General features: G+C 38.7%; 55 protein-coding genes and 3 pseudogenes. 29 read left to right on the forward strand and 29 right to left on the reverse strand.

Annotated features, from left to right (window positions below; genetic code table 11):
* A pseudogene (locus tag ACSC97_RS05945) lies at positions 1–184 on the reverse strand (IS982 family transposase); the annotation flags it as partial.
* Here ACSC97_RS05945 and tfpZ point away from each other — a divergent pair.
* Together tfpZ and ACSC97_RS05955 are read left to right on the forward strand one after the other, a co-directional pair.
* Positions 152–864: pseudogene (gene tfpZ / locus ACSC97_RS05950) on the forward strand (TfpX/TfpZ family type IV pilin accessory protein). The pseudogenes ACSC97_RS05945 and tfpZ overlap by 33 nt on opposite strands.
* Positions 865–948: 84 nt before the next feature.
* A complete protein-coding gene (locus tag ACSC97_RS05955) occupies positions 949–2580 on the forward strand; it encodes a Wzy polymerase domain-containing protein (protein WP_436659869.1) in 1632 nt (543 codons plus the stop codon).
* A 48-nt stretch (positions 2581–2628) separates the two neighbouring features.
* Here ACSC97_RS05955 and bfr read toward each other — a convergent pair whose 3' ends face one another.
* The 6 genes from bfr to gmk all read right to left on the reverse strand — a co-directional run bounded on the left by bfr (position 2629) and on the right by gmk (position 7537).
* Positions 2629–3093 (reverse strand): heteropolymeric bacterioferritin subunit Bfr, encoded by a 465-nt coding sequence (gene bfr / locus ACSC97_RS05960; protein ID WP_004909585.1) that lies wholly within the window; start codon positions 3091–3093, stop codon positions 2629–2631.
* Positions 3094–3316: 223 nt separating this feature from the next.
* Positions 3317–3511, reverse strand: coding sequence for a bacterioferritin-associated ferredoxin (locus ACSC97_RS05965; RefSeq protein ID WP_004909583.1), 195 nt, complete (start codon positions 3509–3511; stop codon positions 3317–3319).
* Between the two features lie 216 nt (positions 3512–3727).
* On the reverse strand, positions 3728–4111 hold the full coding sequence (locus tag ACSC97_RS05970) for a RidA family protein (RefSeq protein WP_151690691.1): 384 nt from the start codon (positions 4109–4111) through the stop codon (positions 3728–3730).
* Positions 4112–4250: 139 nt separating this feature from the next.
* Positions 4251–6356, reverse strand: a complete 2106-nt coding sequence (locus ACSC97_RS05975; RefSeq protein ID WP_436659872.1) for a RelA/SpoT family protein — start codon at positions 6354–6356, stop codon at positions 4251–4253.
* 208 nt (positions 6357–6564) lie between these two features.
* On the reverse strand, positions 6565–6843 hold the full coding sequence (gene rpoZ, locus ACSC97_RS05980; RefSeq protein ID WP_005403309.1) for a DNA-directed RNA polymerase subunit omega: 279 nt from the start codon (positions 6841–6843) through the stop codon (positions 6565–6567).
* Between the two features lie 70 nt (positions 6844–6913).
* Complete coding sequence (gmk, locus tag ACSC97_RS05985; RefSeq protein WP_004909574.1) at positions 6914–7537, reverse strand: guanylate kinase; 624 nt, start codon at positions 7535–7537, stop codon at positions 6914–6916.
* Between the two features lie 102 nt (positions 7538–7639).
* Between gmk and ispH the strand changes: the two genes are divergently transcribed.
* From ispH to rplS, 12 genes are all read left to right on the forward strand, one after another.
* Positions 7640–8590, forward strand: a complete 951-nt coding sequence (gene ispH, locus ACSC97_RS05990; protein WP_075696041.1) for a 4-hydroxy-3-methylbut-2-enyl diphosphate reductase — start codon at positions 7640–7642, stop codon at positions 8588–8590.
* Between the two features lie 140 nt (positions 8591–8730).
* On the forward strand, positions 8731–9204 hold the full coding sequence (locus ACSC97_RS05995; RefSeq protein ID WP_099947998.1) for a GspH/FimT family pseudopilin: 474 nt from the start codon (positions 8731–8733) through the stop codon (positions 9202–9204).
* Complete coding sequence (gene pilV, locus ACSC97_RS06000; RefSeq protein WP_436659876.1) at positions 9201–9704, forward strand: type IV pilus modification protein PilV; 504 nt, start codon at positions 9201–9203, stop codon at positions 9702–9704. The genes ACSC97_RS05995 and pilV overlap by 4 nt, the downstream gene beginning before the upstream one ends.
* A gap of 1 nt (position 9705) precedes the next feature.
* Positions 9706–10839, forward strand: a complete 1134-nt coding sequence (locus ACSC97_RS06005; protein WP_436659878.1) for a PilW family protein — start codon at positions 9706–9708, stop codon at positions 10837–10839.
* A complete protein-coding gene (locus tag ACSC97_RS06010) occupies positions 10839–11612 on the forward strand; it encodes a PilX N-terminal domain-containing pilus assembly protein (protein WP_436659927.1) in 774 nt (257 codons plus the stop codon). Before ACSC97_RS06005 ends, ACSC97_RS06010 begins: the two co-directional genes overlap by 1 nt.
* Positions 11613–11629: 17 nt before the next feature.
* On the forward strand, positions 11630–15229 hold the full coding sequence (locus ACSC97_RS06015; protein ID WP_436659880.1) for a hypothetical protein: 3600 nt from the start codon (positions 11630–11632) through the stop codon (positions 15227–15229).
* 7 nt (positions 15230–15236) lie between these two features.
* On the forward strand, positions 15237–15704 hold the full coding sequence (locus ACSC97_RS06020; RefSeq protein ID WP_436659882.1) for a type IV pilin protein: 468 nt from the start codon (positions 15237–15239) through the stop codon (positions 15702–15704).
* A complete protein-coding gene (locus ACSC97_RS06025) occupies positions 15698–16141 on the forward strand; it encodes a type IV pilin protein (RefSeq protein WP_436659884.1) in 444 nt (147 codons plus the stop codon). The genes ACSC97_RS06020 and ACSC97_RS06025 overlap by 7 nt, the downstream gene beginning before the upstream one ends.
* A gap of 215 nt (positions 16142–16356) precedes the next feature.
* On the forward strand, positions 16357–16614 hold the full coding sequence (rpsP, locus tag ACSC97_RS06030) for a 30S ribosomal protein S16 (RefSeq protein WP_004964546.1): 258 nt from the start codon (positions 16357–16359) through the stop codon (positions 16612–16614).
* Positions 16615–16630: 16 nt separating this feature from the next.
* Entirely contained in the window at positions 16631–17179 is a 549-nt protein-coding gene (gene rimM / locus ACSC97_RS06035) for a ribosome maturation factor RimM (protein WP_004951620.1), read from the forward strand.
* A 42-nt stretch (positions 17180–17221) separates the two neighbouring features.
* On the forward strand, positions 17222–17962 hold the full coding sequence (gene trmD / locus ACSC97_RS06040; protein WP_436659886.1) for a tRNA (guanosine(37)-N1)-methyltransferase TrmD: 741 nt from the start codon (positions 17222–17224) through the stop codon (positions 17960–17962).
* A 230-nt stretch (positions 17963–18192) separates the two neighbouring features.
* Positions 18193–18564, forward strand: a complete 372-nt coding sequence (gene rplS, locus ACSC97_RS06045) for a 50S ribosomal protein L19 (protein WP_004660214.1) — start codon at positions 18193–18195, stop codon at positions 18562–18564.
* Positions 18565–18625: 61 nt separating this feature from the next.
* Here the strand turns inward: rplS and ACSC97_RS06050 are convergent, their stop codons facing one another.
* Both ACSC97_RS06050 and ACSC97_RS06055 read right to left on the reverse strand, forming a co-directional pair.
* Positions 18626–19600, reverse strand: a complete 975-nt coding sequence (locus ACSC97_RS06050) for a lipase family alpha/beta hydrolase (RefSeq protein WP_436659889.1) — start codon at positions 19598–19600, stop codon at positions 18626–18628.
* A 95-nt stretch (positions 19601–19695) separates the two neighbouring features.
* The gene (locus ACSC97_RS06055; protein ID WP_436659891.1) at positions 19696–20739 is read right to left on the reverse strand and encodes a lipase secretion chaperone; all 1044 of its coding nucleotides are present in this window, start codon (positions 20737–20739) and stop codon (positions 19696–19698) included.
* A 139-nt stretch (positions 20740–20878) separates the two neighbouring features.
* Here ACSC97_RS06055 and truB point away from each other — a divergent pair, with 139 nt between their 5' ends.
* The 3 genes from truB to ACSC97_RS06070 all read left to right on the forward strand — a co-directional run bounded on the left by truB (position 20879) and on the right by ACSC97_RS06070 (position 23151).
* On the forward strand, positions 20879–21772 hold the full coding sequence (truB, locus tag ACSC97_RS06060) for a tRNA pseudouridine(55) synthase TruB (protein WP_436659893.1): 894 nt from the start codon (positions 20879–20881) through the stop codon (positions 21770–21772).
* A gap of 11 nt (positions 21773–21783) precedes the next feature.
* The gene (locus ACSC97_RS06065) at positions 21784–22554 is read left to right on the forward strand and encodes a sulfite exporter TauE/SafE family protein (RefSeq protein ID WP_005403299.1); all 771 of its coding nucleotides are present in this window, start codon (positions 21784–21786) and stop codon (positions 22552–22554) included.
* A gap of 150 nt (positions 22555–22704) precedes the next feature.
* Positions 22705–23151 carry a hemerythrin domain-containing protein gene (locus tag ACSC97_RS06070; protein WP_004909538.1) on the forward strand — a complete coding sequence of 149 codons (447 nt, stop codon included), beginning with the start codon at positions 22705–22707 and terminating at the stop codon, positions 23149–23151.
* Positions 23152–23182: 31 nt separating this feature from the next.
* On the opposite strand, the gene ACSC97_RS06075 is transcribed toward ACSC97_RS06070, so the two are convergent.
* From ACSC97_RS06075 to serA, 3 genes are all read right to left on the reverse strand, one after another.
* Positions 23183–24049, reverse strand: coding sequence for an EamA family transporter (locus ACSC97_RS06075; protein WP_004909535.1), 867 nt, complete (start codon positions 24047–24049; stop codon positions 23183–23185).
* A gap of 93 nt (positions 24050–24142) precedes the next feature.
* Positions 24143–25012, reverse strand: a complete 870-nt coding sequence (locus ACSC97_RS06080) for an EamA family transporter (RefSeq protein ID WP_004951636.1) — start codon at positions 25010–25012, stop codon at positions 24143–24145.
* Positions 25013–25117: 105 nt separating this feature from the next.
* The gene (gene serA, locus ACSC97_RS06085) at positions 25118–26350 is read right to left on the reverse strand and encodes a phosphoglycerate dehydrogenase (protein ID WP_004909533.1); all 1233 of its coding nucleotides are present in this window, start codon (positions 26348–26350) and stop codon (positions 25118–25120) included.
* A gap of 356 nt (positions 26351–26706) precedes the next feature.
* Between serA and ACSC97_RS06090 the strand changes: the two genes are divergently transcribed.
* The 3 genes from ACSC97_RS06090 (at position 26707) to ACSC97_RS06100 (ending at position 29857) form a co-directional block, all read left to right on the forward strand.
* Positions 26707–28116, forward strand: coding sequence for an FAD-binding oxidoreductase (locus ACSC97_RS06090; protein ID WP_005403295.1), 1410 nt, complete (start codon positions 26707–26709; stop codon positions 28114–28116).
* Between the two features lie 212 nt (positions 28117–28328).
* Complete coding sequence (locus ACSC97_RS06095) at positions 28329–28994, forward strand: hypothetical protein (RefSeq protein WP_151711286.1); 666 nt, start codon at positions 28329–28331, stop codon at positions 28992–28994.
* A gap of 98 nt (positions 28995–29092) precedes the next feature.
* The gene (locus ACSC97_RS06100) at positions 29093–29857 is read left to right on the forward strand and encodes a nucleotidyltransferase domain-containing protein (RefSeq protein ID WP_436659897.1); all 765 of its coding nucleotides are present in this window, start codon (positions 29093–29095) and stop codon (positions 29855–29857) included.
* A gap of 259 nt (positions 29858–30116) precedes the next feature.
* Here the strand turns inward: ACSC97_RS06100 and ACSC97_RS06105 are convergent, their stop codons facing one another.
* The 3 genes from ACSC97_RS06105 to ACSC97_RS06115 form a co-directional block, all read right to left on the reverse strand.
* The gene (locus ACSC97_RS06105) at positions 30117–30431 is read right to left on the reverse strand and encodes a putative quinol monooxygenase (RefSeq protein WP_436659899.1); all 315 of its coding nucleotides are present in this window, start codon (positions 30429–30431) and stop codon (positions 30117–30119) included.
* Between the two features lie 12 nt (positions 30432–30443).
* On the reverse strand, positions 30444–31034 hold the full coding sequence (locus ACSC97_RS06110; protein WP_436659901.1) for an NAD(P)H-dependent oxidoreductase: 591 nt from the start codon (positions 31032–31034) through the stop codon (positions 30444–30446).
* A 108-nt stretch (positions 31035–31142) separates the two neighbouring features.
* Complete coding sequence (locus ACSC97_RS06115; protein ID WP_436659903.1) at positions 31143–32015, reverse strand: DUF4349 domain-containing protein; 873 nt, start codon at positions 32013–32015, stop codon at positions 31143–31145.
* 182 nt (positions 32016–32197) lie between these two features.
* Here ACSC97_RS06115 and ACSC97_RS06120 point away from each other — a divergent pair, with 182 nt between their 5' ends.
* Together ACSC97_RS06120 and ACSC97_RS06125 are read left to right on the forward strand one after the other, a co-directional pair.
* Entirely contained in the window at positions 32198–32569 is a 372-nt protein-coding gene (locus ACSC97_RS06120) for a hypothetical protein (protein WP_004951657.1), read from the forward strand.
* 366 nt (positions 32570–32935) lie between these two features.
* The gene (locus tag ACSC97_RS06125; RefSeq protein ID WP_436659930.1) at positions 32936–34171 is read left to right on the forward strand and encodes an MFS transporter; all 1236 of its coding nucleotides are present in this window, start codon (positions 32936–32938) and stop codon (positions 34169–34171) included.
* Between the two features lie 20 nt (positions 34172–34191).
* Here ACSC97_RS06125 and yccS read toward each other — a convergent pair whose 3' ends face one another.
* The 5 genes from yccS to ACSC97_RS06150 form a co-directional block, all read right to left on the reverse strand.
* Positions 34192–36342 (reverse strand): YccS family putative transporter, encoded by a 2151-nt coding sequence (yccS, locus tag ACSC97_RS06130; RefSeq protein WP_436659905.1) that lies wholly within the window; start codon positions 36340–36342, stop codon positions 34192–34194.
* Entirely contained in the window at positions 36335–36457 is a 123-nt protein-coding gene (locus ACSC97_RS06135; protein ID WP_265596795.1) for a hypothetical protein, read from the reverse strand. The genes yccS and ACSC97_RS06135 overlap by 8 nt, the downstream gene beginning before the upstream one ends.
* 112 nt (positions 36458–36569) lie before the next feature.
* Positions 36570–37151 carry a superoxide dismutase family protein gene (sodC, locus tag ACSC97_RS06140; protein ID WP_004964458.1) on the reverse strand — a complete coding sequence of 194 codons (582 nt, stop codon included), beginning with the start codon at positions 37149–37151 and terminating at the stop codon, positions 36570–36572.
* A gap of 107 nt (positions 37152–37258) precedes the next feature.
* A complete protein-coding gene (locus tag ACSC97_RS06145) occupies positions 37259–38356 on the reverse strand; it encodes an AI-2E family transporter (RefSeq protein WP_130575322.1) in 1098 nt (365 codons plus the stop codon).
* Positions 38357–38477: 121 nt separating this feature from the next.
* Entirely contained in the window at positions 38478–39122 is a 645-nt protein-coding gene (locus ACSC97_RS06150; protein ID WP_004909505.1) for a ParA family protein, read from the reverse strand.
* A gap of 130 nt (positions 39123–39252) precedes the next feature.
* On the opposite strand from ACSC97_RS06150, the gene ACSC97_RS06155 reads away from it, so the two are divergent.
* Positions 39253–39720 (forward strand): Holliday junction resolvase-like protein, encoded by a 468-nt coding sequence (locus tag ACSC97_RS06155; protein WP_004909502.1) that lies wholly within the window; start codon positions 39253–39255, stop codon positions 39718–39720.
* Position 39721: 1 nt separating this feature from the next.
* Here the strand turns inward: ACSC97_RS06155 and ACSC97_RS06160 are convergent, their stop codons facing one another.
* A complete protein-coding gene (locus ACSC97_RS06160) occupies positions 39722–40357 on the reverse strand; it encodes a class I SAM-dependent methyltransferase (RefSeq protein ID WP_004951672.1) in 636 nt (211 codons plus the stop codon).
* Between the two features lie 201 nt (positions 40358–40558).
* Between ACSC97_RS06160 and ACSC97_RS06165 the strand changes: the two genes are divergently transcribed.
* Positions 40559–41122 (forward strand): hypothetical protein, encoded by a 564-nt coding sequence (locus ACSC97_RS06165; protein ID WP_026057391.1) that lies wholly within the window; start codon positions 40559–40561, stop codon positions 41120–41122.
* Between the two features lie 46 nt (positions 41123–41168).
* Here ACSC97_RS06165 and ACSC97_RS06170 read toward each other — a convergent pair whose 3' ends face one another.
* Together ACSC97_RS06170 and ACSC97_RS06175 are read right to left on the reverse strand one after the other, a co-directional pair.
* A complete protein-coding gene (locus ACSC97_RS06170; RefSeq protein WP_436659909.1) occupies positions 41169–41711 on the reverse strand; it encodes a hypothetical protein in 543 nt (180 codons plus the stop codon).
* Between the two features lie 18 nt (positions 41712–41729).
* Positions 41730–42509 (reverse strand): class I SAM-dependent methyltransferase, encoded by a 780-nt coding sequence (locus ACSC97_RS06175; protein WP_436659911.1) that lies wholly within the window; start codon positions 42507–42509, stop codon positions 41730–41732.
* 121 nt (positions 42510–42630) lie between these two features.
* On the opposite strand from ACSC97_RS06175, the gene ACSC97_RS06180 reads away from it, so the two are divergent.
* The gene (locus tag ACSC97_RS06180; protein ID WP_436659913.1) at positions 42631–43902 is read left to right on the forward strand and encodes a hypothetical protein; all 1272 of its coding nucleotides are present in this window, start codon (positions 42631–42633) and stop codon (positions 43900–43902) included.
* 58 nt (positions 43903–43960) lie between these two features.
* Here the strand turns inward: ACSC97_RS06180 and ACSC97_RS06185 are convergent, their stop codons facing one another.
* Positions 43961–44548, reverse strand: coding sequence for a hypothetical protein (locus ACSC97_RS06185; RefSeq protein ID WP_125299089.1), 588 nt, complete (start codon positions 44546–44548; stop codon positions 43961–43963).
* A gap of 595 nt (positions 44549–45143) precedes the next feature.
* On the opposite strand from ACSC97_RS06185, the gene ACSC97_RS06190 reads away from it, so the two are divergent.
* Entirely contained in the window at positions 45144–45455 is a 312-nt protein-coding gene (locus ACSC97_RS06190) for a hypothetical protein (RefSeq protein WP_004951680.1), read from the forward strand.
* A 73-nt stretch (positions 45456–45528) separates the two neighbouring features.
* A complete protein-coding gene (locus ACSC97_RS06195; protein ID WP_436659916.1) occupies positions 45529–46884 on the forward strand; it encodes a S8 family serine peptidase in 1356 nt (451 codons plus the stop codon).
* Positions 46885–46981: 97 nt separating this feature from the next.
* On the opposite strand, the gene ACSC97_RS06200 is transcribed toward ACSC97_RS06195, so the two are convergent.
* Positions 46982–47392 carry a hypothetical protein gene (locus ACSC97_RS06200; protein WP_436659918.1) on the reverse strand — a complete coding sequence of 137 codons (411 nt, stop codon included), beginning with the start codon at positions 47390–47392 and terminating at the stop codon, positions 46982–46984.
* A 233-nt stretch (positions 47393–47625) separates the two neighbouring features.
* Here ACSC97_RS06200 and ACSC97_RS06205 point away from each other — a divergent pair, with 233 nt between their 5' ends.
* Entirely contained in the window at positions 47626–49122 is a 1497-nt protein-coding gene (locus ACSC97_RS06205; protein WP_436659921.1) for a flavin-containing monooxygenase, read from the forward strand.
* Positions 49123–49175: 53 nt separating this feature from the next.
* Here ACSC97_RS06205 and ACSC97_RS06210 read toward each other — a convergent pair whose 3' ends face one another.
* The 4 genes from ACSC97_RS06210 to glyQ all read right to left on the reverse strand — a co-directional run bounded on the left by ACSC97_RS06210 (position 49176) and on the right by glyQ (position 53415).
* A complete protein-coding gene (locus tag ACSC97_RS06210) occupies positions 49176–49595 on the reverse strand; it encodes a hypothetical protein (protein ID WP_436659936.1) in 420 nt (139 codons plus the stop codon).
* 263 nt (positions 49596–49858) lie between these two features.
* The gene (locus ACSC97_RS06215; RefSeq protein ID WP_436659923.1) at positions 49859–50281 is read right to left on the reverse strand and encodes a hypothetical protein; all 423 of its coding nucleotides are present in this window, start codon (positions 50279–50281) and stop codon (positions 49859–49861) included.
* A 75-nt stretch (positions 50282–50356) separates the two neighbouring features.
* Positions 50357–52426 (reverse strand): glycine--tRNA ligase subunit beta, encoded by a 2070-nt coding sequence (glyS, locus tag ACSC97_RS06220; RefSeq protein WP_436659925.1) that lies wholly within the window; start codon positions 52424–52426, stop codon positions 50357–50359.
* Positions 52426–53415 carry a glycine--tRNA ligase subunit alpha gene (glyQ, locus tag ACSC97_RS06225; RefSeq protein WP_004641159.1) on the reverse strand — a complete coding sequence of 330 codons (990 nt, stop codon included), beginning with the start codon at positions 53413–53415 and terminating at the stop codon, positions 52426–52428. The genes glyS and glyQ overlap by 1 nt, the downstream gene beginning before the upstream one ends.
* A gap of 175 nt (positions 53416–53590) precedes the next feature.
* Between glyQ and ACSC97_RS06230 the strand changes: the two are divergent.
* A pseudogene (locus tag ACSC97_RS06230) lies at positions 53591–53988 on the forward strand (IS4-like element ISAba33 family transposase); the annotation flags it as partial.

The following is a 53988-nucleotide window of genomic DNA, read 5'->3' on the forward strand; positions in this document are numbered from 1 at the left end:
AATACATCCAAATGCTTTTGTCCGTGTCTAGACTAAGAAATTCCCCCACAATTTGCATAGTGATGATTTCCACATCAGTCACAGCAGGTGGAAAGCCACGAGTTCTAAGCGGTCGATCAACAACAATGAGGTAAAGTTCTTCTATGATTAAATAGACAAAAATGATAAATTCTTCAATGGACATAACTTTGCTTTGATTTCTTGGTCGAAACTAAAATTGGGTTATGTCCTTTTTATTTCAAGCACTTAAAAGTTGAGATTGGCGTAATGATGTTAGTTATTGATGTCATCATTGGGCCGTTATTAGGTTTATTGGTTTATAAGCAAGGTAAAAAAACTTTAAAAATGGATTTAAGTATCATTATTATATTGCAGTTAAGTGCTTTAGGTTATGGTATATATAGCATCGAACGGGGGCGACCAGTATGGCTAGCTTATTACGTAGATCGCTTCCAATTAATACGAAATAATGAAATTGTTGACAAAAACATAGGGGAGGCATTACCTCAATACCAGAACCCTTCTTGGTTTAAACCTCAGTATGTAGGTGTCGAATTTGCTCAAGATAAGCAAATTCGCAATGATGATATGTTTGCAGAGGTTCTAGGGGGTATTTCTGTTGCACAAAAGCCAGAACGTTATGTGCCACTAGATAAAGTAAAAAATCAGATTCAAAAGCGTGCCCAAAGTTTAGAAACTTTAAATAAATTTAACGATAAAATCTCAGTTCAAAAGACTCTAAGTCAATATCCCCAAGCAACAGCTTTTATACCTTTGAAAGCAAACTCTATTGATATGACTGTTCTAGTGAACAAGGAAAAAGGCGAAGTCGTAAAAATTGTAGATCTGCGTCCATGGAATTAATCATTTGATCCTTGGATTCTGATTTTAATTTGTAGAAAAGAGCTTCAGTGTATAATGCCATGAAGCTCTTTTTTATTTTCAACTATGCAAATCCTCTGTCTTATAGTCGCCAGTATTTTACTTATCTTCGGTTGGCTATCGCCCTTTCATACATATCCTTGGGTAACTTTCTCAAGTGAGCTTGCAAGTTTTGGCGCTGCGCTTGCTATAATGATCTTGTTTCTAACAAAAGAAATTAAGATTCCACGCCCGCAAATATTGATGTTGGGTATAGTTTTATTGCCGCTACTTCAGTTTTGTTTTGGATTAATACTAGATTTTAGTGTTGCCTTTCTAAGTTTTGCCTATCTTCTTGCATTTTGGCTGATGATGTTATGTGGATATAACTTATCTCTACAGGCTGAAAATCGTGAAAAGCTTATGATTAGCTTTAGTTTGCTTTTTTTAGTCGCTGGATTGCTGAGTAGCTTTATGGCGGTCGTTCAGTGGTTAAATCTAGAATCCTATCTTTATGGAATTATGGGGTTAAAAGGAAATCGCCCATATGCTAATTTTGGACAACCTAATAATCTATCGACTTTTTTAGTGATGGGATTGATGGGTGGGCTTTATCTATATGAGAAAAGAAAAGTATCTCTATGGTTGCTTATCCCTTCTTCTCTAATATTACTATTTACCATTGGATTGACTCAATCAAGAACAGCATGGATTGTTTGTATATTTTTCTTTTTTTATTGGATTTATAAGCAGCATAAAAATAATCCGCGCTTCAACTTTCCGAAATTGCTTCTATGGACCGCATTGTATTTTGTGATTGCGGGCTATTTACTGCCATATCTAACGCAGTTTATGACTTCTCATTTAGATACGGGAGTGACCCATACAGCTTCTATTATTCAAAGAGCAGGTTCAGGACATGAAAGGTTAGGCATGTGGATGCAAATTCTGCATGCGATTGCAGAGCGTCCTTGGTTTGGTTATGGCTGGAATCAAACAAGTATTGCTGTAGTTGAGAGTATTGAGTTTAATACTGTTCAAGTTTGGTTTAATAGCGCCCACAACATTGTCCTTGATCTTTTGGTTTGGAATGGTATTCCGCTCGGTGTTTTGATTATTGGATATTTATCTCTATGGTTGTTATTGTTAAACAAGACGGCAAAAGATAGTACCTCAATTATCGCGATTATGATGGTTTGTGCGATTTTGATTCATGCTATGTTGGAGTTCCCGCAGCGTTATGCGTATTTTCTGTTGCCAATGGGTTTCTTGCTGGGGCTTATTCAAGCACAAACACCGCAATTAAAAGGTATTACCATTCAAAAAAATGTCGTGCGTTGTGTATGGTTGATCAGTGTCATTGTTCTTTTGTTGATCTGGCGGGATTACAAACTGTTTCAGGATAACAGTCGCCTTATCTTTAAAGGTAAACAACCTACCGAAGAAATATTGGGTAGCTCAAGAATTTTATTATTAACACAATTTCAGAAGCGTTTAGATTGGATAGCCTTAGATCCTAAAACAAGGTTTTCTGAAGCGCAGTTAAGTGAATTTGCTGAGATGGTGAAGAATAAGGCGACACCGTATAACTTGAAGAAATTTGCACAAGTATTGGTCCACAATCAGCAAAATAATGAAGCTGAAAAATACCTTTACATACTTAATCGTTTGTATAAAAAAAATGTGAGTTTGGCTGACATTATTGAGTTAAATCAATAGTCTAAATGATAAAAAAGAGCGACATTAAGTCGCTCTTTTTTATATGTTTTAAAGTTGGCTTTGAATATAGTTTTCAATGCCAACATTTTCAATAAGATCTAATTGAGTATCTAACCAATCCCAGTATTCTTCTTCTTTCTCTAGAATTTCTTGAACTAAATCACGTGTTACATAGTCTTGTTGCGTTTCTGATAGCTCTACAGCTTGCTTGAGTGCTTCAATATTTTCTTTAACTTTGCGAATGTCGCAATTTAGGACTTCTTCTGTGTGCTGTCCGATGTAAAGTTTGCCTAAGTGTTGCAGATTTGGTAAACCTTCAAGAAACAAGATGCGTTCAATAATCTTATCAGCATGTTTCATTTGGCGAATAGATTCTTTGTATTCAGCTGAACCTAATTTTTCAATTCCCCAATCATTGAACATACGCGAGTGTAAAAAATATTGGTTGATCGCAGTTAAATGGTGATAAAGCACCTGATTCAATTGATTAATGACTTCACGATTGCCTTTCATTGCACTTACTCCGTAAACATCCAGTAATGCCCTAATCGCTAAGGCAATTTAGATTATATTAATCAACAAATGGATTTGGCGCGAGTAATTTATTGAACGGCAAATGAAAATCACAATCAAAAGCAGATGATGTGAGTCTCATTTGCATAGAGAGGGTTAAAGAAAGAGTTAATTTTAATATTGGTAGTTACAGCGAGGTTATTATTAAAATACTTGAAAGGAGTTATGCAGCGACAGAAATACGTGCTGCAATTTCAGCGAGTTCTTCATTGATAATTGAACGAGCTTCAGGAACACAGCGACCACAACAAGTGCCTAAGTCGAGTAAATCACGAATTTCACGATAGCTTTCAGCGCCATTTGCAACAGCGTCTTTGATATCTTGGTCTGTGATTCCACGGCATAAACAAACATACATGGGAGTGATCCACAAATATTAATGCGATAATTGATATTATTGATAATTATTATCGTTTGTCAATGAATTTCATTCTAATAGTGAATATATTCTTATTGAGAATTTGAATAAAAAAAGATCATTTGAGAGGAAATCCGAGTTATACACGGAATTCCTCTCGAGATTGATTACCAATTAAAAATGAAATTTATTAATTAAGTATTTAATTTTTATAGATTATTGGTTGATGATGACGATGCCATCCATTTCAACCAATGCACCTTTGGGAAGGCTAGCAACCCCCAATGCTGCTCGAGCAGGGTAAGGTTGTGCAAAGTATTCGCCCATGATTTGATTCACAAGTTGGAAATGAGATAAATCTGTAAGGAAAATATTGAGTTTTGCGATATCGGCTAAGCTTCCGCCTGCTGCAGTACATACAGCTTTTAGGTTGTCAAATACTCTACGAATTTGAGCTTCGATTCCATCCACAAGTTCCATACTATAAGGGTCTAAGCCAATTTGGCCTGAAAGGTAAAGCGTATTATCGACTAAAATTGCTTGAGAATACGTTCCGATCGCAGCTGGCGCATGTTCAGTATGAATTACTTGACGTGACATTAAGCTCTCCTATGTCGTTTTTATCATAAAACATTGTGACTTTAACACAAAAGATCGCCCACGAAACTGCCTGCGACTGCTGAGTCGCAGTCGATTATTGTCATGATTTATATCTGCTAGTGAGGATAAGTGTTAGATTTTATGCTTTGGCAATTTCAGTTTGCACAATTGGCATATTGAGACGTTCTATTCGAGGGAATCCAAAATGCATGCGTAAATCACGGATAATTTGCGCGATCTGATTACGGTTACTGACGACTATATTGACGTAAGTTTTATGATCTTGTGATTCCACCATTTCTACGCCTGTTTTAGCTTTTCGGCACTGGTAGATCAGATCAGAAATTTGTTCATCATTCATCATCATATGAATGCATAGATAGGCACTAAAACGAACATCATCAACTTCTTCAGCTTGCCAATGTAGGGGCATAATATTTTCAGGATGAAGGTGCTGCTCATGTAGTAAATTACGACAGCGTGAACGATGGACGATTAATCCTCTTCGAGATAAATGCCCTTGAATTGGATCACCGAGAACAGGATTACAACAGTGTGCATATTTGACATCGACACCTTCTGTGCCTGAGATCAAACGGTCTGATGTTGCTTGGTGTTGTGTATGATGATCTTGCGCAAATAAATGATTCGCAACAAGTTGAGGTAATAAGTCGCCCACTGCAATTTGCTCAAATAAGGTATCTTTGCTACTTAAATGACGCCACTCCAATACATTAATCCAATCCGTTTGAGAAAGATCATCTATTGAGCGGTGGAAAAGTTTTAGTGCGCGATTAAGAGCTTGTTGACCAACAAGACGTTGTTCATCGATGTCTTGCTCGCGGAGTATGTTTTGGAGAGCACGTCGAGCTTTTTGCGTATTAATGAAACTCAGCCAATCTGGGTTCGGGGTGGCGAGTACATCTGTAATGATTTCAACAACCTGTCCACTGTGTAAAGGTGTCGATAAAGGACGAATTTCGCCATCAACCTTTGCACCAACAGCATGATTGCCTAAAAATAAGCTGGCAGAATAGGCAAAATCTACAACAGTTGCTCCCTGTGGTAGTTCATGTAACTGCCCGTGAGGTGTATATACCCAAATTTTTTCTTGATGTAAATAATCAAGCAAATCACTAAAAGTAGTTTTTGCGCATTCTCCATCAATGAGGGTGTTCAAGTTCTGCATAGAGGCTTGAATGGCTGAACGACAAGCTTGAGGCGCGTTCTCACCTAAAACCACACCAAAGCGAGCAGCTTTACGCATAAGTTCGGTTTGTATGGTGAGTGAAAGTGTAGTTTTTTCACCTTTTAATTTGATCATTAACGATTGGTTTCCACCTGGAAGTGGACGTCGGATGTGATCTTTGTATTGTAAAACTTGGAAGTTCTCTTTGAGTGCATCGACGAAGCGATCACAATCAGCAATGCTGTTTAAAATAATTTCAAAGGCATGGCTGTGGCTTAATTCATTTAAGTCTATTTCATTTTTTACAAAATGGCGTAGCAATTCAATATTATTGTTTTTCTTTTTAATACGGCCTTTTAAGTCGTATGTCTTTAATAAATCAGTTAGTTTTTGTTCCCATACTGTTTGATATTCACAGCGCTTTGGTTTTGTTGCAAGTAGGGCTGCTTGTACGTCGTTAAACATATCAAGATCAAGATTTTGATAACAGAGATGTTCCAAGTTATCAGCCATCTCATTCATACCAACCAAACGTGCCATCGGTACGAAAATATCAAAAGTTTCTTGTGCAATACGTGCTCTTTTATCGGGGCGTAAAGCATCCAAGGTCGTCATATTGTGATAACGATCGGCTAATTTAATAATAATGACACGAGGATCTTGTAAGGTTGCTTGCAGAATTTTTCGGAAAGAAGCGGCTTTGTTATATTCTTTATCACTGGAGTGGCTTAATTTTGTTACACCATCGACTAATTCGGCGACAACTATTCCAAATTTTTGTCCGATTTCATCTTTGGTAAATTCGGTATCTTCAATAACGTCATGTAATAAGGCTGCCATCAAAGTATCGGCATCCAAGCGCATATGTGCAAGTATGCAACTTACTGCTATAGGATGCAGTACATAAGGTTCACCACTTTTTCGAGTGATACCACTATGCGCTAAATCGGCAAAATCACAGGCAGCAAGCACACACTGAATTTCACTATCTTTGAGATACGCTTCAATGATGACTTTGAGTTGTTGCTTGGCTTGGCTGACCTCTTCGCCTGGCATAAAAAACACCTATATAACTTAAATTTCGATATTGAATTACTTAGCTTCTAATGAAAAGCATATTGATAAACTTGTCAATTTGTTCATTGGAAAAAATATGAATTTTTTTCAATTAAACCGATTGCTTTTATCAATTTGAATCCAAATTTTCAATAAACAAAAAAGCCCAGTGTCTTCACATTGGGCTTCTTTATGCGAGCAGATTTACTTAAAATGTAAATCCTTCTAAATTCAAAGAATTTGTAGACAATACCATATCAAGGTTTGATGTTTGGTAGTCTTGTTCGCGTTGTTTTAAGATGTCTTTTGTTACATGACCGATAGCAATTTCACGTAATGCAACGACTGTCGGCTTGTCATTATCCCACTCAACAGTTGGTTCAATGCCTTGACGTGCTAATTGACGTGCACGTTTACTCGCTACCAGTACCAACTCGAAGCGGTTATCTACATGGTCTAAACAATCTTCAACGGTTACACGTGCCATAAGTTGTCTCGTTTGAACATTACACTTGAAAAGACTAAATAGTATAAAAGGCTTTTGCTCAAGACTCAAGTTATTCGCGATTGAGTGTAATTAAGTTTTCAATCAACTTTTGATGGCGACTGCTTTGTTGCAGAGTGACTAAACGATTTGCCGTAATAATTGCTTCGAGATCATGCACAGCTTTGTTGAAATCATCATTGATAATGACATAGTCAAAACTAGCGAAATGGCGCATATCTTCAACTGCACAACTGAGGCGATGTTCGATCACATCGACTGAATCCGTACCACGGTTTGAAAGACGTTGTCTTAGGTCATACTGGGTTGGAGGGAGAATAAAAATTTGTTTTGATTCAGGGAAAAGGCGACGAACTTGTTCAGCACCTTGCCAGTCAATTTCGAGTAAAACATCGTGACCTTGTTGTAATTGTTCTTTTACTTTTGCTTGAGATGTGCCGTAATAATTACCAAATACTTCAGCGTACTCAATAAAACCACCTTGTTCTACTTGCTCTAAAAATGTTTCAGTATCAGTAAAATGATAGTGAACACCATCAAGTTCACCAGGGCGTTGTCCACGCGTAGTATGTGAGACAGAAACGTGTAGATTGCTGACTCGATCGAGTAGGGCTTTTACAAGAGATGTTTTGCCTGTTCCTGATGCCGCAGAAACGACAAACAATAGACCCGACATGATATTTTTCCTGATATGATAAAATATCTTGGCTATTGTAGTGTAGCGTGCCGCTAAACGAAATAGCTTGGCATAAATATTCAAATGATGAGAGAGGTTGTTATGGAAATCGTGTTGGCCAATCCAAGAGGTTTTTGTGCTGGTGTTGACCGTGCTATAGCGATCGTCAATCGTGCATTAGAATGTTTCAATCCACCGATTTATGTTCGACATGAGGTCGTTCACAATAAATTTGTAGTCGATGATTTACGTCAAAGAGGTGCAGTATTTGTTGATGAGCTGGATCAAGTTCCTGATGATTCAATCGTAATCTTTAGTGCTCATGGTGTATCAAAAGCCGTACAACAAGAAGCAGAACGTCGAGGTTTAAAAGTATTCGATGCTACTTGCCCATTGGTGACCAAAGTTCATATCGAAGTGACTAAATATGCTCGTGAAGGCACTGAAGCTATTTTAATAGGGCATGAAGGACACCCCGAAGTCGAAGGCACGATGGGTCAATATGATAAATCTAAAGGTGGAGAGATTTATCTCGTTGAAGATGAAGATGATGTGGAAGCGTTAGTTGTAAAACACCCTGAAAAAGTTGCATTTGTAACTCAAACAACACTTTCAATCGACGATACAGCGAAAGTGATTGATGCCCTAAGAAAAAAATATCCGATGATCATGGGACCGCGTAAGGATGATATCTGTTATGCAACTCAAAATCGCCAAGATGCGGTTCGTGATTTAGCAGCCCAATGTGATGTCGTTTTAGTTGTCGGTTCTCCAAATTCTTCTAATTCAAATCGTTTAAGAGAGTTGGCTGAGCGCATGGGGAAATCAGCTTACTTAGTGGATAATGCTGATCAACTCGAAAAGCAATGGTTTGAAACTAAGACAAAGATTGGAGTTACAGCTGGTGCTTCGGCGCCAGAAATCTTAATTAAGCAAGTGATTCAGCGTTTGCAAGATTGGGGCGCAACTCCTCCAAAAGAGTTGCAAGGGAGAGAAGAAAATATCACATTTAGCCTACCAAAAGAGTTGCGTATTCAGGTGATACAAGCCTAATTTTATTAAGAAAATGTGAACTTGAAACGGATGGATTGCACTCCATCCGTTTTTTTATGTTCCTTATCTACTTTGTATTGGTTCTGTATGAGATAGGTTTAATATTTAAAGTATAGAATTCTAACTAACGGTACAAGGCAGTGCGAATAGATCAAGGGTTTACATTAATCGAGCTGATTGTGACCATAGCTATTTTTGCGATTATCGCAGCGATAGCTGCACCATCGATGAGTCAGCTTTTAGTCAAGCAAAATCTTAATAAAAGTACTCAAGAATTAATTGCTGTATTAAACCAAGGTCGCGCCAAAGCTGCTATGGAACGCAAAGAAATTACAATAAATTTAAATACAACCAATATAGCTGATAAAGATGTAGCTCAAAAAGATACTACTAGTACTGAATTTACAACATTAAATTGGATGCCAAGTGGAAAGGCAGTTCTTAAAACAGGTTCCGTAACAACATTGAAATTTTTACCTACGGGCTTAGTTAAAGATGCTACCACAGACACATCTATTATTATCTGTGACCAAACATCTGGCTCACTCTCGAAAACAGTAAGTATTTCAAAAATGGGAACAATTCAGCAAGTTGTTGAAGGAACATGCTCATGAACAATATATCAAAACAAAAAGGTGTGGGTCTAATAGAAGTATTGGTCGCTCTAGTGATTCTTGCTGTTGGAGTTTTGGGATTTGTTGCTCTGCAATACAGAGCAGTTGAAGCAACTTCAGAGGCAATTAATCGTGTACAGGCAATGAATGTTGCTCGTGACTTGGCGGAAAGAATTCGAGCTAATCGAGATGGGCTTGCATCATATAAAACTCAAATTCAAACAGCAGCGAATCAAGAAACCTATGCAACGAATTGTATAACTGCGACATGTACTTCATCCGCTTTAGCTGACTTTGATGTGAGTCAAGTTGTAAATAAAGCATCAAGTTTGGGGATGACAATGAATATGCGAACTTGTTCTGGGAACAATGATGGTCGCAATTGCATCTATGTAGCTTGGGGGGATACCAGTGCTACAGATGGAGCGGGTACTGGCGATTGTACAAATGGTGCAGCATATAACAGTGCTTCGACCTGTGTAATTATGGAGACCTATTAGAATGAACCATAAACAATTAGGTTTCACACTAATCGAGCTAATGATTTCCCTAACTTTAGGTTTAATTATTACAGCTGCTGCAGTCTTATTATTTGTGACAGGTCAACGTAGTGCAGCTATGCAAAAAGGAGTGGCTGAATTACAAGATAATGCTAATTTTGGCTTAAATTACATTACCAAAGATATTCGTATGAGTAATTTAAATACTCCAAAAGCTGAAATTAATGATGGAACTTTATATGGTGGTGTTGTATTAACAACAAAAAATTCTGAAGATGTCCAAGTCGATAGCCCTTCAACTGTAAAACCAACAATTCCTATTACAATAGTTTTGGCTGATACCTTAGTCTCTCAAAGTGAAGATCGTTTAGCAAAAATGGGTACGGGAAATGAGTGGACCGGTGTATCTAATGTGACGGATACAGCAGGCACAGATTTAAGAAGTGATCAATTGGTTATTCAGTATTTACCTCAATATACAATTGATAAAAAGGGCACAACAAGTACTGCGGATGATCAATACGTAGGGGGCTTTGATTGCGAAGGTGATGAAATTCGTTTCTCAGCAGCAGAAAATTTAAGAATTTATGTACAACGTTATTTCTTAAGAAAAGATGATAATCAAACAGCTAATGAGATATCTCCTTTAGCTCTAGCATGTGATGCTGGATATTATGCGATAGGTGAGTTTCATGGGGAGATTCCTGCCGCAACTCCTGGTGGTGTAGCTACACCAGCAACAATTCCAGCAACTGCACCAACCTCGATTACGAATTATGGTGGTGGAGGTGAAATTATAATTAAACGTGTTGATCAATTTAGGGTTCTATTAGGTGTGCAGAGTGATATTGCTGCTACAGATAGCATACTCGCAAGTACCACACACCAGTATCTTTCTATTAGAGATTATATGGCGTTAGCTGCGCCACGCCCTCGAATTTTGTCTGCTCAATTGGGAATGTTAGTTCGATCAACTCAATCAGTCGGAAATGAATCAGCTGTTAAGTTTGATCAAGAATTCACCATTCTTGATCAAACTGTAAAGGTTAAAGCATCCGCTGATCCTACTAAGTATATTCGTCAAGTAGTTTCTCAGACTGTAGCATTAAGAAATGCACTTGGGGAGAGAGAATGATGAGAAGTATACAAACAGGTGCAACTTTAATTGTTGTACTGATTTTATTGCTAGTGTTAACCGTGGTAGGCACTTTGGCAATACGAGGTAGTTTAACTGCTTTAAATATCGCAACTAATAGTCAAGTACAGCAGCTATTACTCCAGAACTCCGATGCGGCAATTTTTAATGTTGAGAATCCAACTCTGATTGAAAGAAATAACGCCTATGATGGGTTGTTTGGTTTGGTTAAAGCTGATGCTAATAAGGGAAAAGAGTTGGTATTTTGTTATAGAGGAGCAGCAACAAGTTTTTATAATATTTCTAGAGCAAGTTTTATGCAATGGGTTTCTGGAACATCACCAAATAATGCTGAATTGGGTTTGGATGGATATTGCAAATTAGATAATAGTACTAATTTTTTTACGAGTGGTCGTAAAGCTGTTATGACCCAAGTTTCGATTAAAGTGAATGTAAACAGTAATAATTTAGTTGGGGTAGAGCAAGCGTTCCAACATATGCAAAGGGGAACTGATCCAGAGGCCGCTAAAATTGATGAATCGGAAAAAATTCTAGTTATAGCTACATCGATTGTTCCTAGCATGAGTTCTGCTTCTGATGAGGATATCAATGCTTGTTTTTCAAATCACATGAATCAGGTAGTAATTCCTAGTGGGGTAACACCAGCAACAGGAATGAGTAAAAGTGTATCCGAGTGTTTGCATGACTTAGGTGTGCCTGTTAATACCCAAGTTACAGAATATAACTTAACACAAGCATTTGATAAAACTTAATGTTGAGGGATTAGATTATGAAAACTAAAGCAAAAATAATAGCATTTAAACTCTCCATGTTAACAACCTTAATGTTATGTGTGAGTGTAAATAATGCTAGTGATATAGAAATTTATAAGGCACCTAATGCTGCGGATGGTAAAGCACGCGTGATGTTGAATTTGGATAATTCAACATTTATGTCAGGTGATCCCTCTGGTATGAAAGGTGGACCAAGTACGATTGTTGATGACTTTAAAGGTGTTGATTGTCCAAATGGAAGCCAGAAGTACCATATTGAAACAGAAACACGCAGCTACTCATGGAATTCAAAATCTTACAGTTATAAGGCACTGTATTGTGAAATTAAAGTGGCTGACATCAATAATAATGGTGAGGCTAATGCCAACCGGATTTTGAATTTATGTCCATTAAATACCTCGGGAAATGCACGTAAATGCTATAGCCGACTCACAATGCTAAAGCGTAGCGCATTAGATGTGATTAATGATCAGAATTTAGGCTCTGGAGTTAAGATAGGTCTGTCCTTTTTCCCTAAACATGATGGTCAGAAACGTATTGAAGCTGGAAGATTAGATGGTACTAATACCGTGACTAGACCAGTACCATTAGCTTGGTATAATCCGACTACTGGAGCAATCTGTGAGATATCTCCATACAAAGACTGTATTGATGGTCGTGATCAATTAAGTAGGATTATAGCTGGTGTAGATATATCAGAAACAAATTTTGATGAAAAAGAAGTACCTGTAGCGAAAGGTTATGGTGATGCAGCTCATGGTTTATTAACTAATCCAGATGGTACGGATTTGAGAGCAGACCAATGTTCAGGTTATGGTATTTTTACCCTCACTTCAGGTATCCCTGATTCGGATGATGCAGGAGAGGCAAGGATAAAGCTTAACTCTATCTTAAGAGCAGAAACTGACAGTACTATTTTAAACGTAACGGGTCAATGTCCAACCTCGGGAGGTGATGGTGGTTCTGCTAGTGATGGTTTTTCTTGGAAATGTGTTAATACCGCAGCTGCAAGATTATTAGCAGGTAAAGCTAAAATTGCTATGCCAGTAAAATCTGTAGTGGTTAGTTATGGTTCAAGTTTTACGCTCGGCAAACCTGATTTGAATCCATATGACGCTAAATTAACAACACAACAGACCATTAATGCAGATATTTTGGCTTCGGCTGAAAAAGATGGGCAGTTACTTAATGATAAAAGATATGCAGCATATTCTGGTTTGAATGGTGGCGGTGGTTATTATTCAGTGCAGGATCCCAATGCTTTATCTGATAAGATTATCGAATTTATTAAAAATGTAGGTAAGGTTGATATTCCTTTTATGACTACAGGAGCACCAACTATACCGCAAGACCCTCTCAATCCTATTCTAGTGCAGAGTAATGCCTATTTTGCTCAGTTTAAACCTACACCCTTACGAGTTCCTACTGAAGGAAGCAGTTTGTGGGTAGGAAATATGAAAAAGTATCATGTAAACAGTTTAGGACGCTTAGTTGGTAAAAATAGCGATGTGATAGGTGCTGCTGAGGAAAAAGAAGCAGTTACAGATAGTTTGGGGCGTTTGATTACTGGCACACATGATTATTGGGCGCCGAATGTGAGTTCTAATCCGGATATTGCAAAAGATAATGAAACTGTATGGGGGAGTGAGCTATATGCACGTATGGGAGGAGTTAAGTCACAATTGCTTTTAGGACTCTCTGAAGATGGTAAGGTAGAAAATCGGAAATTATTAACTAATCGTGTAATTGATAGCGAAACTGGTGCTGCGACTAATGGTTCGACCTTAATACCTGTTAAGCGTAGTAATTGGGCGGTTAATGATCCAAAACGATCTGACCTTTTGACGTTACTTGATTTGCGTCAGTTGGGTGCAGTTATGCATTCTTCACCGTTACTACTTTCAAACGAAGGTAAAATGACTTATGACGAAGAAGCAAAGAAATTTGTAACGAGTGGTCGAGAGGATTATGTTTTATTTGGTAGTGTTCAGGGGGTTTTACATGTTGTAAAAGCGGATGACTATACTACAAGTAATGGAGGTGGTAAGGAGGTTTTTGCTTTTGTACCTAATGAAATGGTAGAGCGCCAAAGCAAAGCATTTTTAACACCAGATCAAAGTACAGGTGGAACGGCTAATTTATTTTACGGTATTGATGCACCTTGGGTTGCCTACACAGAGTATGTGCCAAAAGCTGATGGCACATTAACTGTTGGTACTGGTAAAGTCACTACTGGTTCCGCAATGTTAAACGGCAAACAGATGGTTTATGGTGGCTTGCGTATGGGTGGGCGAAGTTACTATGCGCTTGATCTGAAAAATATGAATGATCCACGACTAAAATTCCATATAAATCCTGACGCTGCAACTACAGGTCCTCTGAGTTATATGGGAGAAAGTTGGTCTAAACCAAAACTAGCATGGGTAAAATGGCAAGGTAGCCGTAAGTTAGTGATGTTTGTTGGAGGAGGCTATGATGCTGGAGGTACAAATGGCATCGGTAGCAAAGCCAATAATGCCGGTTACGAAAGCGATACCTATGACCAAACTAACGGTATTGGTGCTGGTGTTTATATGTTTAGTGCTGATGGTGAAGATGCTGGTGATTTATTGTGGTGGGCTAGTAATAATGTTGATGCAACGACAAATTCTTTAACTAATTCAGGCATTATTGCACTAAAAGATAGCAATATGAAATATAGCGTTGCGAGTGAAATTAAAACTGCTGATCGTAATAATGATGGATTGGTTGATCATCTTTATTTTGGTGATTTAGGAGGTCAAGTTTTCCGTGTGGACCTAAATAATAATGCTAATACTAGTGGGGCATTTGCAACCCGTTCAACTCGTATTCTTAATATGCATGTCTCAAATGGAAAAAGCCCTCGCTTTTATTCGGCACCTTCATTTGCGATTTTTGATGATAAGGCGAGTGGTAATTTGTTCGCAGCAATTTCAATTGGTAGTGGTAACTTAAGTCATCCACTTGCAGCCTATGATTCAGGTCGAAACTATGATGCGATCTATACAATCTATGATAAAGATGTAACTCGAGCGGATTTATATACTGCAAGTAGTATGAATACTATTGATACTTCGGTTGGTAACAATAATAGTGTGCTAGCTCTAAATGAAATTAGTATGAGTAATCGATTTCAACAAAATGCTACACAAATGTCAGCTCTAATTGCGCCATACGCAAGCTCTGCAGGATGGTATTATAAGTTGGTAGGTGGTACTAAGATTCAGCAAGAAAAGATTTTTTTCTCACCAACAGCTATTGATTACGATTTATATGTGAGTAGTTATGACTCTAGTCGTTTGGGTTTAACTGGTGAATGTGGTGGTGGCGTACAGGGTGTAAGTAAAGTCCAAGTTTTCTGTATGCCTTTCGGACAATGCTCTGCATCTGAATATTCAACGCGTACTGATAATAATTATAGTGACGACCATGGTCCTGGGATACAAAATCATGCAATTGCTAGTGGAGGAGATGGAACAACTCGTTTAGTCGGTGGAACATTGACAACGAATAATTTGAATACCACCTACGCAACAAGAGTTAAGTTGATTGCCCAACGCTGGTATGAACGATAGGTGAAACATGAAAAAAAATGACGGTATCACCCTGATTGAATTGATGGTAGTTCTTATAATTATTGCGATTATAGCTGCCATCGCAATCCCTTCATACCAAGCTTATGTTCGACGTGCGCTTGCTGCTCAAATGCAGCAAGAAATGCAACGTATCTCTGTGCTGCTAGAACGTCATAAAGCGCGTAATTTTAGTTACAAGGGCTTCGATCTATCTACTCAAGGAGTTGTTGAGCCTCGAACTTATAGCTTTGATCTAAAGGATGCTGCTACTACTACTACAGGAGCCAAAGGCTCAGGTAACGGTAAATTACTTTCAGCCACTGATGCCTCAGGACGCTCTTGGGTTTTGTATGGAATAACTTCTGATGCACAAAACTATAATTTTTTAATGACCAGTACAGGTATTCGCTGTAAAAATAAATCTGCTAATCTTGTCACTTATACAGGATGCGGTACGGGAGAGGAGCCATGGTAAAATTCAACAAAGGATTTACCCTCATTGAGGTTATGATTGTTGTTGCAATTATTGGCATATTAGCTGCGATCGCATATCCTTCTTATCAGAGTCATGTGCGGAAAACGAAACGTGTGGAAATGCAAAGTACATTGATAGATATAGCAGCGAAAATACAGCGTTATAAAATTGCTAATTTAAAAGTTACAGGGGCAACCACAACTGAATTAGGTATCGCTGCAAGTTATCCTTTACAGGGGCAAGCACTGTACGATGTGGCGCTATCTCCATTGACAGGAAGTGCTTTAAATGCTGAATCATGGAGATTGACTGCTACACCAAAAACTAGTACGAGCCAAACGGGTACAGGAGCCATTACTTTAAATTATCAGAATATAAAATGCTGGTATGATGGTAAGGATGCCCCAACATCGAGTGATACTTGTACCACATGGTAGTAATGTAAATAAGAACTTGAATTGGACACAGTTCAAGTTCTTTGAAACGATTTAATTGATTTAAAACAATAATGAATTCAAAACTGTTGATAACTCAAATTTAAGCTTTATTTCACCTCAAATATAACGTAGAATGTCGCCCTCTATTAAAGGGGTTTGAAATGCTGTCGGTGGTCGACGCAGGGATAATCCGTAAAAACTATAAGGTTGTTCTCATGGTTGTTATTCGTTTAGCGCGCGGTGGTGCAAAAAAACGTCCATTCTACCAAATCATCGTTACTGATAGCCGTAATGCACGTGATGGTCGTTTCATCGAGCGTATTGGTTTTTTTAACCCAACTGCACAAGGTAAAGCTGAAAAAGTTCGTTTAGACGCTGACCGTTTTGCTCACTGGGTTGCTCAAGGTGCTCAACCTTCAGAACGCGTTGCTTCTTTAGCTGCTCAAGCTAAGAAAGCTGCAGCTACTGCTTAAGGGTAGTAGATAACCCATGACATCAATACAGAATGTTCCCGAAGATCGAATTCAGATTGGACAGTTACGTTCAGCGTATGGATTGAATGGGTGGCTCTGGGTTTACTCAAATACTGAACCTATGAGTAATATGTTTGACTACCTTCCTTGGTACATTGAGACTAAGGCAGGTTGGCAAACAATAGATGTAAAACGTTGGAAACCTCATGGCAAAGGCTTAGTTGTTGCATTAAAAGGTGTGAATGATCGCACAGGTGCAGAAAACTTAGTCGGTGCAAATATCTGGATTGCCAAATCTCAGCTTCCTAAAGCTGATGTAGACGAATATTACTGGTCAGATCTTAAAGGTTTAACAGTATTAGGTCTTGGTGATGATGAGCAAGAGGTAAATCTTGGTCAAATATTTGAATTATTTGAGACAGGTGCCAATGATGTCATGGTGGTCAAAGCGACTGCTGACAGTATTGATGCTGAAGAACGAATGATTCCTTGGCATAAAGATGTGGTACAACGTGTTGATCTTGAAGCTGGTCGTATTTACGTTAATTGGGGCGTAGATTACTAATCCTCAATGGATTGTAACGCAGCAGGAATAGAGGAGTCTGCGATGTTTTTTGCAGTCATCACATTATTTCCTGAAATGTTTAAAGCAATTACGGCATATGGCATAAGCGGAAGAGCTACAAAAAAAGATATTGTGCAAGTCACTTGCATAAATCCAAGAGATTTTGCAGAGGGCAACTACAAACGAGTGGATGAGCGTCCTTTCGGTGGTGGTCCTGGTATGGTCATGATGGCTGAGCCTTTGGCAAAAGCAATTACCCATGCTAAACAACTTGCAATACAAGCAGGCTGTGTTCAAGCGCCAGTGGTGTATATGTCACCGCAAGGCAAAACCTTAAATGAACAAGCAGTGCAACAATTCGTTGATTATGATGGATTGATTGTATTATGTGGTCGTTATGAAGGTGTAGATGAACGTTTAATCCAGCATTATGTTGATCAAGAGTGGTCAATTGGGGATTACGTATTATCTGGTGGTGAACTACCTGCGATGGTGTTGCTTGATAGTATTATTCGCCGTTTGCCGAATGTCATGTCTGACGAGCAATCAGCGATCCAAGATTCTTTTGTGGATGGTTTATTAGACTGTCCGCAATATACAAAACCTGACCATTTTGAAGGGTTGGATGTGCCTGAGGTACTTAAATCAGGACATCATGCCAATATCGAAAAATGGCGTTTTTTGCAGCGTTATCAGCGTACTTTAGATCGACGACCAGAGTTGGTTGAAAAAGTAGAATTAACTAAGCAGCAAATAAAATGGTTAAAAAATTCACAAGGATAAATGCAAATCTAAATATGCTTTAGATATGTGGCTCATAAGTATGATTTATCTTTGTTCCAGACGAGAAGCATTGCTTCGAGTTGCTACTTAAACTTAGTTTAAGTTGAAAAATAGGCTCTTTAGGGCAATTTTGCTTTAAAGGGAAAGTTAAACGAGAGATATGCGCTTTAGCCTCTATCCTCAGCGGTGTAAGAGACCTCTTCTCTCCCGCACATATTGGAGATTCCACAATGAGTGGTAAACATCCTTTAGTTCAAGCTGTTGAAAATGCACAGTTAAAAACTGATATCCCTGCTTTTGCTCCTGGTGACACTGTTATCGTTCAAGTAAAAGTAAAAGAGGGTGACCGTGAGCGTCTTCAAGCATTTGAAGGTGTTGTAATCGCGAAGAAAAATCGTGGTTTGAACTCTGCTTTCACAGTTCGTAAAATTTCTAGCGGTGTTGGTGTTGAGCGTGTTTTCCAAACTCACTCTCCAATCGTTGCTAAAATCGAAGTGAAACGTCGTGGTGACGTTCGTCGTGCTAAACTTTACTACCTACGCGAGTTGTCTGGTAAAGCTGCACGTATTCGTGAAAAGTTACCAGCTCGTAAACAAGGTTAATTTTAACTTTGTTGTAAAGCAAAAAAATGCGCCTTTAGGCGCATTTTTTTATGCCTAAAACTTAGAGTCCTTGTAGTTTTAGACGGTTCACATGTTGGCGATATATATCTGTAGGATTTGGTGACAATATAGAGCGTAGACCTAAAACCTGATTGACTTCATCCGCATGATTCCACGGTAAATTGTCACGGATAGTTCGACCGAATTTTGCACTACATCGACTAACCATGCCATCGTTGTCACCGATAAGATTTACAATTGGACTGGTACTAATGAATAAAGGATCAAGAGGGTCGAGGAGATTAGTTAATGCTTGTGTACCTGAAAAGGAATACATATAAATTCCTTTATCTTGATAATTTCCTTCACCACAAGAGCTTGTGGGCACACCCATTGGAAAACGATTATTAAATGCTGTAGAGCCTTCAACTGAAATACTTCGTCCTGCTGCCATTGCATCATGGGGATAACTTTTCGGATCAAGTCCTTGTGACCAAGTAATAGCACCTGAGAAAAAGTTCACGATTGCAGAACCAATATCTCCGAGTACCGTCCCATTGACGTTCATGATCAAGCTAGCAACAGGAGAGCCCTTATGTGTGCCACTGATACTGGTCAGTGAAGCAACTTGATTAGGCATAATTCCAGCAACATATCGGATCGTTGGTCCACCTTGGCTGTGTCCAATTAAATTGACTTTCGATTGTCCTGTAATCGCGAGGATATCTTCAACTTGTTGTATAAGCTGCTCTCCTCGAATTTCATTAGAATTGAATGGTGACAGTCGAGTTGTCCATACATTCGTTCCATTTCGTGCTAAATCAGGCAAGATCTGATGCCAATAATCAACACCTAAAGGGTCAGTTCCTGCGCGTGAAAATCCAGCCACACCATGCACAAAAACCACGGGATATTTTGTCTTTGCATAATTGGATATGACATAACTTGGTTGAACTTGAGTTGCATTTGATGCATAACTCGTAGTTGCGCTGATTGCCAACAAAGCTGTGGCAATGTAACGAAAAACTTTTGGCATAGTATTTCTCTCAATTTTTATTTTGATTAAGGTCTAAAGTTCTTAATGAACAAGACATTGCATCCGTGCGGAATAGCATTTTCAATGTCTAGTTTTTATTGGCTAAATGGTAATACTCCTCCTTGGTCATAGATTGTTTCAAACGTATGTAAGCGTTGTTGTTCTTGAGATGATTGAAAATTCTGTTGTTTAAGTTTTTGAATTGCTTGATCCTTAGCAACAGTGCTGAGATTACTATCCACAATCATTTTTCGAGCGTTCAGATAGGACAGCACACGTTGTTTCCACGTTGATCTCTGTTGATCAAGCGCTTCTAAACGTTCAGTTGCCGCAGCGCCTACTAGGTTTTGACGCATTTCACGAAGCTCTTGAGCAGAGCCATTTCTATCTTTAATTTGTTGAGTGAGAGCAGCAAGATTTTCGAGTTGCGTTAAGCTCTTTAGATTGTCCTGCCATTCTAAGGGAAGTTGTTCAAAGCGTTGTTGTAAGCGTTGAGCCTTTGCTACCGAATCGAGAGTATTGTTTTCTAAAATCTGCATTCGATCTAAAGTATATTGTTGGTAAACATCCTCTGCGCCAAATAATCCCTCGATTTCTCGTTTCGAAAAGATCTTTTGCTTTAGATCCTGCATAGCGTTAAAAACAGCTTGGAAATATTGATAGTTGTCTTGTGGAGTTTCATGAAGCTGAAGTTGACTCAGTGCTTCACGATAATTTAAATAGCGTGACCATAATTCTAAGATTTGTTGTTGTTGCTCGATTTGAAAATGCTGCGTAACAAACAACTGGAAGCGTCCTTGAATTGTCGTGATCTCATTTTCACCATACTGAGAAATGAAATATTCAAAGCAATTACGAGTTTTTTCATTAATGATTAATTGTTGAGAGGCGTCGAATAGCAGCTCACAATTAATCTCAGTATCATTTTGACTTAAGCTTTTAAGCTTTGAAATTTCATCATTCTGATTTAAGACAGTGGACTGATTTCTTGAGTTAGAAGCACTGTTGACAGATTGATCAATTGGTTTGCTGTTGGCGAGTTGGCTTTTAGGATATAGCCAATAAAGGATGATCATGAAAACCAATGAAATGATAAAAATAGTACAAAATTTCAGTATATTTGTTTTGGTTTTATTCATTTAAGCATCATCCATTTGCTTATTGGTTCGAAAACGAAAATAAATCTATCATATTTGTTGTTTTTTTCAGCGACTAATTTTTGAAAATCCGATGAATAGTTTTGATAAAATGATTTTTTAAGATTTTGATTTTTCGTATATGAAAAAAAGTTCTTATCGCCATTTAAGTGGTGTTTTTTTATTGAATAAACCACTTGGTTTGAGTTCAAACTCAGCACTTCAGAAAGTTCGCCATCTGTTTAATGCACAAAAGGCGGGACACACTGGTGCTTTAGACCCATTGGCGACAGGTTTACTTCCAATTTGTTTGGGGGAGGCGACCAAATTTTCACATTATTTGCTTGATTCTACAAAGCGTTATCAGACCACGGTAAAGTTGGGTGAAACGACTGTGACAGGTGATGTTGAAGGTGAAGTTTTACAGCAACGAGCAGTGCCGCAACTGACTGAAGAAACTATTGAGCAGGTATTAACAAAATTCCGTGGGGATATTCAGCAAGTTCCACCTATGTATTCAGCGTTGAAGCGAGAAGGGCGCCCTTTGTATGAACTTGCGCGTAAAGGAATTGAGATTGAGCGCGAAGCACGTCCCGTTACGATTTATGAGCTACGATTAGTGAGTTTTACCGAAGATAGCTTAACTCTGGATGTGACTTGTTCAAAAGGAACTTATATCCGTGTGTTGGGGGAGGATATTGGTGAGGCTTTGGGCTGTGGCGGACATTTGACAAAATTACACCGTGTTCAAACGGGACATTTTGAGATTGATCCAAATTATACCATTGAATATTTGGAAAGTTTGTCACTTGAACAACGGGATGCTTTATTGCTACCTGTCTATGCACCCGTTGAGCATTTCCCTCGTGTACAGCTCCCTGAGGGACGCGAAAAATATTTTGGTAATGGGCAAGAAAGTAATATTGATCACGAAGCGGCAGCGGAAGTATTAGTGTTTAATGGTGATCGTTGTTTGGGCTTAGCTGAAATTACAGATAAAAAACGATTAGTGCCAAAACGTTTATTGAATTTATAAGGATATAACTCATGGAGTGGGAACTCATTCTGAGTTTAATCTTTTTTGCTTTTTGTGCTGGAACAATTGATGCAGCAGTAGGTGGCGGTGGACTTATACAAATCCCTGCCCTAATGGGGGCACTACCAAATACCTCACCTGCAACAATATTTGGTACAAATAAGCTTGCTTCAATTTGTGGTACTGCATCGGCGGCATTTTCTTTTGCTAGGCGGGTCAAATTAAACTGGAAACTTTTACTTGTGATAGCCATCTTTGCATTCATAAGTTCTTTCGCTGGAGCTGCTTGTGTCTCCATGATCCCCACTCATATTCTAAGACCTTTTGTATTGGTCATGCTGGTCGTGATTGCGATTTATACTTTTATGAAAAAGCAGTTTGGGCAAGTTCATGTGGATCAACGTATTACTCCTAAACTGTTGATCTTTGCTGCGGTCGGTAGTTTAGCAATTGGTTTTTATGATGGAATCTTTGGACCTGGAACAGGCAGCTTCTTTATTTTCTTTTTCATTCGTTTTTTGCAAGTTGATTTCTTGCATGCTTCAGCACTATCCAAAATTGGCAATTTCATGACGAATCTTGCGGCATTAAGCTTCTTTATACCAACAGGTCATGTGTTATTTGCATTGGGTTTAATGATGGCACTAGCAAATATTGCTGGTTCATTGTTGGGTGTACGCCTTGCTTTAAAATATGGAAGCGGATTTATTAGAATATTGTTTTTAATTTTGGTGAGTATTTTGATTTGTCGATTGGGTTATCAAATGATAGTTACTGTTTGAACCAAAAGATAAAGTTTCACAACAAAAACATACCTAAATAATGCTGTCTAAAAAATCAACACTTTCTAAGATGGATGTTTAGCCAAAAACCGCAGTAACAAGATAATTACTATCTCGTACTGTGGTTGTTCGCCAATCTTAGAGGTAAAAATGAATATATTTGAAGCACTTCGAGAAAGCCATGAACAACAACGTAGTTTAGCGAATCAATTAATTACCACCAGTGGATCGAGTGATGAGCGTAAAGAACTTTTTGATTTGCTCAAAAATGAATTATATGCCCACTCAGTTGCTGAAGATCGTTATTTGTATATTCCATTGATGTTTGATGATGTGGGTTTAGATATTACTCGGCATGCATTGGCTGAACATCATGAAATGGATGAATTGGTAGAAAAATTAGAAGAAACCGACATGAGCAATCCAAGTTGGTTAGCGACAGCAAAACAATTAAGTGAAAAGGTACATCATCATTTAAAAGAAGAGGAACATAAGTTTTTCCAACAAGCAGGAAAAATTTTGGCAGATAGTGAGAAGGAAAAACTAGGTAAGAAATATCTAGCTGAATATAAAAAATATAAACGTTCAGATGCCTAATTTTTCTCTATTTAAAGTTTAAGAAGTGATCTTACTGTGGTTGTGATTTTTCACCACGTAAGGTCACTCCAATTGATGCGATCATGATACAAAGAAGAGCGATCCATTGAATCAAACTAATTTGCTCATGCAGTATGAAGAGTCCTGCTAATGCTGCTAAAGCAGGTGCAAGACTCGTTAGTGTTCCATAACTGAGTTTGCTTAAGCGTTTCAATGCCATCAAATCAAGCGCATAAGGAATGGCAGTGGCTAATACTGCAATCACTAGGGCTTTGCCCCAATATTGCGTATCAATTAAGGCAGGCGTGTTGTTCCAAAGTCCGAATGGTAATAAGGTCAGTGCAGACAAACCAATCGCAATAGTAAGCGCATGCATCCCAATATTTTGCTGTACCACGCGATGCCCAAAATAAATATATAAGGCCCAAAAGAGTCCAGCACTTAAAGCGCAAGCAGCTCCAAAATAGGAGAAATTTTCCGAGTTCGCATCGTGCCAAGGAACCATTAATGCGATTCCTAAGATAGCAAAAACCACCCAAATATAATCACTACGCTGTTTGATTGATAGTAATGCTAATCCTAAAGGACCGATGAATTCTAGGCCTACAGCAATCCCTTGAGGCAGTTTGCCTAAAGATGTATAAAACAAAATATTCATACAACCTAAGGATGCACTATAAAGTAATAAATCACGCCATTTTAAATACTTTAGCTTAGATAATACTTTCCATGAGCGGAACATGATCGCAACCAAAATCGTTGCAAAACAGAGTCGCAGAATCGTGACAGTCAGTGGATCAAGTGTTGCAATAAGTTGTTTGGCAAATGAAGCGCTGATTTGATAAGACACCATGGAAAGAACCATGTACAGCACCGCGACCAACTGGATATTTTTCATGGAAGATCTACAAAAGCAAAGTAAAAAATACCTACAAGATAGGTGGTTTGATTATAAGTTGAAGACGGTACATCGTGGTGGAACGCTTTCATTTTATTTATTCACTTTTTGCTGTCGAGCATGTTGAGTGGTAAATGTACAACCGATCGATGCGATGATAATCGTGCCAAGCGCAAGCCATTGATTCCACAATAAAGTCTCACCCAGAAAAATAAATCCTGATAATGCGGCTACGGCAGGTTCAAGACTCATGAGTGTTCCAAAACTTAAAGGAGTTAGGCTTCTTAAAGCGATCATTTCTAAAGTAAAGGGCAATGCACTTGCTAAGATTGCCAGTCCAATAAAATAATAGATATTTGGCAATTCAACGACACGGTCAAGCGCCCCTGAAAAGATGGCGAAAGGTAATAAACATAGCATGCCGATACTCATTCCCAGACAGACAGTATGATTGCCTGAAATGCCAGAAGGCTTCTGTCCCGCAATAATATAAAGTGCCCAACAGGCACCCGCACTGACAGCAAAAAAGACACCGACTAGATCCAATCCTTGCTGAGCTTGCTGTAGCGGGAAAAGTAGAATCAAGCCTAAAATGGCACATCCCACCCAAATGAAATCGTATTTTTGGCGAGCATGATAAAGTGCTACGCTCAAAGGTCCAATAAATTCAAAAGCAACAGCCAAGCCTAGAGGTAAGCGCTCCAGTGATAAATAAAAGAGGGCGTTCATTCCTGCTAGTGCCATACCGTAGCTGAGTATGGCTTTCCAACGAACAGCTTTAAAATTGATGGTCCAAATTTTAAAAATAATTGCCAAAATGATCGCACCAAAACATAGGCGCATTGCGGATACGGTCAATACTGGAAAACTTTGAAATAAAATTTTGGCTAAAGAACCGCTACCTTGTACACATAACATGGCGATCATTAAGAGGAGGAGAGCGTGCACAGGTGTTTTTAGCATTGGGACACTTATTATTGGAACAATTGGTTTAATATTCACATAATAATTCAATCACCAATAAAAAAGCCACAGCAAGTGCTGTGGCTTTTGAGTGAATTGTCTAAATTAGAACAATACACGTACTCGGATTGTACCTTCTACATTATGTAGAGTATCCAAAGCTTCTTGAGATGCAGAAGCATCAACATCCATTACCAAGTAACCGATATCACCTTTAGTCATTAAAGATTGACCAGAGATATTGATTCCTTGTTCAGCGAACAATGTATTGATCTTAGACAATACACCAGGAACGTTTTTGTGGATGTGAAGTAAACGATGTTGACCATCAGAAAGTGGTAATGCGATTTCTGGGAAGTTCACCGCAGAAAGTGTCATACCTTTATCTGAATACGCAACGAATTTTTCAGCAACTTCTAAACCGATGTTTGCTTGCGCTTCCATCGTAGAACCACCCACGTGCGGTGTTAAAATCACGTTGTCTAAGCCGCGAAGTGGAGATTGGAATTCTTCACCATTTGCTTTTGGCTCTTTCGGGAATACGTCTACTGCAGCACCAGCGATGTGACCAGATTTAATCGCATCAGCTAAATCTTCGATAATTACACATGTACCACGTGCAGCATTGATGAAGATTGAACCAGGCTTCATTTTCGCAAACTGTTCTTTCTTGAAGAAGTTACGCGTAGAAGGAACATCAGGAACGTGTAAAGAAACCACATCAGCAGTTTCTAAAAGCTCATCCAAAGAACCGACTTGGCGTGCATTACCTAACGGTAATTTAGTTACCGCATCATAATAGCAAACTTTCATACCTAAGCTTTCAGCTAAAACTGAAAGTTGAGAGCCGATAGAACCGTAACCTACGATACCTAATGTTTTACCACGAGTTTCGTATGAACCAACAGCCGATTTGTTCCAACCACCTGCATGCGTATCTTTTGATTTTTCAGGTACACGACGAAGTAATAAAATTGCTTCAGCAAGAACCAATTCTGCTACAGAACGCGTATTCGAATACGGTGCGTTGAAAACAGGAATACCACGAGACATTGCTGCTTTTAAATCAACTTGGTTAGTACCAATACAGAAACAACCAACCGCAATCAATTTATTCGCTGCTTCAAAGATTTCTTCAGTCAATTGAGTACGCGAACGAATACCAATAAAGTGCGCATCTTTGATCGCTTCTTTCAAAGCTTCGCCTTCAAGCGCAGTTTTGTGGTAATCGATGTTGGTATAACCCGCAGCGTTTAATGTATCGATGGCATTTTGATGCACACCTTCAAGCAAAAGGAAACGGATTTTGTCTTTAGGTAGTGATAGATGTTGGCTCATTACGGCTCCGCTACAAAGGCCAAAATTTAGTTGCGGTATCATAGCATAGAGCTTTGTGTTATAGATATTTCGTTTAAAATTAGCTCAGCATAATTGTTGAGATTTTTTCAGTTTCGAATGAATTTTAGTTCATATACACATTTTGTTATGACGAGATGTTTATCCTGTGCTTTATCCCTCGCTTGCTTACATGTAAAATAAAGGAATACGAAGCTCGAACTCGTTGTGTAGACAGTTTGATAGTTCGCTAGCGTTTCTATATTTTGGATGTTTTGAATCCTTTGTTTTCAAGCCCTTGAAATACACTCAGGATCATCCAGAAGTCCTATATCTCTTTCTTACTAGGCCTGAAAACGATGAATGCTCCAGTCGCTTTAACACCCGAGTTATTGACCCTCTTAACGGCAATCGTGGGTGAAAACCGTATTAAAACTGATGCCGATAGCTTGGAAAATTGGGGACGAGATCATACTAAACACTTTGATCCGAACCCATCAGTCATCGTTTTTCCATCAAGCACTGAACAAGTTCAAGAGATTGTAAAACTGGCGAACCGTTTTAAAGTGGCAATCACGCCATCAGGTGGTCGTACAGGTTTATCTGCTGGTGCGGTAGCGAACAATGGCGAGATCGTGATTAGCTTTGACAAGATGAATCAAATCTTGGAATTCTTGCCAGCGGATCGTATGGTTCGTGTTCAAGCAGGCGTGGTGACTGAGCAATTGCAAAATTATGCCGAACAACAAGGCATGTATTACCCAGTAGATTTTGCATCGACAGGTTCTAGTCAAATTGGTGGAAATATCGGAACCAATGCAGGCGGTATTAAAGTTATCAAATACGGCATGACACGTAACTGGGTGCTTGGTTTAACGGTTGTTACGGGTAAAGGTGACATTTTACGTTTAAACAAAGGCATGATTAAAAATGCGACGGGTTATGCGTTGCAGCATTTGTTTATCGGTGGAGAAGGCACATTAGGTTTGGTGACAGAGGCTGAGATTAAACTTGAGCGTCAACCACAAAACCTACAAGTCATGGTATTGGGTACGCCTGACTTTGAAGCGGTGATGCCTGTATTACATGCTTTCCAAAAAGAAATCGACTTAACCGCATTCGAGTTCTTTGGTGAAGTGGCAATGCAAAAAGTGTTGGATCGTGGTCATGTACAACGTCCATTTGAAACAACTTGCCCATTCTATGTATTACTTGAATTTGAAGCGCCGTATGAGCCGATTATGGACAAAGCAATGCAGATTTTTGAGCATTGTATGGAACAAGGTTGGGTGATTGATGGCGTAATGAGTCAAAGCTTAGAACAAGCACAGAGCTTATGGCGTTTACGTGAAGATATTTCGGAATCGATTGCACCGTATATTCCTTATAAGAATGATATTTCAGTGTTAATTTCGCATGTCCCTGCGTTTATCTCAGAAATTGATGCGATCGTTTCACAAAACTATCCAGACTTTGAAATCTGCTGGTTCGGTCATATTGGTGACGGTAACTTGCACTTAAATATTTTAAAACCTGAAAACCTAACTAAAGACGAATTCTTTGCGAAGTGTCAGGTGGTGAATAAATATGTGTTTGAGACTGTGAAAAAATATGATGGTTCGATCTCTGCCGAACATGGTGTGGGAATGACCAAGAAACCGTATTTGGAATATTCACGTTCGCCTGAAGAAATTGAATATATGAAAGCATTGAAATTGGCATTTGATCCGAATGGGATTATGAACCCAGGGAAGTTATTTGATCTTTAAGAAGCTATATAATTAATTGATGTTTAAATCAAAAAAACCGCAATATATTTAATTGTATATTGCGGTTTTTCTTATATAAAAATTTATAAAAAAACATTTGCAGGGTAAAATATTAATTGAATTAAATTTTTTAATTCTTTAGTAAATTATAAAATTAATGAGGATAATAAAATATGAGTATTTCAAAATTCTTTAAAGGATTTGGAGAAATTGTGGAAGGCACTGCTAAATTAACTGGTGAAGCCATTAACGGTGCATGTGGTGTTATTTCAGATATAACAGGTGCAGAATCACTCAAACAAGTAGGGGTTTTGGCTAAAGAATCAACACATCAAACAGGTAAAATTCTTAATCATCTATCTGCAGGAGTTGGCAAGACAACTGAAGGTTTATTAGATGATAATCCTCAAATGCGAGATCAAGGACTTTCTCAATTAGGGAATACTGTTGTAACAACAGCAAAAGGTGTGGTTGGGGGAGTTGTTGTGACTGCCAATAAAGTTGGTGATGTTTTTGAGGCTGTTATCAATGAAGATATGGATAAAGCTAAATCAGCACTGAAAGAGGTTGCAATCATTGGTGGAGCAGCTATTTTATCTGTTGGGGTTCTAGAGGTCGCAGGTGTTACTAATATCGTTGGTGATTCCACTGATATTCCGCCTTCTTCGGGTATAGCTGTAGAAGGGAGCAATGTAGATAATACACATTTTGTAAACCCGCACCATGTAGAAGGGTATACAACATCATCTGGTACTCAAGTTGATGGATATTGGCGAGATGGTGACGGAAATACCGCTTATGATCGTACAGTTGATAATGGTGGAGGGTATCAACAGACGAATCCCGATAATACGATTCTTAATAATCTTAAAGGTTAGGTAAGCTTAAGAATTATTAAGGTTATGCAAATTTATTAAAAGCTAAATAAAAAGTGTATTTTCGTAAGTGCACTTTTTTAAATAGAAGTAAAATTAACATGAACATCCATCACGAAATCGAAAAACTGTTTCAACAGCGCCAAGACATTCCATTATTTTATATCGAAAGTGGTAGTCGTTTATGGGGTATGGCCAGCCCTGACAGCGACTATGATGTACGCGGTTTTCATTTACCGAGTAAAGAGCAATATTTTGATTATAAAAAGTACCGTGATCTAATCGAAATCATGGACGGTGATTTTGATTTCGTTTCTTATGATCTCGACAAAATGTTTGGCTTATTGGCAAAAAGTAACCCAACGGTATTGGAATGGGTCAGAGCACATATTGTTTATTTTAATGCTTTTCCAGAGTGGCAAACCTTTCGCGATGGATTGCTAGAACGAATCGATTACAGTGCTTTGTATCATCACTATTTATCACTGGCAAAAGGTGGTATGAAAGTGATGCAAACTGCGGATAATTTTACTTATAAGAAAGTGTTTTATTCGATCCGTGGTTTGATGTCGGCAGAGTTAGCCACTCAAGAAGTCATGCCAGAATTATTGATTACCGATTTATTCGCCCAAGTCTCTGAGCATGATTCATTACGTCATTGGGCAGAAGATTATTTGGAAATTAAAAAACAGCAGAAAGAAAAAGCCCAACTACCTGAAGTGGAACAAGCCGCTATTCTGAATTTACTGGAAACCAAAATAGAGCAATTGGCTGTTAAAGAAATGCAAAAAGCTGATCGTCGAGAGGGCTTAGAATGTTATTTAACAGAATATAGCCGACATTTGAAGCAGTATTATTATCAGTAAAATCATTTGCTTATATTTTTCTTTGTCTTGACGGAGTCGTATTGTGTTCTCATTCATATTCAAGATTAGCCTTCGGCTGGAGTTACTTTGGTTTTGCCCAAAGTAACCAAAGGCATTGTCATCTGCAAAACCTGTTCACTTCTTGTATTAATTAAAATTTATCGCAGAAACAGTATCTTCTTGAAATCACGCAGGTTGCAGATGACATTACCGAGTATCATATATTTTATGAGGATTTGATAAATAACCAATCTTTGTTCTAAATCCCATTTTCCAAAATACGCACTTTGACATTAGCCACATGAGCTTTGGTCGCTTCAAAATGCTTTAGCATATGCGCCGTTTGCATATGTGCTTCAAGATGAACGGTACTTTCCCATTGTTCTAACATCACAATGCTATTTTCATCTTGCGTCTGCATCGCAATCGCTGGTAGATGATCAATCAATGGGGCATAACTGTGACAACCTTCTTCTGCCAATACAGTTGGAATGATTTTTTGGAATGCATCTAAGACTGCTTGGCGGTGTTCTGCACCTGCATGTGTCTGAATTTCTGCAATAATTGTCAACATAGTATTTCTCTCTTAATGGGCAGTCGCAAAAAGCTGATCTAAATGGGCTTTATAAGCTTCGATGTAGCTTGGGACATCAGGCATTTTGATTACATCATTCACGATAAATGTAGGTAATGATTCCATACCCAAGAATTGATTGGCTTTATGAAAAGGTAAATACACGCCATCTACACCCATACCGTGAAAGAATTGGTCAGGATCAGTGAACGCTTCCATTGGTGCGTTCCATGTCAACGACAACATGTATTTTTTACCTTGAATCAAGCCACCTGAACCATACTTTTTAGAAGCATCAGAACGGCTACGTCCATCGCTTGCATAGAGGGAACCATGGCCAATCGTAAAAACATCATCAATATATTTTTTCATTGTCCATGGTGCACCCATCCACCAACCTGGCATTTGATAGATCACTACATCTGCCCATAAATATTTTTCAATTTCTGCTTGAATGTCATAGTCACTGTCGGTACGTGTCACTTGTACTGTATGACCTAAAGCTTTTAAATATGATTCTGAAAAGTCAGTCAGGGTGTCATTCAATTCACCATTTGAGTGAGCGAATTGTTTCGCGCCATTAATAATTAAAATATTGCTCATAAAATTAAACTCAAAAATAGATTTCTAAAACTTGAGTGCATTTTAGAGAATCTATTCATGAGTAAAAATGCGTAAATAAGCAAAATACTATTGATCAAAAATCAATAATTAGCTGTTTTGTTTTCTAGATTTATAGGCTTTACGAATAAACCAAACTGCAACGATTACAAGGAAAAATGCCCAGAATTGGATCAACCACAAAATAGTTTCTTTAAAATAAGAAAGCCCAATTTTGAATGCATCGGCTATCCGAGTCATTAAAGGTTCGCTATCGAGATGCGCAATACGATGAATGTTTAAATCTTGAGTTTTGCGAACTTGTGCTTGTTGAAAATATTCGATGCGTATTGTGCTGTAAGTCAATCGATCTTTAACCTCAAGTTGAGTCAATTGTTGAAGTTGATTATTGACTGTATTCGATGTGCTAGGGCTTTGATTTGCTGTATTAAGTTTTTCTTCTAACAGTTTCAGTTCATATCGCTTAGCTTCATAGCTTTGATTATTAAAGTTGAGCATCAAAGGCAATAGGCTATTCAAAAAGGCAGTAACTTGTTCATTTGGAACACGAATCGTAAGTTGTACGGTAGGGATGATTTTTTCATATACATCTATATGACCATCGAGACGTTCGCGCTGCGAACTATCACTAACCTGATAATTCACTTGTTTTTCTTCGATATAGCCATTTTGTTTGAGGAGTTGCTGTTCAAGTATAGCCGTCGTTTTTTGAACATCTTTGACTTCAAATTGTAGTTGAGCTGTTTTTACTAATTGTCGGCTTTGTTCTAGGGTGCTTTGCTGATCGCTGAGTAATTGCTCAGGATTTTTTGCAGTCTGACTTTGAGATGTATCTTGCGCTGCGGCAGCACTTTCAGTGGCCATTGCAGCCTCACCTGAAGGCGCTTCTTCTTTTTTAGAACAAGCAATTACTGAACTGCTTATGATTAAAATTAGAGTTAACTTTTTTGCTAAATCTGACATGTGTGTATGCCCAAAAATTTCTGATATTGATGTTATGGGTTTGTTTTATTTTGAGGATCACAATTGTTATCAAAGCATTGATAAATACAACAAATCTCTCATATGTCGCATACATTTTGTTATTCGACAGTTCATTTTTGCATAGTAGCATAAAAGAATAATGCAAATCGGAAGACTACAAAATGCATAAACTTTGGATTATTTTAGGATGTGGAATTTTTTTGACTGCATGTAATCAACCGATTGCTCAGTCGCAACAACAAGCTGCAGTGCAAAAAAGTACAGCGATGCATGCAGTACTACTTGACCAACCCAATTTGTTTCATGATGAAACTAATCTCAAAATTGATCAGCAATTTAATAGTGCTGAAAATCCTACAGATGCTGAGATTACCGTAGAGCAAGCGCAGTTAGATGATTCGGTAGCGGCTATTCGCACTGAATATCAGTTAAAACGTGATCAAGAGACTTGGAAAGTGGTGAATAAAAAACAAAGCTATCAATGTGCTCGAGGAGGGAATACCAAGACTTTCCAGTTTGAGCTATGTCCTTAAATGGTGAGTTATCTTTTAAGGTCGTGTGAAAGTTGAGCAGAATTGTGGATAACTTTTTGGTTATTCACATATCCACACAATTGATTTGCTTTGCTTAAATTGCGGTCATTTTTAAAAAGTGCTAAAGTTGCGCTTGGGAATTTTTCCAATAGGTAAAACTTTTTACCAATCTCACGTAAATAAATTGTTTTCTTAATACACCTTGTGAATACGGTGTTTTCACACTTTTACATGCGCTCTCACTGCATGGAAATCAAAATTTAATTTAAATCAAAACCATAAAATGATGTGGTGCGGAATCTATTTTCTTTTTTTTTCAGGGAAATAGACGGCACACGAATTGGTTATTTTTGTGAATAAAACATGATGACGAATAATCAAAGCATGACGTTAAACCGTATAACGCTCATGTTTCCATTGGCTTTAGTGCTATTTGAGTTTTCAGTTTATATCGGTAATGACTTGATTCAGCCAGCGATGTTGGCGATCACAGAGCAATTTGCAGTTAGCGCAACTTGGGCACCATCTTCAATGTCATTTTACTTGTTGGGTGGTGCTAGTGTCGCTTGGTTACTGGGACCACTTTCAGATCGGCTTGGACGCAAGAAAGTCCTATTGGCCGGTGTAGCTTTTTTTACGATTTGCTGTTTGTTGATTTTATTGACCCATAATATTCAACAATTCCTGACCTTGCGCTTCTTGCAGGGTATTGGTTTAAGTGTGATATCAGCAGTTGGATATGCGGCAATTCAAGAAACTTTTGAAGAGCGTGATGCGATTAAAGTCATGGCATTGATGGCAAATATCTCCTTGCTTGCGCCTTTGCTTGGACCTGTATTGGGCGCGTTCCTGATTGATTATGTGTCATGGCACTGGGGCTTTGTGGCGATTGCTTTTATTTCTTTTCTCAGTTGGTTCGGCTTAAATAAATTTATGCCAGCCTCGCAAGAAAGTCGTAAACAAGCGAAGCAGCCCTTTGGTTATATCTGGGATGATTTCAAACAAGTATTTAGTAATCGCCAGTTTTTAGGTTTAAGTGTTGCATTACCGATTGTAGGAATGCCACTGATGCTGTGGATTGCTTTGTCACCGATTATTCTCGTGGATGAGTTAAAGCTGAGTAGTGTGCAATATGGCTTGGCGCAGTTTCCTGTGTTTTTTGGTTTGATTGCAGGCAATATCGTTCTGATCAAAATTATGGATCGTTATGCACTTGGTAAAACCATTTTAATGGGTTTGCCGATTATGCTGGTAGGTACTTTATTTTTGATGCTCGGTGTGATTTGGCAAACCTATTTAGTGCCTTGTTTGCTGATCGGTATGACCTTAATTAGTTTTGGTGAGGGAATTAGCTTTTCAGTGATTTATCGTTTTGCATTGATGTCTTCTGAAGTATCGAAAGGAACGGTTGCAGCTGCGGTTTCAATATTGATGATGGTGAGCTTCTTCTCAATTATTGAAGTGGTTCGTCTGCTATATACTTATTTCCATATTTGGGCATTTGTATTGACGAGTTTTGCCTTGATAGCTTTTTGGTTTGGCATACCTCGAATGGTACTTAAACATTATATGCAAACAAGGCTGCAACAAGGCATTCATTAAATAGCGTTGAGCTAAACGCGCTACTTAATTTCTAGTTCAAGTAATCTATTTTTTAACATCACCAATTCAGGCAGAGTCTCAAGCAATAGCGTCATTTGTTTTAACAATAGTTGATGTTGTTCTGAGACTTGAGCCATTGAATTTAAACGATCAATTTCGCTAAACATCTCTTGGATGTGCTTTTCTGGAAGCGCTTGCCTTTCGATCAATGTTTGATTAAGCAATATTTCACTCTGGTCTAATAGCTTCAAAATATTTTGATCTTGAATTTGCACACGTTGATGACCCAGTGCTGAAACATAGCTCAACTGACTATGACTGTAGACCAAATAGCGAAATGCATAGTGAATGAGTTCTTGGTTTGGTTCAGGTTCTGTACTCAGACTAGAAATCATATTAGATAATTCAATCTGAGCATTATGGGCGGCACGACGAGCTTTTCGATACTCAAGATCGTTGGAGCGACCTTGATGATATTGATGGACGACTGCATGCAAATAATTGAGCGTTGCTTGACTGCTTTTGCGGATATTTTCAGGAATATTTCGGAAATTCCAATCTGGCCATATGAAGTTAACCGCTAGCCATGCGATTGCACAGCCGATCAACGTGTCAATGATACGCGGTAAAATAATGCTGAAACCTGCGCCTTTCAAATTGAAAATTAACAACACCATCAGCGTTGCCATCACTGTTGCGAGGGCATATTTTTTTTGACGTAAATAGAAAAAATACACCCCGCAAATTACGGTAATGACCAATTGACCTTCGATGCTAGGTACAAAATAAAGAACGGGCACACCTAAAAGCACACCCAACAACGTGCCAATCGTTCTAAGTTTTAAGCGACTTTTGGTGGCAAAGTAAGTGATCTGACAAACGAACAAACTGGTCAATAAAATCCAATAGCCATTTTTTGCAAAAGGCATCAAGGACACGGCATAACCTACGGCAAAGACAATAGCTAAGCGAATTGCATGACGAAATAAAGCAGACTGAGGACTTAGATGTTGTTTTAGTTTTAACAATAAATCCTGAAAGCCTTGAATATCCTCATCCAGTAAATTGAGATGAGCTTGTTGATGTTGTGTTGATCGTATTTCGATGTTTTGTTGAAATTGCAGTTGAGCAAATTGTTCATGAATACTTTTTAAGTTATTCAGAATCAGTTCTAGGTTTTTAACTTCAAGATTATGTGGATGTTGAGCAATCCAGTCTTGCATGGATTCTTCCAATTGAGCAAGCGCAGCATCAGCGAGTGGGGTATTTTGATAAGTACTTTTATGTAGCAAAGCCTGACTCAGTTTTTTGCAGGCAGTTGCTTGTAGAAACATATTTTTTTGAATACGAAAAATTAAATCGCTACGGCTAAAGTTCTGATGGATTTTTTCATAGTGCAAATAATTAGAGGTGACTTGTTCATGAATATCTTGCGCAAAATAATATAAGTTTAGCCAATAGATACTGCTGTTATTGATGCGTGAGGATTTAAGTCGAGAAAGTAAGGATTGTTTTGCTTGATTTAGACTATTCACCACCTGCGCATTTTTTTGTGAGAGTTCAAATAATAGTGTTTCAACATTGTCGACATTATCTGGATCAAACAACTTGGCTTTGCTCTGTAGCAGTTCCCCCATTTCTTTGAAAATCGTTGAAATCTTCTCCTGTAAGGGCAGGGTTGGTCGAATCATAAAAAATAAGATCGAGGTCAATCCGTACCACACAGCACCGATGACAAAATAACTTGGTTGTTGATACCAATTTGCATATTCACCTAGACCAAACATGGTGTAAATCGAAAGGAGAATCGTACCAAATGAAATCGTCGCATAACGTTGACCTAAAGCACCCATGAGAATCAGTGCTGCACTGGATAGGCTAAGGTAAACGATAAACCAAAATTTATAAGGTGCTAAAAATTCTAAAATGGTACTAACACTAAAGAACAGCACACAGACATAGACCAAATTGCGTAGCCGAATACTCAGACGATCATCGAAGTCTGTGAGGGCAGCCGCAATTGCGCCTAATGTAACAGGAACAATGAATTGACCTAGTCCCAATCCGTGCAACACCAATGTAGTGCCTGTCAACACAATCAAAATTTGTAGGCAATACAGTAGAATCGAGTTTGATCGGAATCGATTAAAAAGATGATAAAGACTATTCACGACTATATTCTGCTATGTGTTGATTCATCATCATATAGCCATATTGCGTAGCTAAAATAATGTGCTGATCAAGATATTGAGTCAATTTTTCAACCCATTTTTGTTGATTTTTCATTTAATAAAACTAAGCAAAATTCGTGCTCATCTTTTATTTATATTCATCTTTATAGATAAATTAAGTGAATAAAATCCTAAATTGTGGATATCTTTTGAGATACCCACAATCTTTATTTGATCACACCACAAGCAATTCTTTCACCACCTCCACCAAGGGGTTTAGGTGTGTCAGAATAATTATCCCCACCTGCATGAATCATAATCGCACGTCCCTGAATATCGGAGAGCTTTAATCGAGGTGCGATAACGGCTTGGGTTGCAAAGCCTTTTTCATTGACAGTGAGTGCAGGTAGATCACCTAAATGACCATTTTCTGGCGTGCCGTGATGGGCAATATTGTCAGGATTGTAATGACCGCCCGCTGCCAGTGCTGCACCCATTTTTCCATCTTTCATTGCAGCTTCACATGACGGCTTCTCGTGAATATGAAAACCATGTTCACCCGATGGAAGTTTCCACAATGCAGGGGTGATGATCAGACCACTTGGACTTTCTTGGAAGGATACTGTGCCAATCGAAGCACCTATACCATCGGCGCTTACCTGATGGATTGGGATTAAATATTTATGGTCGTAGCTAGTGGGCTGTTTCTGAATTTTTGCGGCATTATTGTCTAAGGGAATTGATGAGCATGCGCTGATACTCATCATGATTGCACTAAAAACTGTATACCGTTTTAAGGTTGAAAGCATTGCGAATTATCCTTATCTATTTTGTCTTTATTTGATTGATTCAAACAAAGTCTGGGATAACGCGCAAGCTAGATTCTGTATGACAAGATAAATGGTCAAAATCGCATTTAGGATTTAGTTTCTGGTGGCGCTTCGATCGCAGCAATAGGTTCTTGAACATTTTCATGTAGCCATTCGCGCCAAATCGCTAATAAGATTGCCAAAATCACTGGACCAATAAATAAGCCGACCAATCCAAAGCTGGCAATACCACCCAATACACCAAACATGATTAAGATGAATGGGATTTTTGTTGCTCCTGAAATCACGAGTGGTCGAATCACATTATCTGAGCTGCTGACGACTAATAAGCCCCATAACACAACACCGATTGCTTCAACTGTTTGACCTTGAGCAAATAACCATAAACCGACGCTGAGATATGAAATTGGAGTTCCAAAAGGAATCAATGCCAAGATAAATGTCACCATAGTCAACAACATTGGGTTGGGTACATCAGCTACAAAATAGCTTAGACCTGCCAAAATTGCTTGAGCTACAGCGGTTAAACCTACACCGTAAACGACTGCACGTGTTGTTTCTGAAATCGTTTCAAGATAATGATGCACACGAGGACCAATCACCATTTCAAGTGCACGACTCACTTGTGACAGAATCAGCTGACCATCCCGATAAAAGAAGAACAAGGTCATAATGGCAAACGTAAGTTTGACGAGGTTACGACTAATCTCGCTCAAGACAAAACGACCGTAGCTGAGATGACCTTGAATCCATTCAGCGACATTTTTGGTAATACTATTCGGATCAGCACTTAATTCATTGACTGTACGACTGATGTCTTTGCCAATGATGGGGAGGTTACGAATAAAATCTGGGACTTGAATGTGTCCTGAAAATAATTGTTTTTGTAGATTAAAATATAAATTACGACCTTCGAGTTGCAGCATGAAAATCGCAAAAATAAATGGGATACCGATCACTAAAATTACAAGTGTAATCATAATAGTAGCGTTCAGTGTAGGGCGGTTCTCACCAAAAAAACGACGTTGTACCCATAAATAAACGGGCCATGTCATATAGGCGATAATAGCCGCCCAAAGAACAGGGACAATAAAGTATTTAAGAATACTAAAGCCCAAAAACAATAAAACAAAAAACAATCCAAACAGCAAAACGCGTTGTAGTGTTGGAGCGTATTGTTGCACCATGGTTTTCTCTAGTGCCAAAAGATAATTGAAACCATATTAACTGAAAAATACCCTGAGTGAAATTTTCACTATAGGATTTCAGCATTAAAGATCAAAAGATTAGCTTTAGATACAGTGTTTAGAACCATTCGCTCGGGTCATCGACCAATTGGTTTAAAACAGGTTGCCATTGATGTTGGATGCTGACAAAGTTTTTTTGTGGTTTATCAAAAACACTTAAACCCTGCATGGCTAATGTTCCATACGCACTTCTTTCTGATATCCATGCCACAGGTTCTTGTTCAATCTTGTTAAAGAAATCTTGGATATCTTTAGAGCTCGCGCTATTCGGTTTGACTCGATTTGCGACCAATAAGATTTGTACTTTTCCCTTGCGAATACGTTTAATCTCGTGAAGATGCTTGAGAAAACGGCGTGTACTATCAATATCGAAAAATGAAGGTTGTAATGGTGTCACAATCGCATGTGCTTCGCTTACCAATTGTTCAGCATGTTCACCAGATAAAGCGCCAGGCGCATCAATAATTAAATAATCGAGATTTTTGGGAGCTTCGCCGATTGATTTCTCATGTCGCCAATCGAGACTTTGAATATTAGTGACAGAGTCGGGGCGTTGTTTGAGCCATTGTAAGGATGATTTTTGATTATCTGCATCTGCGAGAGCGACTTTATAACCTTTTTGTGAGAGCGCAGTGGCGAGCGTAATCGCCGTCATTGTTTTACCACAGCCGCCTTTTTGATTTGCGATTAATATTGTCTTCATGAAATTAGATTTTTTAACGTGTGTTTTGTATTCCACTATACCTTAGCATCTTTTTGAACAGAGTGTGCTACACATGACAAAAGTTTAATGTTGCAGTTAAATAGCAGCGTTATTGAAAAAGGAAAGACTTATGTCGGTTTGGCTTGCGATGTTGATTGGTGGCTGTATAGGGGTTGTGATTACCACTCTCATTTTATCAAATAGCCGCAATGGTCGTATTCAAGCTGAATATGAGAAATATATTGCTGAATTGGAACTAGAGCATAAACAGGCATTGTTAGATGCTCAAAAGCGTAGTGTGAATACCAGTCGTGCAGTCTTAAAAGGAAAAATGGCTGAGCAATTTGCCCCGATCTTACCTGAGTTTCAATATTTACCTAGTGATGCCAAATTTCTCGGTGATCCTGTCGATTATGTGGTGTTTGATGGCTACACCGATTTTCGTGATGGGGATGGCGATGCAGAGGATATTGAAGTGATTTTATTAGATATCAAAAGTGGTGGTGCGCGCTTGAGCAAAGGACAACAGGCGATTGCTCAAGCTGTTCGAGAAGGTCGAGTCCGTTTTGAAACTTTGCGGATCGACTTTGATGATTAGTTCAAGGATTCAACAAAATCTTTTGCACTCGTGCAAGTAGCATCTTTTGTGCGATCGCAGGAATCCCCTCAGCATCAAAATATTGCTTTTCAATAAATTTGAATTTTGCTTGCGCTAGGCTCCGTTCGATATCCCGATTTAAATGACAACCATCTCCAATGCGCTTCTGAATCGGAGTCAGTAAGGTTTGTAAAGATTGCATTTTTACCGATTCTGGATGTTTGACATGCTCAACGAGATGAAATGTTCCTGTAGGTTTAAGCACACGATAGATTTCAGCTAATGCCTGTTCCAGTTTTGGGATACTACACAGCGTCCATGTCGAAATAATATGGTCTAGCGATGCATCAGCAAATGGTAATTTTTCAGCACTGGATTGGACGTGTTTCACGTGGAAAGGTGCATTCTGAACACGCTCAATCGCCAAATGATAAATATCTGGATTTGGCTCAAGTGCATACAGGGTATCTACATTGCCATAAAATGGAATGTTGAGACCTGTACCAAAACCAATTTCGAGAATTTCACCTTCGATCGGAATGAGTAATTCGCGTCGTTTATCCATCAAACTGCCCGTTTGCATGACTTGATTGAGTAAATGCGGAAAGATTCGGCGTTGATAAAATTGATAAATCATAGAGAATCCATTCGTAGATTTAATGGGGGGCTGTCGCAGCTAGATGTGAAATGTCAACAGACCCTAAACACTGCACAAAAATATGACTAAAGATTATTTGATTGTTACCAAAAAAAGCAACTTTTCTCATGGTCTAAGCATACTATGAAAGCTCAAACGAGTTTATTTGCTATCAGTCATATTTTTGAGGAAGTAAAAGCCATGAAAAAGCGTCTATGGATGAGTTTATGCATGGTGGCTGCACTGGGTCAGGCACATGCTTCTGCCAGTGGAGTGGAATACAATATTGCGAAAGGTTTATCCCCTCAAGTGAAAGACCAATCGATTTCCGTATTGCAGCCTTTCTACGGTAATTTTCGTATTTTAGGATCTAAAGTTTATCAAGATGATGAGCAAGCCAAGTTTTCACCGATTGATTATGCTGTCAGTTGGGGATTGTTCGCGCATCCTGAAATCGCACGTAATATTTCAGTCAGTCAATATGACCGCTATTTGAATTGGAAAATGGATAAACTTCCTGTGCCTGCGGATCAAGCCATGCAAATGGTATCGAACATGCACATCATTCCTGCCAATCCTGAAATTGCCAAACAAATTAAACAAGTGAAACGTGGTGATTTGGTCCAGTTAAAAGGTGAACTGGTTGAAGTCCGTGATAAAGATTTAGTATGGAAGTCTTCGCTATCACCTACAGATATTGGTGATGGGGCATGTGAGTTATTTCGAGTGAATTCGATTCAATGGATTGAAAAGCAGAAAATCTAATTCAAATTAAACCAAGAAAACGAGGGGGATAACCCTCGTTTTTTATTTAATTGCTTTTATTTTCTGAAGCTTGAGCACTTCTCCAATGATGGAGTTGACTTTGTGCATGTAAATATTCATTTAACTGATTAACTTGCTGATTGGTGTCTGTCGTATTTTGTAGCGCCTTTGCTTGGCTTTCCCAATAATCATATAACAAACCTTGAATATAGCGTCCTTGTTCAGTTTTTAGATCTAAATCTTTAAGCATTGTGAGTGCAGAGTTCACATTGTCTTTTTGGCGTTGTGCTTCAAACTCTGGTGTCAACGTATTTTCTTGCTTCATTTTGGCAAGTTCGATTTCCATGCTATCAGTCATCTCAGTAAAGCGACGATCATAGTCATCCAACACAGCAATATCATGCGCATCATCTGCAGTTGCAGGAAATTGCTTGATCGGTGTCTGATTCAATTGACCAATCGCATCTTGACTAGAGCTAGTTTGATTTTCAGTAGCTGCTGTGGGTTCTTTGTCTTTGTTACAGCCTGTAAGAAAAAGGACTGAACTAAACAATGCTGCAAGGACATAAGTGGTTTTAACGGTTGGCATGGATATATTCATCCCTGATTAATTTGATATTTTCTGAAAGTGATAGGCATAGGTGATATAAGGGAAATCTATCTGATCTTGCGGAGATCGTCCCGTAAAATCAAATACAATTTGTTCAAATTTCGCTTTGAACTGTTGTTGTTGAGGATAGGGCATCGCTGCAATAAAACTGGTGGACAATAAGCGTTTGCTGACTACCTGTTCTACCGTACCAGAATGTATCAGTTGAAAGGTCTGCAAACTATTTAATTTGAATAAATCCTGATCATCGAAAACTTCTTTCCAGCGACCACTATGATAACGTGGAGTATCTCCTTCAAAAGGCGCTATTTCATCTGCTAAAGCTTGAACCCAGTCAACATTGATGTCTCTTTGATTCCAAATTAATCCTAGATGACCTGATGGTTTGAGGACTCGATGGATATCAGAAAGGCTGAGTTGATTTGCAAACCAATGAAATGATTGCGCACAAACAACACGATCAATAGAAGCATTTTTGAAGGGGAGTGACTCCGCTGATGATTGAAAGCACTCAATATCAGGGTAGCTTTGTTGGAGCTGCTTTAACATTTCATTTACAGGCTCAACAGCCAGCACTTTGGCACCTGTTTGAATCAGGTAAGGTAAGAATTTGCCAGTCCCAGAACCTAGGTCTATAACAGTTGAACTTTCACCTATTTTGAGACGATCTTGCAGCCAAATCACTATTTCTTGTGAATAATTGGGACGAACCTGTTGGTAAAGTTCAGCACCTAGACTGAAGCCTTTTTGCGCCGAAGGATGCAGGGATTGTGTCATTTTTTGCGCTTTTTAATCTGTTCTATCTCTATAAAATAAGATACTCCGCAATTTGGGTTTGGCAAAGTCATGATTTGGTGACTTTTTGATACCAACCTAGGATCAACTTTTCAGTGTGAGCATGGATAAGCAAATAATATTTGAAGATGAACATATTCGCGTTATTTTTTTGAAAGGTTCAAGCGACACATTAGTGGTTTCTTTTGGCGATTTGATTAGTCGAGCCAAAGGAATGTCCATCAATGCTGAAAAATCATTAATTAAATATGAATACAATGTCATCGGCATAATGCCGAAATTAAAAACATGGTTTCCTAAAAGCAGCATGTTGCAGATGCAACAACAGATTCAGCCGATTCTTGAACAGTTTGAAAAGCGAGTGGGCTATGGCGGTTCAATGGGTGGCTATGCCGCAATAAAATACTCAAACTTGTTGAATATGCAAAAAATTGTGGCATTTGTTCCACAATTTTCGATTGATCCAGAAGTTGTCGAAGATCGTCGTTATGCAGAATTTTTTGATGCATCTATTCATCAAAATATGCAGATTCAGGCGGATGAGGTCGATGCATCTCGGGAATATATTCTGGTCTATGATCCCTATTTTGCTGAAGATAAAGAGCATTTCTTAAAAATAAAACCTTTGTTGCCACAGATGGATGTTATTCATTTGCCCTTTACAGCACATGAAGCACTTTCGGTATTGGCAAGCTCGCAACTGTTACATGATTTTGTAGAAAAGCCGTTTGAGCTGACGTATTTTTATCGTCGTGTGCGTGAAGTGAAAAAACAAAGTAAGTTCTACTATCGTCATGTTTTGGATGCTGCCTTATCGAAGCATCAACAAGCATTGTTAAAGATTTTAGAAAACAATGACTTTGCACTTGATGAACGATATTTTGATGCTGTAATGAAACAAAAACTCGTTCAACAGTTGTTTAAATTGCGACAGGGAACTGAGCAGAATTTACATAAATTAGGTGCGCATGCACATTTTGTTCAACAAATTCAAACAGCAGCTGCCAACGTCTGTACCCCACAAAACCAATTCTTGGTTTTTAACTTGGTTAGTTTAAAACTTGAAAGCTATAGTGCAGAACATATTCAGGAAAATTCACAATACCTTGTGCCTTTGCACTTAAAGCCGAATGCACTAGTTGAGTTAAATTTAAACGATGAATATTATTTCTTGACCATGAATGATCGGGGGATTCATAAACTGATCAAGGTTGGTGATGCTTTACCTCTAGATCAATCACCATTGATATTTAAACAATATCCAGATTTTTATAATCTTAGTTACAAGCAACTGACTTTAAGTTGTGAAGATGATGGTCTGACGCATTTTATTGAGAGTCATTCTGCTGAGCAAAGTCGATTACAACTCTGTTAAACAAAAAAAGCCCTTACATTGCTAAGGGCTTTTTATTTATGAGATGGGTATTAAGTAATTAATTAATACCGACTTTAGCATTGGTGTTTACATTGGCATTTACACCTAAAACTTTTACACCCACGTTAGTGCCTGCTTGCAGATTTTTCTTATCTGCATTTAAGCCTGTTTTGGCATCTACCGCTGCTGTTTTATTATTCAGCTGTGCTTTTGCATTGGTTTGAGCTTCTAAGCTTAGCGCCTTAGAAGCTGCTTGCTTGTCCGCAATACGTTTTTTCACATCCGCCGTTTTGTCAGCAGCAAATGTTCGACCATCTACGGCTTTCTCTACAGCATAATCTTTCGTATTTTTCACGGCAGTACCCGTGGTATGAATCACTTTTGATCCTATATTTGCAGTAGTACCCACAGTTTTCTGAGATGCATTCACACCTGTGTTGACGGCCGCATGACCAACATGTTGTGCTGCATGACCAACGCCTTGTGCTGTGTTAGCAACTGCACCTGTAATGCCTTTTACCAATCCACCAGATTGAACATTAACTTGAGCAGATCCATTCGCATTTACCCCTACATTTTGTGCAAAAACAGAAGCAGAAGCGAGAATAGTTGTTGTCACGATAGCTGTTTTGATCATTTTCTTCATTGCGATTTCCTTTAAAGATGTGCCATGTTGGGGCACTTCATGAACGCAAATGAATCATATCGAGCAAATGAGAGAAAGCTATGGATTTCAGCAAATCGTTACAAGCACATTACATCTGCGAAACACTGTAGGGATAAATTGTGAAGATGCTCTAATTGATTAAGTATGTGAAAAATATATCTTTATAAATGATTTTCAAACAACATAAATTAAAAATAAAATACACCAACGTCAACTTTTTCGTCACTGAATTAAAGTCTACGCATTAAATCAATAGGCAAATTACGCTTAATTTATGTCAGTTTTAAGTTTGGCATTTTTATTGCTTGGTATAAAAGTGAAAATTTTTAATATTTATTTATGTGGTGTTTGGCTGAATTGATGATCTGTTTTTAAACTTTGATTAAATAATCAGGTGCAATAGCCTATAGAGGTTGATGAAGTTTTTTTAGCTATTTACCCATCACGATGTAATAGGGGTTACTTAATTTTAAATGTGAAATTTAACGTGAAAATTAGTTTTAATTGCGGGGTTGGATATTTAAATGAATCTTAAATCTCGTATCCGCCAGTAAATAAGCACTGGAGAAAATGAATGAAAATGATAGCGGCTTTTTTACTTTTATTGATTGGCTTAGGTGTGATCGTGTTGTATTTCCAGCCCGATGATCCGCTTACATCATCTGATGATCTCTACATTCATCAAATGACGGATGAACATTTAGAGCCTGTTCCGAAACCTTTAACGCAAGAGGAGAACAACCCTAAAGCTGTTACTACAGCAACCTTATTAGATCAACCGACAAAAACAAAGGAGGAGGTTCCATTTTATGACACAAAAAGTGATCCTTCGATCCAACCGATAGATCCAGAAACTGATCCAGCAAATCAAATCAAAAAACTTTAAATAATCTGATGTGCTTTACCCAAGCAGATTGGAAAAAGAGATGTTCTTTACCCAAGAACACTGGAGATTAAGCGTGAATAAAAAAACAGTTTTATTTTTGAGTGTATGTGTTTTTTCTAGTGCTGCAACATCTGCTGCATCACTGAATCCCTCACAGTTAAAGCAACAATTAAGTTCTGCTGCGCTAAATAAAGTCGCTAAAGGCAAAATTGACCTGAATGCTTTACTGAACAATGAGTCAAATGACTTATTAATTGAATATGACCTCAATGTCGCCAACGCACCTCTTGGAATAGAAAAGCGAAATAGCATTGCAGAAGGAAAAGCCCGATTAAAAGAAAAGTTCTCCAAAGAAGCTGGTTTCCAAACTTTAAGAGAATTTAATGGCTTACCTTTGGGGCTTTATCGTATTCAAAATAAAGAAACTCTTGCGAAAGTGCTCAATGATCCCACTGTTAAAGGGGTATATCCAAATCGCAAAAACACCACGACTACCATGGAGAGTTTACCACTGATTAATCAACCTCAAACCGTTAGTAATGGTTTTACAGGTGAAGGCTCAAGTGTTGCCGTGATTGATACAGGGGTAAATTATAAACATGCTGACTTTGGCTGTACGGCAGTAAATACACCATCTTCGACATGCCGTGTGGTGTATGCCTTTGATACCGCACCTGATGATGGCAGTTTAGATGATAATGGTCATGGTAGTAATGTCTCAGGCATCGTGTCTAAAGTCGCGACCAAAACCAAAATTATTGGTATTGATACTTTTCGCCGTGTTCGAGTGAATGGACAGTGGGGCAGTACGGCTTATGATAGTGATATCTTGGCGGGATTGAACTGGACAGTGAATAACGCACAGGCATACAACATCAAATCGGTGAATCTCAGTTTGGGCGTACCTGGTGTGAAATATACTTCCGAATGTAGTAATAGTAGCTATAGCACAGCATTTGCTAATGCACGTGCAGCAGGTGTCGTACCTGTCGTTGCATCAGGAAATGACGCATTTGCCGATGGTATCTCTTCGCCTGCATGTGTTGCGGGTGCTGTACGTGTAGGTGCTGTTTATGACAGTAATATCGGCAGTGCATCTTGGGGTAATCCGTTGAAGTGCTCTGATCCAACCACAGCTGCAGATAAAGTGACTTGCTTTAGTAATGGTGGTTCGCTTGTAACTTTACTTGCACCAGGGGCAATGATTACAGCGGGTGGTTATACGCAAGGTGGAACCTCACAAGCTGCACCACATGTTGCAGGAGCAATTGCATTATTACGTGCTAATGGTGTGAGTCCAACTGAAACCATTGATCAAACGGTGAATCGTTTGAGAGTAACGGGTAAATCAGTTACAGATACTCGTACAGGTTTAGTATTCCCACGCATCGACCTGTTGGCAGCAACCAGTGGTCTAACAGCAAATTGAGATTAATTTTTTATAGTTTAAATTGATCCCAAAGATAGGTTTAGAGTGCCATAACGCGTTGCATAGTTTTGACTATACAACGCGTTTTTAATAATGGTTATATGCATTTAGCAAGTTTTTGCTCATTGAAATTACTTTTTAATTTTTTAAAATTTTCTTGAGTTTCAGGGTTTTGAATATCAAAAGAAGTTTGCTTTTGACTAGCAGCTTGCGCTTGATCAGCATACTCTGTAGTTGTGGATTCTGCAGCGATTAGACCTTGCTGGTTAAAAATCCAGTGTTCCACAGCTTGCCCACCCTCAAACTGACCTTTGAATTCAATAAGACAATTTTGTGGTTGTTTAATCAGTTGAGCTGTATTGACCTTTGTTGAAGGTGTTGCCTCGATATTCGTTATTTTTTCTAATGTAGTGGTTGTTGATGTCGATGATGGGGAAATTGAACATGCAGTCAAACTTATGCAGCTAATGATTGAAAATAAAGTGCCTTTTAATTGTATTGAGCCCATCTGCGAATCCCAGTTATTGTAAATAATTTCAGTTTGTCGTTTTCCTCGGTGAAGTTCAACTAAGGATTTGAGGGAACTCTGTAATATTTAATACTTGGTATTTCAGCTCAATCATAATGTTTATAGCTGGCAAATTGTATCAAAACGACTTATCAGAAAGGTCAGTCAGGATAATGACCCTCAAAAATCTTTGTGCCATGTTGTGGGCGGAATAAAAAAAGGAAAAACGAGTCATGAATACCAAGTCGAAGACTGTGCCATTTTATCGAGTGATTGTGATCGGTGGTGGTTTTGCAGGTTTAGGTGCTGCGATTAAACTCAAAGAAGCGGGTATCCATGATTTTATCTTGCTCGAAAAAGCCAATGAACTCGGTGGTGTATGGCGTGAAAATACCTATCCGGGATGTGCCTGTGATGTGCCATCGGCATTGTATTCATATTCTTTTGAACCGAATCCTACATGGAGTCGGGTGTTCGCGGGACAAGCGGAAATCAAAGAATATTTACAGAACACTGCGAAAAAATATCAAGTTTTACCGCATGTGCATTTCCAACATGAAGCGCTATCAGCAAGTTGGTCTGATGCAAAACAGTGCTGGATTATTAAAACCAATCAAGGTGAATTACATTCACAATTTGCGATCATGGCATGTGGGCCAATGCATGAGCCTGTGATTCCAAATGTAAAAGGTCTCAAAGATTTTGATGGTGAAATTTTCCATTCATCTCGTTGGCGACATGACTTAGATTTAATAGATAAACGTGTTGCAGTAATCGGCACAGGCGCATCTGCAATTCAGTTTGTGCCGCAGATCCAGCCGTTGGTAAAACAACTCACTGTATTTCAACGTACACCGCATTGGGTATTACCAAAATCTGATATGCCACTGCCAAGTGCCATTCAAACTTTATTTAAATATGTCCCTGTCACTCAGTCGGTGATGCGTGGTTCAGTCTATGGCATCTTCGAAACCTTAAATGGTGGATTACAAAGCAATACTGCGATGCGGCAAGTACAGCGTATTGCTGAATTTCATATTAAACAGGGCATCAAAGACCCTGAGTTGCGCGCCAAAGTCACACCAAACTATGTGATTGGTTGTAAACGCATTTTGCAATCTAATGAATGGTATCCAGCCCTAGCACAAGACAATGTCAATGTTGTCGCAGGGGCGTTGAGCGAAGTCAAAGGCAAGCAGTTAATTGCAAGTGATGGTTCAAGCTTTGAGGCTGATGTGATCATTCTTGGGACGGGTTTTGAGGTGGCTGAACCGCCAATTGCTCAGCGTGTCTATAACCGTTATGGACAAAGCATGTCTGATGTATGGCAGGGCAGTCCAGAAGGTTATATGGGAACGATGGTGGCAGATTGCCCGAATGGCTTTTTGATGTTTGGACCGAATATTGCGGTGAGTTCTTCGGCTTTTATCATTATCGAAGCGCAGCTCACTTATATTATGGATGCACTAAAACAAGCGATTCAGAAAAATATCAAAACCATAGAACCCGATCCTGTGCGTATTGCTGAGTTTAATCAACGCGTACAAGAGACTTTACAAACCACGGTTTGGAACAAGGGTGGTTGTCAGAGTTATTTCATTGATCGGAATGGGCGCAATAGTACGGTATGGCCGTGGACGACGTTTAAGATGCGTCAGCAACTTAGCCGTTTTAATTTAAATGAATATCTGATTGATCATCAGGTTAAGCTCGAAACAGAAACAGCTTAAATCTATCTAATTATTAAAAAAACCTCTAACTTTTTATTAGAGGTTTTTTTTATTTAGTTCGATGATGGCTGACTAAGTTCAGCACGCTCAATAGGAACATTTCCATCATTGGTACCAACAACCGCATCTTTGGTATCTTGCCATTTTTTAGCAGTGTATTGTTTGGCTTTTTGTGTTTGTTCCTGAACGATTTCAGATTGTTCAGCGGTATATTCTTTGGTGTTTTTCCATCTCTCACTCATTTTTTGTGAGGTGTTTTCAGATGCTCCTTGAATTGAATCGCCTAAGTTTTGTAGCCCTTTACCTGTTTTATACAGCAATACTCGACCGAGACTAGGGTTGTCACCATAAGGAAGTGTTTTTTCAGCCGTTGCAGTATTTGCATTCGCCGTAGTTGTATTTGTTTCGGCTGCCCATAGAGAAGACGATGCAATCAGTGCAGTCGTTAAACACAGTGCAGGTACTTTTTTCATCATCTTTTATCCTTTTGGCAATATTGTTGCAATTCAAGTTTTATAGCTTATCGCCAAGTTCAAGAAAAGAATGTAGGTGATGTGAAATTGATAATGTTCGTAACGTTTAATTAAAAAAGAGACTATCTATATGATAAGAGCACAATTACGAGTTTGGAGTTAATCATAAAAATTATATCAATACGCCAGTAGTTGTTCGATTTAGATGTTCAATATTTAGTAAAGCAGAGAAGGCCTCTTTAATCTAATTTTTAATTTGGAATTTATATACAGCTTACTAATTGATTTGGAAAGAATCCACGGACTTTTTTAAATTCAGATTGGACTTCTTGTGCATGAAGATTTAATTTTTGATTTGAATGGACATATTCTAAAAACTGGCCTTGATTCTCGGGGAGCATGGCTAAGCCACCATCAGTGTAATTATATTCTGTCCGCTGAGCTTGTTTTAGTCCTGATGCATTAAAATGCCAAAGGTAAATAATTTTTCCAGTCTCACCATAAAGTGTGATCAATATTGTACAGATATTCTTTTTCCGTTTGAGTATAGCAATACTTCCTTCGGGAGCATCGTAACCATTGGGGTGATTTACTGCAGCAAGAGTATGTGATTGCTTTGATAGAGCTAAACAGGTGGTAGGATAGATTATAAGTGAGAACATCACAGCGCAAATTTTTGTTTGCATCTTTAATAACCACCTAACTAAATAAACCCCGCTATTGTATAGCGGGGTTTATTTGAAAGATCAAGGATTAGATACTTAACCTTGCAAAACACTTACATCAGCCACCGCCGTGAATAAATCACGCAATTGAGCCAATAAACGTAAACGGTTGGCTTTTAATTCAGCATCATCAGCCATAACCATTACACCTTCAAAGAAAGCATCAATTGGCGCGCGAAGTGCAGCAAGCTTAGACAATGCTTCCGTGTAGTTACGTGCAGTAAGTAAAGGCTGAACTACTGGTGTCAATGTCTGAAGTTCTGCATAAAGCGCTTTTTCAGCAGCTTCAACTAGATTCGCTTCAACCACAGCACCTTCAGGCGTTGCTTCTTTGGCAAGAATATTGGCAACACGCTTATTAGCTGCAGCCAATGCAGCCGCTTCTGGCAAAGTACGGAAATGATTCACCGCAGTCACACGCTTATCAAAATCAAGAGGAGATTTTGGAGCAAGTGCTTGAACAGCCTGAATCACATCAACCGCTACGCCTTGGTCTTCATACTTAGCACGGTAACGACCTTCAAGGAATGCAACTGCATCCGTACGGGTTTTATCGTGATCTTTAGTGATGTCGCCATAGCCTTGCAATGCAAAGTTAACCAATTCTTCAATGGTCACATCAAGTTCATTTTCAATGATCAAACGTAAGATGCCGATTGCAGAACGACGTAATGCAAATGGGTCTTTAGAACCTGTTGGCGCTTGACCAATACCAAAAATACCAACCAGCGTATCTAAACGATCTGCAAGCGCAATCGTTGTACCTGTTTTAGTTTGTGGTAATACATCACCCGCAAACTTAGGTAAGTATTGCTCACCTAAAGCTTCAGCAACTTCATGATTCTCACCTTCAAGGCGAGCATAATAAGTGCCTGCAATCCCTTGAAGTTCAGGGAATTCACCTACAAGTTCAGAGGTCAAATCACATTTAGCCAGTAAAGCTGCTTTTTCAGCATCAGCTGTATTTGCACCTGTAATTGGTGACAACGCAACGGCTAATTTCGCAATACGTTCTGATTTGTTCCAAAGCGTACCCAATTGTGCTTGGAATACCATATTGGCGAGTTTTTCTTTACGAGATGCAAGCGGTTGCTTTTGATCTTGTAGGAAGAAGAATTCTGCATCTGACAAACGAGGGCGTACAACTTTCTCATTGCCTTCAATAATTTGAATCGGATCTTTCGACTCAATATTTGAAATAGTAATGAAGTAAGGCTGTAATTTACCTTCAGCATTGATCAAACAGAAATACTTTTGGTTGTCCTGCATCGTGGTAATCAATGCTTCTTGAGGAACAGCTAAATAACGCTCTTCAAAAGTTGCACGTAATGCAACTGGCCATTCAACCAAGCTGGTGACTTCATCAAGTAAGTCTGTTGGGACAATCGCAGTTGCATTAACTTCATCAGCTAACTTTTTCACTTGATCTTGAATGGTTGCTTGACGCTTTTCAAAATTCGCAACGACATAAGCTTTTTCTAAAGCAGCAAGGTAGTCATTTGCATGCGCTAAAGTCACGACTTCAGGTGCATGGAAACGGTGACCATAAGTCACATTACCTGCTTTATGATCTTGAATGGTTGCTTCAACCACTTGATCATCTTTTAGCAATACAACCCATTTCACAGGACGTACGAATTCAGTACGACTTGCTGCTGAACGCATACGTTTTGCGATAGGTAAGTTGTCTAATGCAGTTTGTAAAATTTGTGGCAGTAAAGCATCAAGGCTTTGACCTTTCACATCCTTCAAAAAGCAAACTTTTTCAACTTTGCCTGCTTGGAACGTCGAAAGCTGATCAACCGTAATGCCTTGACCACGCATAAAGCCTTCAAGTGCTTTAGTTGGTTTGCCTTCTGCATCATAAGCGGCTTGAACAGCAGGGCCGTCAAAACGTTTTTGTGTGTCTGCTTGAGCAGCATCAATATCCACAATTTTGAGTGCCAAACGACGTGGCGCAGCATAGGCTTCGATAGCGGCAAAATTTAAGCCCGCATCTTTTAAGCCCTTTTCCGTTTCAGCTTTTAAAGCATCACGTAAAGTTTTTAAGCTTTTTGGTGGAAGTTCTTCACAGCCAAGTTCGAATAAAACAGTATGCTTTGTCATTATTTATTCTCCTTCGCTTTTTCAGCTTGGGCTGCTTCTGCTTCAACTTGTGCTTTTAACTGCGCTAATACTTCATCACGTAAATGTGGTTCTGCCATTGGGAAACCGAGTTTCGCACGCGCAGCCACATAACTTTGAGCGATTGAACGCGCTAAGGTACGAACACGTAAAATATAACGTTGACGCTCAGTTACAGAAATCGCACCACGCGCATCCAACAAGTTAAAGCTATGCGATGCTTTAATCACTTGCTCATAAGCAGGAAGTGGAAGTTCAGCTTCCATTAAACGAGCTGCTTCAGCTTCATAGAAGTCGAATAATTCAAATAATTTATCGACTGGCGCATATTCGAAGTTATAGGTCGATTGTTCCACTTCATTTTGATGGAATACATCACCATAAGTCACAGTGCCGAACTGACCTTTGGTCCAAACAAGATCGTAAACTGAGTCTACACCTTGAAGGTACATCGCAAGACGTTCTAAACCGTATGTGATTTCACCAGTAACAGGGTAGCATTCAACACCACCGACTTGCTGGAAGTAAGTGAACTGAGTCACTTCCATACCATTTAACCAAACTTCCCAACCTAAGCCCCAAGCGCCTAGTGTTGGAGATTCCCAGTTGTCTTCTACGAAGCGAATATCGTGAGTCAGTGTATCGATGCCGATTGCTTTTAAAGAATCGAGATAAAGCTGTTGGATATTGTCTGGGTTTGGCTTAAGCACTACTTGGAACTGATAATAGTGTTGTAAGCGGTTTGGGTTCTCACCATAACGACCATCTTTAGGACGGCGTGAAGGTTGAACATAAGCCGCGTTCCAAGTTTCTGGACCTAATGCGCGTAAGAAAGTTGCAGTGTGGAATGTCCCTGCACCCATTTCCATATCATATGGTTGTAATACGACGCAGCCTTGCTCCGCCCAATAGTTTTGTAGGGCAAGAATTAAGCCCTGAAATGTATCAATATGCGATATAGCACGACTCATGGTGCATCCACTGGAATCAAACAAAAATTGTGGTTAAGTATAAGGATTTTCGGGTGCAGTGCAAAGGATTCAAGCGTTTCAGCGACAAGTTCTGATAATAAATTCTTTGTACACGACAAAAAAAGATAACTCATTGAAATAATGGCATAATACTTGTTTTCTGACGACGAATATGATGACACATTTCAATGAGTTACATCTCATCTTAAACAAATATCTAAAGTGGAACAAGTCACATGTAAAATGTTTTACACTGATTATGATTGCATTAATTGTAAAACAGACATGTAATCTTTCTTCTGCATCTAAAGCCTTACCCATCAAGTGCTTACCACAATCATTTTATCGACGTATACAACGCTTCTTTGCAGGTCAGTATTTTGATTATCGTCAAATTTCTCAGTTGATTTTCAATATGTTTTCATTCGACAAAGTGCAACTGACTTTAGATAGAACCAATTGGAAATGGGGAAAACGAGATATCAATATCTTGATGTTAGCCATCGTCTATCGTGGAATAGCGATACCTATTGTTTGGACATTGCTCAATAAACGTGGAAATTCAGATACAAA

This window comes from Acinetobacter sp. P1(2025) (genome assembly GCF_051390655.1).
Taxonomy (GTDB): Bacteria; Pseudomonadota; Gammaproteobacteria; order Pseudomonadales; family Moraxellaceae; genus Acinetobacter; species Acinetobacter junii.

Coding starts and splice junctions, on each gene's coding strand:
- ACSC97_RS05955 (WP_436659869.1), top strand. CDS start 949: ATGCAAATCCTCTGTCTTATAGTCGCCAGTATTTTACTTATCTTCGGT.
- bfr (WP_004909585.1), bottom strand. CDS start 3,093: ATGAAAGGCAATCGTGAAGTCATTAATCAATTGAATCAGGTGCTTTAT.
- ACSC97_RS05965 (WP_004909583.1), bottom strand. CDS start 3,511: ATGTATGTTTGTTTATGCCGTGGAATCACAGACCAAGATATCAAAGAC.
- ACSC97_RS05970 (WP_151690691.1), bottom strand. CDS start 4,111: ATGTCACGTCAAGTAATTCATACTGAACATGCGCCAGCTGCGATCGGA.
- ACSC97_RS05975 (WP_436659872.1), bottom strand. CDS start 6,356: ATGCCAGGCGAAGAGGTCAGCCAAGCCAAGCAACAACTCAAAGTCATC.
- rpoZ (WP_005403309.1), bottom strand. CDS start 6,843: ATGGCACGTGTAACCGTTGAAGATTGTTTAGACCATGTAGATAACCGC.
- gmk (WP_004909574.1), bottom strand. CDS start 7,537: ATGTCGGGTCTATTGTTTGTCGTTTCTGCGGCATCAGGAACAGGCAAA.
- ispH (WP_075696041.1), top strand. CDS start 7,640: ATGGAAATCGTGTTGGCCAATCCAAGAGGTTTTTGTGCTGGTGTTGAC.
- pilV (WP_436659876.1), top strand. CDS start 9,201: ATGAACAATATATCAAAACAAAAAGGTGTGGGTCTAATAGAAGTATTG.
- ACSC97_RS06005 (WP_436659878.1), top strand. CDS start 9,706: ATGAACCATAAACAATTAGGTTTCACACTAATCGAGCTAATGATTTCC.
- ACSC97_RS06010 (WP_436659927.1), top strand. CDS start 10,839: ATGAGAAGTATACAAACAGGTGCAACTTTAATTGTTGTACTGATTTTA.
- ACSC97_RS06015 (WP_436659880.1), top strand. CDS start 11,630: ATGAAAACTAAAGCAAAAATAATAGCATTTAAACTCTCCATGTTAACA.
- ACSC97_RS06020 (WP_436659882.1), top strand. CDS start 15,237: ATGAAAAAAAATGACGGTATCACCCTGATTGAATTGATGGTAGTTCTT.
- ACSC97_RS06025 (WP_436659884.1), top strand. CDS start 15,698: ATGGTAAAATTCAACAAAGGATTTACCCTCATTGAGGTTATGATTGTT.
- rpsP (WP_004964546.1), top strand. CDS start 16,357: ATGGTTGTTATTCGTTTAGCGCGCGGTGGTGCAAAAAAACGTCCATTC.
- rimM (WP_004951620.1), top strand. CDS start 16,631: ATGACATCAATACAGAATGTTCCCGAAGATCGAATTCAGATTGGACAG.
- trmD (WP_436659886.1), top strand. CDS start 17,222: ATGTTTTTTGCAGTCATCACATTATTTCCTGAAATGTTTAAAGCAATT.
- rplS (WP_004660214.1), top strand. CDS start 18,193: ATGAGTGGTAAACATCCTTTAGTTCAAGCTGTTGAAAATGCACAGTTA.
- ACSC97_RS06050 (WP_436659889.1), bottom strand. CDS start 19,600: ATGCCAAAAGTTTTTCGTTACATTGCCACAGCTTTGTTGGCAATCAGC.
- ACSC97_RS06055 (WP_436659891.1), bottom strand. CDS start 20,739: ATGAATAAAACCAAAACAAATATACTGAAATTTTGTACTATTTTTATC.
- truB (WP_436659893.1), top strand. CDS start 20,879: ATGAAAAAAAGTTCTTATCGCCATTTAAGTGGTGTTTTTTTATTGAAT.
- ACSC97_RS06065 (WP_005403299.1), top strand. CDS start 21,784: ATGGAGTGGGAACTCATTCTGAGTTTAATCTTTTTTGCTTTTTGTGCT.
- ACSC97_RS06070 (WP_004909538.1), top strand. CDS start 22,705: ATGAATATATTTGAAGCACTTCGAGAAAGCCATGAACAACAACGTAGT.
- ACSC97_RS06075 (WP_004909535.1), bottom strand. CDS start 24,049: ATGAAAAATATCCAGTTGGTCGCGGTGCTGTACATGGTTCTTTCCATG.
- ACSC97_RS06080 (WP_004951636.1), bottom strand. CDS start 25,012: ATGCTAAAAACACCTGTGCACGCTCTCCTCCTCTTAATGATCGCCATG.
- serA (WP_004909533.1), bottom strand. CDS start 26,350: ATGAGCCAACATCTATCACTACCTAAAGACAAAATCCGTTTCCTTTTG.
- ACSC97_RS06090 (WP_005403295.1), top strand. CDS start 26,707: ATGAATGCTCCAGTCGCTTTAACACCCGAGTTATTGACCCTCTTAACG.
- ACSC97_RS06100 (WP_436659897.1), top strand. CDS start 29,093: ATGAACATCCATCACGAAATCGAAAAACTGTTTCAACAGCGCCAAGAC.
- ACSC97_RS06105 (WP_436659899.1), bottom strand. CDS start 30,431: ATGTTGACAATTATTGCAGAAATTCAGACACATGCAGGTGCAGAACAC.
- ACSC97_RS06110 (WP_436659901.1), bottom strand. CDS start 31,034: ATGAGCAATATTTTAATTATTAATGGCGCGAAACAATTCGCTCACTCA.
- ACSC97_RS06115 (WP_436659903.1), bottom strand. CDS start 32,015: ATGTCAGATTTAGCAAAAAAGTTAACTCTAATTTTAATCATAAGCAGT.
- ACSC97_RS06120 (WP_004951657.1), top strand. CDS start 32,198: ATGCATAAACTTTGGATTATTTTAGGATGTGGAATTTTTTTGACTGCA.
- ACSC97_RS06125 (WP_436659930.1), top strand. CDS start 32,936: ATGACGAATAATCAAAGCATGACGTTAAACCGTATAACGCTCATGTTT.
- ACSC97_RS06135 (WP_265596795.1), bottom strand. CDS start 36,457: ATGAAAAATCAACAAAAATGGGTTGAAAAATTGACTCAATATCTTGAT.
- sodC (WP_004964458.1), bottom strand. CDS start 37,151: ATGCTTTCAACCTTAAAACGGTATACAGTTTTTAGTGCAATCATGATG.
- ACSC97_RS06150 (WP_004909505.1), bottom strand. CDS start 39,122: ATGAAGACAATATTAATCGCAAATCAAAAAGGCGGCTGTGGTAAAACA.
- ACSC97_RS06155 (WP_004909502.1), top strand. CDS start 39,253: ATGTCGGTTTGGCTTGCGATGTTGATTGGTGGCTGTATAGGGGTTGTG.
- ACSC97_RS06160 (WP_004951672.1), bottom strand. CDS start 40,357: ATGATTTATCAATTTTATCAACGCCGAATCTTTCCGCATTTACTCAAT.
- ACSC97_RS06165 (WP_026057391.1), top strand. CDS start 40,559: ATGAAAAAGCGTCTATGGATGAGTTTATGCATGGTGGCTGCACTGGGT.
- ACSC97_RS06170 (WP_436659909.1), bottom strand. CDS start 41,711: ATGCCAACCGTTAAAACCACTTATGTCCTTGCAGCATTGTTTAGTTCA.
- ACSC97_RS06175 (WP_436659911.1), bottom strand. CDS start 42,509: ATGACACAATCCCTGCATCCTTCGGCGCAAAAAGGCTTCAGTCTAGGT.
- ACSC97_RS06180 (WP_436659913.1), top strand. CDS start 42,631: ATGGATAAGCAAATAATATTTGAAGATGAACATATTCGCGTTATTTTT.
- ACSC97_RS06185 (WP_125299089.1), bottom strand. CDS start 44,548: ATGAAGAAAATGATCAAAACAGCTATCGTGACAACAACTATTCTCGCT.
- ACSC97_RS06190 (WP_004951680.1), top strand. CDS start 45,144: ATGAAAATGATAGCGGCTTTTTTACTTTTATTGATTGGCTTAGGTGTG.
- ACSC97_RS06200 (WP_436659918.1), bottom strand. CDS start 47,392: ATGGGCTCAATACAATTAAAAGGCACTTTATTTTCAATCATTAGCTGC.
- ACSC97_RS06205 (WP_436659921.1), top strand. CDS start 47,626: ATGAATACCAAGTCGAAGACTGTGCCATTTTATCGAGTGATTGTGATC.
- ACSC97_RS06210 (WP_436659936.1), bottom strand. CDS start 49,595: ATGAAAAAAGTACCTGCACTGTGTTTAACGACTGCACTGATTGCATCG.
- ACSC97_RS06215 (WP_436659923.1), bottom strand. CDS start 50,281: ATGCAAACAAAAATTTGCGCTGTGATGTTCTCACTTATAATCTATCCT.
- glyS (WP_436659925.1), bottom strand. CDS start 52,426: ATGACAAAGCATACTGTTTTATTCGAACTTGGCTGTGAAGAACTTCCA.
- glyQ (WP_004641159.1), bottom strand. CDS start 53,415: ATGAGTCGTGCTATATCGCATATTGATACATTTCAGGGCTTAATTCTT.